This window comes from Bradyrhizobium sp. CCBAU 11357, assembly GCF_028128865.1.
Classification (GTDB): domain Bacteria; phylum Pseudomonadota; class Alphaproteobacteria; order Rhizobiales; family Xanthobacteraceae; genus Bradyrhizobium.
On record NZ_LBJW01000110.1, the window covers coordinates 333051 to 389945 of the forward strand.

Here is a 56895-nt window from a genome sequence, read left to right on the forward strand (position 1 = left end):
ACAGGCCGTAACGACGGCGCCGGATAACGATGACTGGTTGCATTGCCGGTCAGGCGGGCTAGCATGGCGGTGATGACCGACGACAAGGTGAAACGACGTCTGACCACCGTGCTGTGCGCGGATGTGTACGGCTATTCTCGTCTCATGGAAGCGGACGAGACCGGAACGCTGGAGACGCTCCGCCGCTACCGCGCCGCCATCGCGCGCCTGGTCGAGCGCCATGACGGCCGGATCGTGAACACCTGGGGCGATGCCGTGATCGCCGAGTTCGCCAGCGTCGTCGAGGCCGTGCAATGCGCGGTCGAGATTCAGCAGGAGATCTCCAGTCAGGCTTCGGATGCGTCCAAGGCGAACCCCATGCGGTTTCGCATCGGCATCAACCTCGGCGACGTGATGGTGGACGGCTCCGACATCTATGGCGACGGGGTCAATATCGCATCGCGCCTGCAGGAGCTCGCCGAGCCCGGGGGCGTCGTGATCTCGAGCTCCGTCTACGATCAGGTGCACAACAAGCTATCCGTCGGCTTCGACTGCCTCGGCCAGCGCCCGATGAAGAACATTGCCCCCCTGACCAGTTACCGGCTGACCCTGGGTGGCCAAATGGGTGGCCAAGTGGGTGGTCAAGCCGCCGGGCCAGGGAGCTTCCCGATCGAGGAGCGCGCAACGCCCTCAGAGCGAGCGCGTGCTCCGCGAATGGACGACAGGCGCGCGCCTTCTTCGCCGACGAATGTCGTCTCGGATTGGCTCGCAAGACTGCCCCGCCCGGTTGCAGCGGCTCTCACGGTGTCGGCCTTCCTGATCCTGATCAATCTGTTCACCAGCAACAGGATCTGGTTTCACTGGCCGGTCGCAGCCATTCTGTTCGGTGTCGTCTTGCGGATGGTGCTCGGACCGCGGCCTGAATCGGGCAGCAGGCCGGAGCGCTGAACGAGGCGGCACGATCGCATGCCGGCGCATCTCTCATGCGCTCCTCAGAGCCTAATCGTCATATTCGTAATAAGGACGCGGTTGCCCGTACGGAGGTGGCGGCGGCGCATTGTTAAAGCGCGGCGGCGGTGCGGCGCGATTGCGCGGGACCGGCTGCTGCGGTTGAGCCTGGTTGTTCGACTGGAACACGGCACGGCAGCCGCTGGAGAGCTGCGGGGTGTTCTGTTGCAGACACGCCACGATACGGTTCACATCGGGAATCTGATCGCTGCACAGCCGCCACACATCGGGTGTGCACGCCATCTGCTGTTCCATGGTGCCGCGGTATTCCTGCGCGGATGCAGCGCCCTGCGCCACGATGCCGCCGACCACAAGCGCCACACCCAGCGCAATCCGCTCTGCTCGCATGTCCAGATCCTTCCCAAGTCTTTCGAATTATCTTCAATCAATGAGACGCCGGCTTGTTCTGGACCAACAACAAAATGTGAAAAGCGCGGCTGGAACCTACTCCACCTTGCCGATCTTCCTCACCGCCGCGATCAGACGCGCGCTGTCGGCGGCGATGAACTGCGCGAAGGCCGGCGCGTCCTGATAGGCGACGAGGCTGCCCGAGGTCTCGAACGCCTTGAGCACATCAGGACTCGTCATCACCTGCGCCATCGCCTCACGCAGGCGGGTCGCGATCTGCGCAGGAAGAGAACTCTGCGCGAACAGCCCGGCCCAGATGTAAAACTCGACGTCCTTGTAGCCGAGCTCCTGGAAGGTCGGCACGTCCGGGAAGCTCGCGATGCGCTGCGCGCCGCAATTGCCGAGCACGCGCAGCCTGCCGTCGTCGACCTGCGGTTTCAGCGTGCCCGGTGCGGCGGCGATCGCCTGCACGGTGCCGCCGAGGATCGCGGTCAGCGCAGGGCCCGCGCCGCGGAACGGCACGTGCAGCAGCTTGATGCCGGCGCTGCTCGCGAACATCTCCATCGCGACATGCAGCGTGCCGTACGGCCCGGACGAGCCATAGGCGATCTGGCCCGGCCGCGTCTTCGCATCCTCGACGAAATCCTGCGCGGTCTTCCACGGCGCCGAGGCCGGCACCGCGAGCAGCGTCGGATCGGCGAGCACGCGCGCGATCGGCATGAACTGCGAGACCTCGTAGGCGACAGGCCGGTCGAACAGCCGGTCGGCCTCGGGGAGCACCGCGAGCGAGGACAGCGTCATCAGCAGCGTGTAGCCGTCGGGCTCGGCACGCGCGGCCGCGGCATTGCCGACCGATCCGCCGCCGCCTCCCGCCCGGTTGTCGACGATCACGGGCTTGCCGAGGATCCGCTCCAGGCCCTGTGCCACGGGACGCGCCGCGAGATCGGCCTGTCCGCCGGCCGGGAACGGCACGATCATGGTGATGTTGCGCGCCGGATAGGCTTGCGCGAACGCGCTCTCCGGTAGGGCTGCCCGCACCAACGGCAATGCCGCAGCGGCGCGCAAGAGATCGCGGCGATCCATGGTGGGCCTCCCCTGATTTTCTTTGTTCACGGGCCAGCCTAACGTGGCGACGGCCAGGAACAAGACGTTTACCAAGCGTTAGCCATGTCTGGGGTGGCCAGGAACGCCGGCCTGCAGCCATTGTTGGCCTTCCAGGGAGTGAGTGATGCACAATCTTGGAACCATCGACGTCGCCTTGGACGAGATGCTGGTGAATCTCGCAGCGATCGTGTTGCGGCTTTCGACGCCCGAATTGACGCGAACGCCGGAAGCGCGGCGCGCGCTGGCGCAATCCGTCCATCAATACGGGGTGTGCGCGGCGCGGTCGAGCGACCCACGCGTTCACGAATTGAAGGCGCAATTGGAGGGGACGCTGAAGCCGAGCCTGCGCGTCGTCGCGAGCCATGGCGTGAAGGTGTCGTAGCGAGATGGTGGGCGCGCTTCGCTTTGCCCACCCTACGATAGCTGCGCTTGCGATAGATCTCGTAGGGTGGGCAAAGGCGCGCTCTTCGCGCGCCGTGCCCACCGTCATTCGCCAAACTGGCCTTCGATGTCCCGCATATTCCCTCCCCAATCCACGGGCAGGATGCCCTGGTCGACGTAGCGATGGAAGCTGCTGAGAGACCAATCGCGCACGCGCTTGACGAGGCCGTGCTTCACTGGATTGAAATGAATGTAGTCAACGTGGCGCTCCAGATCCGCATCGTCGCGAATGGCATGCTCCCAGTAGCGGCGCTGCCAGATTCCCTTTTCGCGCTTGAGCAGCTTGCTTGCCGAGCGCTCCTGCGGTTCTATCCCGCGCGAAAAGCCGCCCTTGATCAGATTCCACCGCGACGAAAAATTGACGTCGCGGTCCGGAAGCGACCAAATTGCATGGAGATGATCGGGCAGGATACAGATCGCGATCGTTTCGAACGGGCGGCGTTGCTGGACCGTCTGATAAATTCGCCTCAGGCGATCAACGTGATCCACGAGCAACGTGTTTGAACGATCGGCGAGCACGACTGTGAAGAAGAACATGCTGCCCTGCGCGCGCCGATATCGAGACACTTGCGATCCCCTCGGGCAAAGACGTGGGCACGCTTCGCTTTGCCCACCCTACGTAGTTGCGTTTAGGATAGACTAGCGAGATTCCATAGGCAAAGGCGCGCCTTTCGCGCCCTGCCCCGACCAAACATCAAGGCACTCTCACACCCTTCTTCGGCGGCCGCTTGGACGTGCCGGGCAGCGTCGCTGCGAGGAAATCGGCGAGCGCTTCGACGCGTGCGGGGCGGGGGCCGCCGGGCGGGGTCACGAGGTGCACGGCGCCTTCGGCCTGCTTCCAGTCCTTCAGGATCACTTCGACCTCGCCTGACGAGATCGCTTCACCGACGATGAATTCCGGCAGCTCGGCGATGCCGAGACCTGCGACCAGCGCCGGCATCACGGCTTCGCCGTTGTTGACGCGAAGCTGGCCGCCCGGGCGCACGCTGGCCTGCTCGCCGGCCGAATTGGTGTAGTGCCAGACGTTGGGCGTGGAGAGATAGGCGTAGCTGAAGCATTTGTGCTCGGCGAGATGCATCGGGTGCGTCGGCCGGCCGTGTTGCTTGAGATAGGACGGCGCGGCGACCGTGTAGCGCGGCATGGTGAAGAGCCGCCGTGCGATCAGCGACGAGTCGGGCAGCCGCGCAATCCGCACCGCCATGTCGAAACCTTCGCCGATCAGGTCGACGGTCGCATCGCTCAAATGCAGGTCGACGGAGACTTCCGGATAGGCCTGAAAGAACTCGGGCAGCAGCGGCGCCACCGCCTTGATGCCGAACGTCATGGGGACGGCGAGCCGCACCAGGCCGCGCGGCGCCACCGACTGCGCCAGCGCCTCGTTCTCGGCGGCCTCGCCGTCGGCCAAGAGGCGCGTCGCACGCTCGGCCAGCTTGTGACCGGCATCGGTCAGCGCGAGCCGGCGCGAGGTGCGGTTGAACAGACGGGCGCCCAGCCGCTCCTCGAGCCGCGTGACCGCCTTGGACACCGTGGCCTTGGACATCCCAAGCTCGCTCGCGGCCCCGGCAAAGGACCGTAATTCCACGACTTTTGCGAAAATCGCGAGTGCTTCGAAGTCGGGAAGCTTTGCCATGGGCCTTGGTCCAATCGGGATATTTAGGGAAACAATGTGTTTCGACAGTTTCTATTTCTATACCACAGGCGAAGGCTTATCCAAGAACCATCAAACACTCAGGACGTGGAGAAATCCAATGACCAAGAAGCTCTCAGGCAAGGTTGCCCTCGTCACCGGCGGCTCGCGCGGCATCGGCGCGGCCTCGGCCCGCGCTCTCGCCGATGAAGGCGCCGACGTCGCCATCAGCTACGTCGCTTCGCCCGACAAGGCAGAAGCTGTTGTGACCGAGTTGAAGGCGAAGGGCGTCAAGGCCCGCGCTTTCAAGGCGGACCAGGCTTCGGCCAAGGACGTGACCCGGCTCGTCAACGACGTCGCCAAGGAATTCGGCCATCTCGACATCCTCGTCAACAATGCCGGCGTCGCCGCCGGCGGCGCGACCGACGATGCCAAGGCCGACACGGCCGCGCTGGAGCGGCAGGACCAGGTCAACGTTCACGGCGTGATCGCGGCGATCCGCGCCGCCTCGCAGCTGATGGGTGAAGGCGGCCGCATCGTCACCGTCGGCTCGATGCTGGCCGACCGCGCCACGTTCCCTGGTCTTGCCGACTACGTCGCCACCAAGGCAGCCGTGGTCGGTTACACCAAGGGCGCGGCACGCGACCTCGGTCCGCGCGGCATCACCGTGAACGTGGTGCAGCCCGGCTCGATCAACACCGACATGAATCCGGACGATGACCGCGACTTCGCCGAAGCGCAGCGCAAGCAGCACGCGCTGCAACGCTTCGGCCGCCCCGAGGAGGTCGCCGCCGGAATCGTCTTCCTCGCAAGCCCCGAAGCCTCCTTCGTCACCGGCACCGTGCTCAACGTCGACGGCGGGTTTGGCGCCTGATCAAGGCGCCAACCACTCACTCAAGGATTATGCAAATGATCGAACTCAGACCTTTCGCAAAACTCGGCGGCGCCGATCACGGCTGGCTGAAGGCGAAACATCATTTCTCCTTCGCTGGCCATTACGACCCGAACAACATGGGCCACGGCGCCTTGCGGGTGTGGAACGACGACGAGATCGCGCCGAACACCGGCTTTCCCGCCCATCCCCACGCCAACATGGAGATCATCACCTATGTGCGCGAGGGCGCGATCACGCATCAGGACAGCCTGGGCAACCAGGGCCGCACTGAAGCGGGCGACGTGCAGGTGATGAGCGCCGGCAGCGGCATCCGCCACTCCGAGTACAATCTCGAGCCGACCAGGACGCGGATCTTCCAGATCTGGATCGAGCCGACCGAGCGCGGCGGGCAGCCGACCTGGGGCTCAAAACCGTTTCCGAAGGCGGACCGCTCCGGCAAGCTCGTCACCATCGCGAGCGGCCTTGCGGGCGACACCAACGCACTGCCGATCCGCGCCGATGCCCGGGTGCTCGCCACCACGCTGAAAGCGGGCGAGAGCGCAGAGTATGAGCCGCAGACGTCGCGGCATCTCTATCTGGTGCCGGCGGCCGGCGCCGTCGAGATCAATGGCGTGCGCGTCAATGCCCGCGACGGCGCTGCGATCCGCGACGAGGCCAAGTTGAAGATCACGGCGCTGGAAGATTCCGAGCTCGTGCTCGTCGACGCCGCGTAACGATCCGAACGGCCAACCACCTCACCAATCACAACGGAGACCACCATGACCAAAGTTCTCGTCCTCTATTATTCCGCCTATGGCCACATCGAGGCGATGGCCAACGCCGTCGCCGAAGGCGCGCGCGAGGCCGGCGCGACCGTCGACATCAAGCGCGTGCCCGAGCTGGTGCCGGCCGAGGTCGCCAAAGCCTCCTATTACAAGCTCGACCAAGCCGCCCCAATCGCCAAGATCGAGGACCTCGCCAATTACGACGCGATCATCGTCGGAACCGGCACCCGTTTCGGCCGCATGGCCTCGCAGATGGCGAACTTCCTCGACCAGGCCGGCGGCCTCTGGGCCAAGGGCGCGCTGCACGGCAAGGTCGGCGGCGCTTTCACCTCCAGCGCGACCCAGCATGGCGGCCAGGAGACGACGCTGTTCTCGATCATCACCAACTTGCTGCATTTCGGCATGGTCGTGGTCGGCATGAACTACGGCTTTGCCGGCCAGATGAAGCTCGACGAGATCACGGGCGGTGCGCCCTATGGCGCCACCACGATCACCGGTGGCGACGGCAGCCGCCAGCCCAGCGCCAACGAGCTCGCCGGCGCGCGCTATCAAGGCCGCCAGATCGCGGAGACCGCCAAAAAGCTGCATGGCTGATGCGATGGCGGCATTCCTTCGAGGAATGCCGCCTCAGCTCCGCTAGATCGTCTTCCTGACGAGGTCCTTGCCGATCGGCCGCGCGGGTTCGCTCCGTAGCACCAGCGAGGTCGTCACAGCACCGAAACCGGCAATGCGATCCACGATCGTCTCGAGATCCTCCGGCGCCGGAACGAGCACCTTGAGCACGAAACAGTCATCGCCCGTGACGCGATGGACTTCGATGATGTGAGGGATTTCGCTGAACCGCTTGAGGCAGGACTTGATGTGCTCGTGCGAGGTGCGCAGGCGCACCAGCGCCATCAGACCGAGCCCGAGGGCGCGCGGGTTGATGCGGGCGCCGTAGCCCTCGATGATGCCGGCTTCCTCGAGCCGCTTGACGCGTTCGGACACGGCCGGCTGGGACAGCCCGACCGAACGGCCAAGCTCGGACAGCGGCACGCGCGCATTGGCCTGCAGCGCCTCGAGGATCTTCAAGTCCTTGGCATCGATGCTCCCGAAGCGATCCAACTCAATTCTCCGTTCCACCTTGAGATCATCGGCAGATGGTCGATTTCGCCGATGACTTGCCATGTGATGCAGGACCGCGATCGGTCACACTGTGGCGTCACCTCAGATAGCACGGGACGTTCATGCACGACATCGTCACATTGCCCGGACTCGGCGGCTCCGGAGATGCCCATTGGCAGACGCTATGGGAGCGCACCGATGCGCGCTTCACGCGATTCCGGCCGGCGAGCTGGGACCAGCCGGAGATCGACGACTGGGAGCAGGCCCTGGAGCACGCGGTCGCGCGCTGCGCCAGGCCGCCCGTCCTGGTCGCACACAGCCTCGCCTGCCTATTGGTGGCGCACTGGGCCGCGCGCTTCCCTTCCGCGATTGCGGGCGCCTTCCTGGTCGCGGTGCCCGATCCCGATGGCGGCAATTTTCCCGCAGAGGCCATCGCGTTCAAGCCGATCCCCGACCGTGCGCTGCGCTTTCCCGCGCTGATCATCGCGAGCACGAATGATCCCTATGGCGCGCTCGAGGTGACGCGGCGGCGGGCGCAGGACTGGCAGTCCGGCCTGATCGTGCCGGGCGCGCTCGGCCACATCAATGCCGCGAGCGGGCTCGGCGACTGGCCGCAAGGACGCGCGTTGCTGGATGCCTTCCGCGCGGGCCTTCCGAGATGATGGCGAAACAGACGGCGCCCGTCAGCGCGCGCCCTTGCCCATCGCCCGCGCGGCGAAGGCAGCGAGCCCGGGGTGACGGCGCAGGTCCTGCGCGGCGAGATCGCGCCAGACGTAGGGCAGACCGCGCCAGGACAGCGCGACGCTGACGTCGGCCAACGGCACCCTCTCGGCGCCGAAGCGGCGCTTGTAGGCTTGATTGCCGATGCTGAGGTCGAAGCGGCGCACGCCCTGTGCATGCAGCGCGGCCATGGTGCGCTCGGTGACGAGCAGACCGGGCGAGCATTTCGACCATGGATCGCCGCCATGGCTGATGCGCAGCAGGACATAGGTCGCGCCATGCTTGACGCCGAGCGCGGTGGCGACAACGCCTTCGTCGCACACCAATGCCGAGACCATGGCATAACCTTCCGCGACGCCCCGGCGGACGATCTCGCGATAGAATCGCGCATGGGTCTCGTCGTTGAGAACGAACGGCGAGCCGAGCTTTCGCATGCGGGCCTGCTGCTGGACATCCATCACGTCCAACAACTCGTGCGCACGCGCGACGTCGGCGGCGATCTCGAAGCGCGCGCCGGCATGACGGCTGAAGACCCGCCAGCAGCGCCGCATCTGCAGGCGCTTGATCGAGGCCTGATAGTCGTCATAGGCGTCGTCCATCGACACGAGATTGCCGTTGAGCGAGGAGGATCCGATCCGGCCGAGCGCGACCAGCGGGTTCGGCTTACCGCCGATTTGGGCCGGCATCTTCTTCAGGCGCAGCAGATCGAGACGGTCGGGCAGTGCGCGCAACGCACCGATCAGCGCCGTGTTGATCGCGTCCGTCGCTCCCGCATCCCACGCGGCATCAAGCGCCAGGATCGGTGCGTTGTTGTCGGAGACGCCGAGGTCCGCGAACTCGACGATGCGGATGCCGCGCCTGACATGGCTGATCATCGGCACGATCGCGATGTCCTTGCCGGTGGCAGCATCGGAAATCAATGCGATCAGCGGAGCGACGTCGTGAAACGCCGCGTACCAGGCGCCGAGCCAGTCGGCATGCTGAAACGCGGTGCGGTGCCCCGCGCTCAGGCGCGAGGCCGCCTGCCGCCAATCACGCAGGACATCGACCGCGATGGCCGACGCGCGGGACGCAACATCATCGGGCTGGTCGACGCTGAGGAAGGTCATCCGCGAGGCTCGATCTGCTCGACGCATTGGAACCTGGCCAGGAAATGCAGGCCGGCCACGGCCAGCGCGAACATGAACCAGATCGGATTCTGCCGTTCGAGCAGGAAGGTCTCGGTGGCGCCGTAATAGAGGCCGAACAACCACACGGTCAGGAACAGCTTGGCCAGTGCGCCACTGCGGCTGTGAGCCTGCGCCGTCTGGAAATTGCCGAGCGGGGCGAGCACGAAGACTGCGATCACCAGCAGCAGCCCCGGCAAGCCGATGGTGACCGCGAGATCGAGGTAGCTGTTGTGGCTGTGCGCCGCCGACGTCGCCCATTCGGCGCCCTGGGCGGTGGCCCGCGCACTGACGTCGTCCCAGAACGCCGCATAGCCGTGGCCAATGATCGGCTTCTCGGCGACGGCCGCGAGCGCGAAGTCCCAGATCGCGGAGCGTCCGGTGAAGGTGGGATCGAGCGGAAGCAGCCGCGTCATCGCCGCGAGCACAGGGCTGAGGACACTGCCGACGGTCAACAGGTTCATCGCAACCAGCGGCACGAAGCAGATGATCCGCTTCAGCCAGAGGCCCGGGGTGACATAGACCAGTGATGCGAGCGCGTAGATCGCAAGGCACAGCACCGACGACGTCTTGCCGCCGGTGAAGATCAGGAAGGTGCCGGCCAGCACGGCGATCACGGGCCCCATCACGAACGAGCCGACGGCGGACAGGTAGATGCCGACATAGACCAGGATCGTCATCACGGCCGAGGCGATGTTCTTGTGGCCGAAGCTGCCGCGCCAGTCGCCGGCGAGCTGCGGCTCGGTGACGTCGAGCGCGGTGTGGATCGCATATTGCGGGGCGAGGAAGACGCCGAGATAGCACAGCGTGAGCAGCACGAGTGCGGCGGCACCGAGGCATAAATTGAAGCTGCGCTGCGTCGGCGGCAGCAACGGCAACACGATGGCGAGCGACGTCACGCTGACCGTGAGCACGAATCGCTGCATCGAAACGCCGCGGCTCTCGGAGAAGGCGATATTGACCACGAGCCAGCCCAGCAGGCAAAGATGCAGCGGCGTCACCAGGCTCTTCAGCGCGGGCGCATCCGAGGCGGCTACACACAGCGTTGCCACCGCAGCCAGGAGACCCCAGGCGACATAGGTCAGCGCCATTCGTCCGCCGACGATGACGGTGACGTCGGGATTGCGCAGGTCCGGAAACGGATCGAGCGTCACCAGCACCAGCAGCAGGGCCCCGACCGCGACGAGGCCGCGCGCCAGCGGCACGGCATCGAGACCTGCAAGGCGATCGCGCAGGATATGGCCGAACGATTGAGCCTCGACGTCGGTCATGTCTGCGGCGTTGCGGTCCATGGCTCAAGACATCTGGTGACGCCGGTGAAGCTTCCGGTCGTGGCTCAACTCTTCCGGGGCTTCGTCAACGGGCCTTGCGGAGGTCTGCGACACCGCGGGCTGCCGCATGATGCTCAGCGCGATCTCGTAGTATTGCAGCGCCCGTTGCTCCAGCGTGAGATTGTCCAGGATGTAGCCGCGGGGATCGAACGCGCCTGCGTTGCACCCGGCCCAGAACTTGTCCCAGCCGGCCTCGAAGCCCGCGACGTCGGTGAACTTGACGCCGCAGCGTTCGTCCCAATACGGCACCGAGGACACCGGCGCGAACTGCACGCGGTGCGGATAATAATCGGGGTCGCGCCACGGTCCGCCCGGATCCCAGGCAAACACCGGCACGCCGCAGGACAAGGCCTGTTGATAGGCAATGCCCTGGCTCTCGCTCTGACACAGGAAGATCATCGCCCGCGAACGCCCGAGCGCGGCCTGATAATCCGCTTCCTTATAGCTGCCGTAGCGCAGCTCCGTGAACGAGCGGCCTTCCTTGACGAGCCGGGCGCGAACGGGCTCGATCATCTCCGGCGCGTAGCGCTCGCGGTCCCAGTGCACCTTGTCGTAGATCAGGACGTCGACGGTTTTTTGCGCTCGAGCCGACGGCGCCCAGAGATTCGTGTCGATGCCGACAGGCCAGGCATCGGTCGCGGGCCAATATGGCCGGTACATGTCGACGTACCAGGGACCGGGCACCACGACCTTCTTCACCGGCAGACGCTTGAACAAATCAAGATCGTCGAGCGGATGATTGTGGGCGGCAACGCCGAGCAGGATCGGGTTCTTCCACGCGAACTTGTCGAGCAGGAAGGTGCGGCCGACGATGCAGGCGAGCTCGTCGGGATGTTGCGCAATGTAGCCGTAATCGTTGATGCGGTAGCGGATGCCGAGCCGGTCGAGCCCCGCACAGAGATTCAGGAACACGCGCAGCTGGCCGCTCATGCGCGGCTCGCCGAGCAGCAACCGGCGGGCCATGCGCCGCAGATGCCGGTCGCCGGGAAACCAGCGGTCGTCCTTGTCCTCATAGAAGAGGTTCAGGATCATCGCATCGGGGTCGTGTTCGAACGTGTTTGCGGGCACTGGATTCCATCCGCGGCAGTCCGATGCGCATTCTCGCACGGGGCCGTCTGCCGCACTCTTTGAAATTTGCCACAGGCTTAATGCCAGCGACTTAACGTTATTCTACGAAATCGGCGAGACGCGGGCCTTCTCGGCAACGAGATCGAGCGCAATGCGGGTATCATCCGAGACCGCCGGACTTGGCGATCGTCAGCGTTTCTCAGCGCGGCACACGGGTCCTGGTTAACAGATCATTAAAGGCGAGCCGTAGCGTGATCACCGCCGAAGAGGTTCTCGAACTGCCAGCCGCCTCACGCGCGGCAGTGCCGGCGCGCTTGCCGCATCAGGTCGGCTCGACCACATCGGTATCCGTCGTCATTCCCGCCAAGAACGCTGCGGCCTATGTCGGCGAAACTCTCGCCAGCGCACTGGCGCAACGCGAGGTGACCGAGGTGATCGTCATCGACGACGGCTCGGCCGACGAAACCGTTGCGATCGTGCGCGGCGTGCGTGACCCGCGGCTGCGCTTGATCCGCAACGATTCCGCCGGCGTATCGGCTGCGCGCAATCTCGGCGCGCGACAGGCAAGCGGCGAATGGCTGCTCTTCCTCGATGCCGACGATCGCCTGCGCCCTGGTGCGGTGGCGGCGCTGCTCGCTGCGGCGCGCGGCGCGCCGCGCGCCGTTCTCGTCTATGGCGACTACAACACGATCGACAGCGAAGGTCGCCAGATCGGCCGGCGCGGCCTCTTGAAGGGGCGCCGGAAGCCGTCCGGCGACGTGCTGACGCGGCTCGCCGCCGGCAATTTCATCGTCAATGGCGGCATCGCGCTCGCACGCGCCGAAGCTTTCCGTGCCATCGGCGGCTTCGATACGTCCCTTAGATATTGCGAGGACTGGCATTGCTGGTGCCGCCTCGCTGCGATCGGCGAGTTCGAGTTCGCGCCGGAGCTGCTGCTTGATTATCGTCTGCACACCGCCAACACCATGAACGCTGCGGTCCGGACGCCAAAGGACTTCTTCCCAGCCATTGCGCGGGTGTTCGATGACGGACTGATCCTGGCGCGACTGCCCGGGCGCATGACGGCCGGGCTGCGCCTCGCCGCCGAGATTCATCTCGTCACCTACTCGGCGATGCAGGCGGTCCGCTTCGGCAGGTATCGCCAAGCATTCGCTTATCTCGCGATGATCGGCCGGCGGTCGCTCAAATCGCTGCCGCGCTCGGCAATCCGGGTCGCCCTCGCCCGCTTCGGCATCTAGTCCCCGCCGCGTCAAGACGCGATCTTCGAGGCCTCGTAAGGCTTCGGCTCGAGGCCGAGGGCCGCCAGGGCGGCGCCAAAAGCGACCATCACGGGATGCATCGCGACGACGGCTTTCGACGACGTCGACAAGACGGCGGCGCGAAGGAGCGACAGCGGCAACCGTCCAAGCATCTGCGCGAACACCCGCACCCGCGCCGATGCGCTTCGCGCGGCCTTGTACTGCACACGATAGTTGATCGCACCGATGCGCAGCCCGCGCTTTGCGATCCAGCCGAGGCTGGTGCGGTTGTGCGGCACGGTCTCGGTGATGACGGCCTCCGCCGTCCAGTGGAACAGCATGCCGGCGTCACGGCACCGCACGAAGAAATCGCAATCACCGCCGCCGAGAAAATTGAAGCGCAGATCGAACGCGGGACGGTCGAACCGCTCGAAGGCGGCACGCGTGATCAGGCAATTGCCGCAGCCGTAGATCAGCGGCACCGCACCGCTGTACTCGTAGGCTGGACAGAAGGCGGGATGGCGCGAAAGCCAGGGCTTGCTGTCGTCGTCGAACACCGGCAACACCGGCCCGCCGACCACGTCGGCGCCGGTCGCTTCCGCGGTGCGCACCATCAGCTCGAGCCAGTCCGGCGAAGCAATCTCGTCGTCGTCGATCATCAAGAAACGGGTCGCGGCGGGAAACAGCTCCTGCGCCGTCTCGAAGGCAGCATTGATCGCCTGGCAATTGCCCTGCCGCCTCTCGATGAGGCAAACGCCCTGGAGCCTTCCTGCGGCCAGGAACTCCGCGGCAACCGGCGCGCTCTCGCGCCGCGCCGCATCGTTCTCGACCATGACGACGGCAAAGGAACGCGGGGTGCGCTGGTTTGCCAGCGATTCCAGCGTCAGGCGCAGGTGTTGCGGACGACGGAAGCAGGGAACGCAGACGACGATGCCGACCGACAGGTCGATGACGCGAGAGCTCGCCACGATCTCCCGGTTGGGATCGCGCACGGCATCCGAGATGCGCGCCGCAGACAGGTCTGTCGGGATCAATGTCATGAGGTCTAGATGTCCGAGATGTATTGAAAAAGCCCTGCTTCGATCGCGCGTCCCACGACGGTACATCGCCGCCGGACAGATGCGTCCCAAAATGGACGACTGCCGCGCGGCACATGACCACCAAGTTCGCCGCACGTCATGCTGCAATTGGCGGTCCACGCGCCGACGGCGCTCCAACATGAACAATGCTGTAGTTAATACGCATGCGCATTAACCGGACCGTAAGCACTGCGACCGGTGAGACGATGCGGCATCGGATTTGCTCTTCGGGCAGGCGCATTTTTTCCTGTAAATTTGAATAGAACAAGCGCGGTCAGAATCCATGAACAAGCCAGCCACGATCGATTTCGCGACAGCCACGGCGATCCCCGCGGCCGTGCCATATGCCGAAGCGCTTCATGATCTCGTCCCCGGAGAAGCCCGCGACAGCCTGCTCGCCGTCCATGACGTGCTGTGCCGCGAGCTGCCGCGGGGCCGGCTCGCGATCTATGAAGCAGGCGGCGGCTCGTGCAGCGTTCTGCCGCCGGACTTGCTGAGCCGCAGCAAGGTCACCGTCGTCGACATCGACGAGGACCAGGTCCGCAACAACACCTACGCCGACGAGGCGATCCTCGGCGACGTCCAGACTTACCGCTTCGGCCGCGAGACCTTCGATCTCGTGATCTGCTACAACGTGATCGAGCATCTGCCTGATGTCGACGCCGCGCTGCTGAATTTCCGTGACGCGCTCAAGCGCGGCGGGATGATCCTGATCGGCGCGCCCAATCCGCGCTCGCTCTCCGGGGTCGTCACCAAATATTCGCCGCACTGGTTTCACGTCTGGTTCTATCGGCACATCCGCGGCATCAAAGACGCCGGCCTGCCCGGCGAGCCTCCCTTCCCGACCTTCTTTCATCCGCTGGTGACGCTGCCCCGGCTCCAAGCATTCGCGGCCGCCAACGGCCTCGAGATGATCTACCGCCGTGAGGTCGAAAGTCCGCGCTATCCCGAGATGCGCCGGCGCAAGCCGCTGGTTGCGGCGCTGGTCGACGCGGGCGCCGCGGTGCTGAACGCCGTGCTGCCGCGCGGCACCGACGTCCGCCGCGGCGACTATCACGTCATTCTTCGGAGGATCTGACGGCGATGGCACGTGAGCGGCCCATCACCGGACGAACGGCGGCTCGCGGCCATGCTGCGCGCGGTAACGAACCGTTAATTGCTGGAAGAGGCGGGTATCGCGGGCGTCATAGGGTCGCGCCGAGGGATGGCATGCGCTTAAACGCTTTGTTTGCCATTTCGGTGAATAGTCCCTCAATGAGTATGGTTAATTTTCCCTGTTGCGTTGATTGGGCACCCATATCCCGGGTGCGTGGCGTAAAGCGAAGAGTAACCCCTCAGCCCGCGGCACTTGGAATGAAAGCTGGGGATCATGCTTGATTATAACCAGCCGATCGATCGAGCCGGACCGGAGGCCTCTGAGCGGAAGCCCCAGGGCGGCTTCAACGTGCTGGAGCTCGCCAATCTGCTCTGGCGGCGGAAGGTCGCGATCGCCGCGGCCGCCCTGCTCGGCGCGGCGCTTGCCGTCACCATCGGCAAGAGCGTGACGCCCCGCTACACCGCCACCGCTCAGCTCTATGTCGACCCGCGCGAGCTCCAGCTCGTCGACCGCGAGCTCACGCCGCGCGCCCAGGACGTCTCCGGCATGTCCATGGTGGTGGAAAGCCAGGCGCGCCTGATCACCTCCAACAGCGTGCTGCTCCAGGTGATCCAGCAGGCGGGTCTCGACAAGGACCCGGAATTCGGAGGCGGTGACGCGGCGAGCCTGATGTCGTCGCTGCTCGGCCTGATCGGCCTGCAGCCCCGCGCGCCCTCCGCTGCGGAGACGAAGGAGGTGCAGCTTGCGGCGCTCGAGGCGCTGAACAGGCACATCGCCGTTCGCAAGACCGAGAAGAGCTTCATCGTCGACGTCGAGGTCTGGTCGACGAATCCAGCGAAGGCGGCGATGCTCGCCAACACGCTGACCAATGCCTATCTCGCCGAATCCCGCAACTCGCAGGCTTCGGCGGCACGGCGCGCCACCAACGATCTCTCCAGCCGCCTGAAGGAGCTGCGCGACCGGCTGCGCAACGCCGAGACCGCGCTGGCGACCTACAAGGCCCAGAACAATTTCGTCGGCACCCAGGATGCGCTGATCAGCGATCAGCAGCTCTCCGCCAGCAACCAGCGGCTTTCCGCGGCCCGGGCAGGGACGATGGATGCGCAGGCGCGGCTCGACCAGATCGAGGCGAGCCGGCGTACAGCTGCCGACGCGGGCGCGATTCCGGAGGCGCTGCAATCGCCGACCATTGCGAATTTGCGCGCGCAATATGCCGATGCGCGGAAGAAATATGCGGAGCAGGCCGGCGAGCTCGGCCCGCGCCATCCGGCACTGCGCCAGACCGAGAAGCAGGTCGAGGACCTCAAGCGCACCATCAACGAGGAGATCGACCGCTTCGCCCAGTCCGCCAAGAACGACCTGACGCGCGCCCGCGATTTCGAGGCCTCGCTCAACCGCGCGCTGGAAGCACAGAAGCGGCAAAGCGTGCAGCTCAGCCAGGCCGCCGTGCGGCTGCGCGAGCTCGAGCGCGAAGCCGATGCCAGCCGCGACGTCTATCAGTCCTTTCTCAAGCGCTCCCGCGAGACCGAGGAGCAGGAGAGCCTGAACACCTCGGCCGCCCGCGTCATCGGCGAGGCGACGGTGCCGCAGCGGCGCTCGTTCCCGCCGGCCATGAGCCTGTTTGCCATGATCGGCTTCATTTTCGGGGCGATCGCTGCATCGAGCTGGTTCGTTGTGGCAGATTTGCTGTTCGCTGGCGCAACCGCGCCTGCGACGCCGACACCCGCCCGACGTGAGCGCTCGCCGATGCCACAGGCATCCCGAGCACCGGAGCTCCCGCGGGCTGCGGAGGCTGCCCAGCCGCGGCAGACCCCGCGCGCATCTCAAGCTGCGTCGGCTCCGCCGGAACTTGTCGCGCCTCCGCTGCAGCCTTCGATGGTCGAGCAGCCCTTGATCGAGAAGCCGCTGATCGCACGCTTCCAGGAGGCCGACGTCATCCACACGCTCGGCGCCATACTTCCCACCGGCGGCGGCGTCGATCTCACACGGCTGGGTTGGCCGACGCTGCGCCCGGGCTTTCCCTTGACGAGCCTGCTCAACGCCTGGCGCGACATGCGCGCGGCGGTGGCGCGGCGCGCCGGCGGCAAGGCGATGCCGGTCGTTGCGCTGGTCGGTGCCGGCAGGACCAGCGGCCGCAGCCTGACCGCGCTGAATTACGCGCTGGCGGCCGCCCGCGACGGCGCCCGCGTGCTGATGATCGATGCCGACCATCAGGCGCGCTCGCTCTCGAACAAGGTCATCCGTCCCGGCAAGAGCGAGCCGAGCAGGCTCGGCTGGCTCTCGATCGGCAGCAAGGACTCACGCGAGATCAGGACGGTCAACGGCATCTCGGTGCTCCCGGCCACAGAGGGCGACGCCGGCAAGGCCGCCGACGCCATCCGCAAGGCGATTGCGCAGGCCCGTTCGGCGGGCGGCTATGATCTCGTGGTCCTCGACGGCCCGGCCCTGCCGCTCCCGGCCGGCGGCAGCAAGCTGCTCGACGACATCGACTCGCTGGTGGCCGTGCTGCCGACCAGCCTCGACGTCAACGACAGCCTGGAAGAGATCCTGACCGCGCTCGGCCAGGCCGAGCGCAAGCTCGTCGGCGTCGTGCTCGACGAGCTCGCCCCTGCAATGCAAACGCGCCAGCGAGGCAAACAATATGCTTGAGCGCCGCGTCAACCTCGACGGACGGGCAGCAACTGCCGAGGTGCCGAGAATCACCGTCGGCGGACTTCGCATGGCCGCGCTCGATCTGGAAGAGACCGCCGATTTCATGATCGAGGCGACCAATCCCGCCCATCGCATCGGCCGTCCGCTGTTCCTGACCTCGGCCAATGGCGAGGTGCTGGCGCGCTGCTCGACCGAGCCGCAGACCGAGCGCCTGTTCCGTGCCGCTGATCTGATCAACGCCGACGGTCAGCCGCTGGTCGCAGCTTCGAAGCTGCAATCCTGGTTCCCGCTGCCGGAGCGCGTCGCAACCACGGACCTGTTCCACGTCGTCGCGCGCAAGGCCGAAGCCGCAGGCCGCACCTTCTACATGTTCGGCGCAAGCGACCCCGAAAATGCCGCTGCGGTCGCAAACGTCCAGAAGATGTATCCACGTCTCAAGATCGTCGGGCGCAGCCACGGCTATCTTCGCGGCGAGGCGCTGCGTGCCAAGGTCGAGGAGATCAATGCCCTGGCGCCGGATTATCTGTGGGTCGCGCTGGGTGTGCCCAACGAACAGGCATTCGTGAAGGAGTTCACGCCGCATCTGACCAATGTTGGCGTCATCAAGACATCCGGCGGACTATTCAACTTCTTGTCAGGGAGCCGTTCCCGCGCGCCGCAATGGATGCAGAAGATCGGGCTCGAATGGGCCTGGCGCACCTTGCTCGAGCCGCGCCGTCTGCTCTGGCGTTATTTGACCACCAACCCCCGCGCGCTCTATCTTCTCTTCAGCCGCAACCGCCCCCTCCGCTAAGAGAAGAGCAGAATACGACATGACCGACCGACCGACCGTCCTCGTCACCGGGGGCGCTGGCTATATTGGCTCGCATGCCTGCCGCGCATTGACCGCCGCCGGCTATCAGCCCGTCGTTTATGACAATCTCTCGACAGGTCATCGCAGCTTCGTATCCGGCACGCTGGTGACGGGCGACCTGCTCGACGGCGCGGCGCTGGCGCGCGCCTTCGCCGACCACAAGATCACGGCGGTGATGCATTTCGCGGCGGCGAGCCTCGTCGGGGAGTCCATGACCGACCCGCAGAAATATTACATCAACAACGTCCAGGGCACGCTGTCGCTGTTGCAGGCGATGCGCAACGCGAGCTGCCATCGCATCGTGTTCTCCTCGACCGGCGCCGTCTACGGCAATGCCGATTCCAAGGCGCTGCCGGAAGACTTTCCTTGCGCGCCGATCAATCCTTACGGCGCATCGAAATTGATGATCGAGCGCATGCTCGCCGATTACCGCACGGCCTATGGCTTCGGTGCGTTCTGCCTGCGCTATTTCAACGCCAGCGGCGCCGATCCGGCCGGCGGCATCGGCGAGCTGCGCGACAACGAGACCCACCTCATTCCGCGCGCGATGATGGCGCTTCAGGGCCATGTCGACTTCGCGGTGTTCGGCGACGATTACGACACGCCCGACGGCACCGCGATCCGCGACTACATCCACGTCACGGACCTTGCAGCGGCGCATGTCGCGGCCTTGAAGCTTCTGGAGCAAGGCCATGCCGGCGGCAGCTTCAATCTCGGCACCGGCTCCGGCTTTTCCGTCCGCGAGATCCTCGACGCCATCAGGCAGGAGACCGGGCGCGAGGTGCCGCACACGGTCAAGCCGCGCCGCGCCGGCGATCCCACCTTTCTGGTCGCCGATCCCTCTGCTGCGAGAGAGGTGCTGAACTTCGTGCCGCGTCACTCCGACCTGCCGACGGTCGTCCGCACGGCCTGGGCCTGGCACCAGAAGGCGCATCCGTTCAGGCCGCGTTAGGCAATCGCGGCTGCAATCGCTTGCTTGCCGTGCCCTCGAGCGGCTAGAATGAATTGTCGCGGCTGCGCTGGCGCATCGCCGACAGCCGCGCGTTCCGCATCGCCGACGACGACGTCGGCCTGCATGGTTCGGCCAAGTTGCCGAACCGAATTTTCCGAGCGAAGTGACGATCAAGTCGGCGTGTCGGCCCGTCGTCGGACGCGATTCTGGGAGCATCGACCACATGCATCAGGCTCCCCGCCTGGAATTCGAGCGCGTGATGGAGGAGTTCGTCCGCTGGCATGTCGTGCCGGAAGACGAGCGTTCGCCCGCGCCTGCCTGGTGGTGGGGCCCTGCCATGGCCGTGGTCGACGACCAGGCGCCGATGAGCGCAGCATGCTGCTGCGCATTGGACGTGAGCGAAGGGACGAGCTTCGCCGACGGTGCGCGTGCCATTCTCGCGCTGTTCAACGAGCAGACGTCACTGACGGCCCCCCAGGATTTTCCGAGCAAGGCCGAGGGGGAAGAGCACGAGGTCCGCGAGCTGCACCCGCAGCCGTCAGACGACAGCGCGTTTCAGCCCTGAGGCTGCGTCTTCGTCGGCCGCTTCCGGCTGGAGCGGCGGCGCGACGGGCAGCACCATGGGCCGCAGCAGCTCGGCCATCTGCCGCGCCGGCAGCGGCTTGGAGATGAGGAAGCCCTGCATCTCGTCGCAGCCATGGGTGCGCAGGAACGCCTCCTGCTCGGCATTCTCGACGCCCTCGGCGACGACGGTCATGCCGAGGGCCTTGCCCATGCTGATGATCGCCTGCGCGATCGCCTGATCCTCCGAATCCTGCGGCAGGTCGCGCACGAAGGAGCGGTCGATCTTGATCGTGTCGATCGGGAAGTGCTTCATCAGCGACATCGACGAATAGCCGGTGCCGAAATCGTCGATGGCGAGACGGATGCCGCGGCTCTGGATGGAGTCGAGCACCTTGAGCGCGCGGCCGACATTGCGCATCATCATGCTCTCGGTGACCTCGAGCTGGAGCAGCACCGGCGACATGCCGGACGCCGCCAGCGCCTCGTCGACGTCCTGCAGCAGATGCTCGTCGGCAAACTGCCGCGGCGACAGGTTGACCGCCATCGACAGCGGCAGCAGGCCGCGGCGCTGCCAGGCCATGGCCTGCGCGCAGGCCTCTTTCAGCACCCAGCGGCCGATCGGCACGATCAGCCCGGTTTCCTCCGCGAGCGGAATGAACTGCGCGGGCGAGACGTTGCCGAGATCGGGATGCGTCCAGCGCAGCAGCGCCTCGACACCCGTGATCTGACCGGTCGCCATGTCCACCTTGGGCTGGTAGTTGAGCGAGAACTGCTCGCGTTCCAGCGCGCGGCGCAGCGCGCTCTCCAGCGACAGCCGCTCGATCGACTGCGTCTTCACCTCGTTGGAGAAGAAGCGATAGCCGTTCTTGCCGTCCTCCTTGGCGAGGTACATCGCCATGTCGGCGTTCTTGGTCAGCGTCTGCGCATCGGAGCCGTTGGCCGGATACATCGCGATGCCGATCGAGGCCGTGGTGTGGCACTCGTGGCCGGCGAGCTCCATGGGCTCGGCCAGCGCAGCGAGCAATTCAGTCGCGATGCGCTGAACGTCGTCGATCTCGCCGCACTGGTCGAGGATCACCACGAACTCGTCGCCGCCGAGGCGCGCGACCACGTCGCTCGCCCGCAAGCTGCCGCGCAAGCGGTTCGCGACTTCGAGCAGGAGCAGGTCGCCGGCCTCGTGGCCGAGCGAATCGTTGATGACCTTGAAGCGGTCGAGGTCGATGAACAGCACCGCAAAGCGGTGATCGTGGCGTTGCGCCGCATCGATCGCCTCGCGCAAGAGCCCGTTGAAGGTCTCGCGGTTCGGCAAGTCGGTCAGGCTGTCGTGCGAGGCGAGGTATTCGATGCGCTCGTCGGCCTTGTTCTTCTCGTCGGTGCGATCGAAATTCTCCATCGCGAAGGAGACGTTGTCGGCGAGACGCTGCAACAGCTCGACGAATTCGGGCGTGAAGGTCGCCGGCTCGGTCGACATGTAGATCATGACGCCGACGGCCTCATCGTGCGTGACGAGCGGAAACGCGGCGCCCGACCGCGCGCCGTCCCCGCGCACAATGGGGTGGAAGACGCGGACGCGGTCGTCGTTGAGATAATCGTTGCTGATGCAGGGCTGGCGCGTGCGGAACGCCGTGCCGCTCATGCCGCGCCCCTCCGGCCGCTCGGGATCGATCGAGAGACGGACATTGCGCGTGGTGCCGGCGGACGGACCGGCGGCGGCGACGATCTCGAGCTGGTCGGTACCGGGCCTGGCCAGGGCAATCGTGGTCGAGGTGAACTTGGCGCCGTTCGATGCCGCAAGGCAGACGAGGTCGAACAGCTCGGCCCGCGACTTCGCGCGCATGATGGCCTCGTTGGTCGCACTCAAGGCCGCGAACATGCGCGTGAGGCGCTCCTTCTGCGCTTCGGTGCGGGCCTTCTCCTCGGCGCGCTCGAAATTGTCGAGTGCGAAGGAGACGTTCTCCGCGAGGCGCCCGAGCAGCTCGACCAGATCGGGCGTGAACGTATTCTCTTCCGGTGCGAGGAAGAGCAGAATGCCGACCGGTTCCCGTCCCGCTCTCAGCAGCGGGAAGCACGCCGCAGCCCGCGTTCCATCCTCGATTGCCCTCGCGCGCCAATAGGCGGACCGCGGCTCGTTCAGATAATCGTTCATGACGCTGGGCCGGCGCGTCCGCAGCGAGAGGCCGATGATGCCCTGGCCCTCGGGATGGTCGGCGGAAATGACGGAGGTCCGTCCGGCTATGCGCTCCTGCAGGCGCCCCTTGACCGCAACGACGCGGACGAGCTCGCCTGCTTCATCGATGATGCCGATCGTCGCCGCGGCGAACAGGTCGCCCAGCACGGCCGCCTGGCAAGCCACCTCGAACAGCTCCTCGCGCGTCTTGGCGCGCATGATGGCTTCGTTGGTTGCGCTCAGCGCCTCGAACATGCCGCTGAGACGATTGCGTTGCTTGTCCGCGCGCGCCTTCTCTTCGGCGCGGTCGAAGCTTTCGAGCGCGAAGGCGACGTTGGCCTGAAGCCTGCACAGCAGCTCGACGAGCTCCGGCGTGAAGGTGCCGCGCTCCGGGGAGTTGAACAGAAAGATGCCCTCGGCCCGGTCGCCGTTGAGCAGCGGCAATGCCGCCGAGGATGCGATGCCGGTACGGCGGGCGCTGGCGTGCCAGGGCGCGATACGGTCGTCGGCGAGCACGTCGTTGCTGACGGCGGGCTGGCGCGTGCGAAACGCGGTGCCGGTCAGGCCGCGCCCTTCGGGCACCTGGTCGGAGGTGGAGAACGTGAACTCGCGAACCTCATCGGCGTTCGGGCCGTAGCAGGCGGCGACGCGCAGCAGCCCGGTGCGATGGTCGACCAGCGCGATGGTGGCCGAGGTGAACTTGGCCCCCTTGGCGGTCGCCTCGCAGACGAGATCGAACAGCTCGGCCCGCGACCGCGCTCGCAGGATCGCCTCGTTGGTGGCGCTGAGCGCCGCATACATTCGCGCCAGGCACTCTTCTTCTGCGGCGATGCGGGCTTTCTCGGCCTCGCGGCCGAAATTCTCGATCGCGAACGAGACGTTCTCGGCCATGCGCAGCATCAGCGCGACGATCTCCTCGTCCTTGGCCCAGGAGCGGCTGATGAAGAACAGCAGCACGCCGACGCTCTCGCCGTGCCTGATCAACGGCGCGACGACGCAGGCGGCGACGCCGGTGTTGACGTTGGCCTGCTCCCACGGCGTGCCCCTGGTGCGGCTGGCGAGATCGTCCTCGACGATGGCCTTCTGCGTCCGGAATACCTCGCCCGAGATGCCCTTGCCGTAGGGATTCTCCGGATCGACCGAATAGCGCGCCTGGGTGACCAGCTCGAGGTTCTGGCCGGTGGCGGCGACGGGCTTCATCCAGTGCGAATCCGGCTCGCGAAGCAGCACGATGGTCGCCAGCGACTTGCCGCTGTGGACCGAGGCGTCGCATACCAGTTGATACAGCTCCTGCTCGGTCTTGGCGTGCAGGATGGCTTCGTTGGTGGCGCTGATGGCGCCGAACATGCGGTTGAGCCGCCGTGTCGCCCGTTCACTGGCCTGCCGCGCGGTCTCACGCGCGAAATTGTCCAGCGCGTAGGAAATGTTCGCCGACATGCGCTCGAACAGCGACACCATCTGCTCGTTCAGCGAGTTGGGCTCGCTCCGCGTCACATACAACACGCCGACGCTCTTGCCGTTGCAGAGCAGCGGCAGCGCCGCGGCCGCACCGATGTGGGCCTTGGCGGCGCCCTCGCGCCAGGCCAGCGAGCGCGGATCGTTCAGATAATCGTTGCTGACGCACAGCTTCTGATCGCGAAACGCCTCGCCGCCGACGCCGGATCCTTGGGGCGTACCGGCTTCCGACGTGATCACGATCGAGCGGAGCCGCGCAATGTCATCGCCACAGCCGGCCGCGAAGCACAACCTTCGGCCGTCCGGCTCGACCAGGAACACGGCAACGGCCAGAAAGTCCCCGCTCGAAAACCCGGCATCGCAGACCTTCTGGTACAGCTCCTCCGGCGATCCCGCGTAGAGAATCGCTTCATTGATGGCGCTCAACGCCGCAAAGGTGCGCGCGAGTGTCGTCGACACGATCTCAGCTCCCGGGCATTTCTGCCTATTTCTCCCGGTGCCTTTATGAGTCGCAACCGCCTAAGTGGTCGTTATTGCGCGGCGCAAACCGTCGATCAAAGTGAACGAGCTGCGAACGAGCGCGACAAAACTGACGGGAATACCGCTGCGAGGCCGAACCGTCGACGAAAGGCATGTTCGGTTTACCAATTTGCCGGCCTGTGTTGGTTTACGGGAGATTGATATCGCGGCGCCGTGGGTGGGCAAAGCGAAGCGGGCCCACCCACCTTCGCAAATCGAGCGAGATCGTGGGCACGGCGCAAGTGCGCCTTTGCCCACCCTACAGGACTTTCCGCATCTCAAAACGGCAGCGCCACGCTGGTCTTGATCTCCTTCAGCACGACGTTGCTGCGGACGTAGCGGATGCCGGGGATGCGGAACATGAACTCGTCGAGGAAGCGGTTGTAGGCCGCCATGTCCTGGACGACGACGCGCAAATGATAATCGGCGTCCCCGGTGGTCGCAAAACACTCCAGCACCTCGCGGCGCTTGGTGACCCTCGCCACGAATTCGTCGACGAATTTCGCATCGTGCCGCTCCAGCGAGACGTGGAGGATGGCCGACATCGCAAAGCCCGCCTGCTCGCGCGCGACCAGCGCCGCATAGCCCTGGATGACACCGCTCTCCTCCAGCGCCCGCACCCGCCGCCAGCAGGCGGAAGTGGACATGCCGACCTCGTCGGCGAGTTGCTGGTTGGTGGCGCGGCCATCTCTCTGGAGATGGGCGAGAATGCGGCTGTCCTGCTCTTCGATCATGGGAGGCTCCAGTTCGAGCATATCTACCAGATTGAACGCCTACTTGCAAAATCCTACCGAATTTCTGCAACAGAAGGGATAAATAGGTAAGACCTACCAACGCCTCGGGCATAACCTTCCATCACTGGGCGGGATGCCGCGCGAGGTCCGCCATGGACGCCATTTCCTCACTCGACACCTACGAGCTCTCCGATCGCTACGAGCGCGAGGAGGGCCGCGTCTTCCTCACGGGCACGCAGGCCATCGTCCGTATCGCGCTCGACCAGGCGCGACGCGATCGTGCGGCCGGGCTCAACACCGCCGGCTTCATCTCCGGCTATCGCGGCTCGCCGCTCGGCGGCATCGACCTCGAGCTGTGGCGCATCGAGGAGCGGCTCAAACGGGACCGCATCGAATTCCTCCCCGCCGTGAACGAGGACCTTGCGGCGACTGCTGTGCTCGGCTCGCAGCAGGTCGAGACGCAACCCGACCGCGAGGTCGATGGCGTGTTCGGGCTCTGGTACGGCAAGGGCCCGGGCGTCGATCGGTCCGGCGATGCGCTCAAGCACGGCAATGCCTACGGCTCCTCGCCGCACGGCGGCGTGCTGGTGGTCGCCGGCGACGACCATGGCTGCGTCTCCTCCTCGATGCCGCACCAGTCCGACGTCGCCTTCATGAGCTGGTTCATGCCGACGCTGCATCCGGCCGACGTCGGCGAATATCTGGCGTTCGGCGAATATGGCTACGCGCTGAGCCGCTTCTCCGGCATGTGGGTCGGCTTCAAGGCGATCTCCGAGATCGTGGAATCAGGCGCATCCGTCGCGCTGCGCCCGCCGCGCCTCTTCCGCACGCCCGACTTCACGCCACCGCCGGGCGGCCTGCACTATCGCTGGCCCGATCTGCCGGGTCCGCAGATCGAGGAACGGCTGGAAGCCAAGAAGCACGCGGTCTACGCCTTCGCCAAGGCCAATCCGATCGATCGTCACATCTACAACATCCCCAGCGCCACCTACGGCATTGTCACGACCGGCAAGGCGCATCTCGATTTGATGGAGGCGCTGCGGCTGATGGGCCTCGATGAAGCGGCCTGCCGCCGCATCGGCATCGACGTCTACAAGGTCGGCATGGTCTGGCCGCTGGCGCTGCACGACGCGATGGAGTTCGTGAAAGGCAAGCGCGAGATCCTGGTGGTCGAGGAGAAGCGCGGCATCATCGAGAGCCAGTTCAAGGAGTACTTCTACGACTATCCCGGCAGCAAGCCCGAGCGCATGGTCGGCAAGCACGACGAAACCGGCGCACGGCTGATCTCCTGGATCGGCGAATTGTCGCCCCGCGCGCTCGCGAACGTGCTCGCGCGCCGGCTCGATCCGATGTTTCCGGGTCTCAATCTCGCCGCGCGCGCCGCCGCCTTGATGCCGGAGGCCGCCCGCACGATCAATGTCAGCGGCGCGACACGCACGCCCTATTTCTGCTCGGGATGTCCGCACAACACCTCGACCAAAGTGCCGGAAGGATCGAAGGCGCTCGCCGGCATCGGCTGTCATTTCATGGCGAGCTGGATGGACCGCGAAACCTCCTCGCTGATCCAGATGGGCGGCGAGGGCGTGAATTGGGCAGCCTCGTCGCGCTTCACGGGGCACACGCACGTGTTCCAGAATCTCGGCGAAGGCACCTACTACCATTCCGGCTCGATGGCGATTCGCCAGGCGATCGCGGCCAAGGCCAACATCACCTACAAGATCCTGTTCAACGACGCGGTCGCCATGACCGGCGGCCAGCCGGTCGACGGGCCCGTCAGCGTCCATGCCATCGCCCATAGCGTCCGCGCCGAAGGTGTTGAGCGCATCGCCCTGGTGTCGGATAATCCCGCGCAGTTCTCGCCGGCCGATCTGCCGGCCGGCGTCACCATCCATCCGCGCGAGGAGATGGATGTCGTGCAGCGCGAGCTGCGCAATATTCCCGGCGTCTCGGTCCTGATCTACCAGCAGACCTGCGCCACCGAGAAGCGGCGCCGGCGCAAGCGCGGGCAGATGGCCGATCCCAAGCGGTTCGCCTACATCAACGATCTCGTCTGCGAAGGCTGCGGCGACTGCTCGGTCGAATCCAACTGCCTCAGCGTCGAGCCGAAGGAGACGCCGTTCGGCCGCAAGCGGCAGATCAATCTGTCGGCCTGCAACAAGGATTTTTCCTGTCTCAACGGCTTCTGCCCGAGCTTTGTCACGGTCGAAGGCGCGACGCGCCGCAAGAAGAGCGCGAGCCGGATCGATGCGACCGAGCGCGCCGCAACGCTTCCCCTGCCCGCGCCCGCAACGCTCGACCGGCCCTACGACCTCATGGTGACCGGCGTCGGCGGCACCGGCGTGATCACCGTCGGCGCGCTGATCGGCATGGCCGCGCATCTGGAACGCCGCGGCGTTTCGGTGCTCGACTTCACCGGCTTTGCGCAGAAATTCGGGCCTGTGCTGAGCTACATTCGCCTGGCCGCGAGCCCCGAGGCGCAGCACCAGGTCCGCATCGACCAGGGCGCGGCCGATGCGCTGATCGGCTGCGATCTCGTCGTCAGCTCCTCGCCAAAGGCCTCAGGCACCTATCGCCGCGGCACCCGCGCCGCCGTCAACACCGCGGAAATGCCGACCGGCGACGTGGTCCGCTTCCGCGATGCCGATCTCGCTGCGCCGGCCCGCCTGCGCGCAATCGATCAGGTCATCGGCGAGCACAATCTCGACACGATCAATGCCAACGTACTGGCCGAGCGCCTGCTCGGCGATGCCGTCTACGCCAACATCATCATGCTGGGCTTTGCCTGGCAGCACGGTCTTGTCCCTGTTTCGCTGCAGGCTTTGTTGCGGGCGATTGAGCTCAACGGCGTTGCGGTCGAACGCAACAAGCAGGCCTTTGCCTGGGGCCGGATCGCCGCTGGCGATCCGGATTCTCTGCCCAAGGCGGAGAATGTGCCAAAGGCCGAGACGCTCGATGCGACCATTGCCCGGCGCATCGAGTTCCTCACGGCCTATCAGGACGAAGCCTACGCGGCACGTTACCGGGCGATGGTCACAAAGGTCCGCAATGCCGAGGCCAAGCTGAACAGCGAGGCGCTGACCGAGGCGGTCGCGCGCGCGCTGTTCAAGCTGATGGCCTACAAGGACGAGTACGAGGTGGCGCGGCTGCACATGCAAAGCGGCTTTCTCGATGAATTGAAGCGCGAGTTCGAGGAGGGCTTCAGCGTCCAGTACCACCTCGCCCCGCCATTCATGAAGTCGCGGCGCGATGCACGGGGACGGCCGCGCAAGCGCGCCTTCGGCCAGTGGATCCAGGTGCCTCTGGCCATGCTCGCGCGCCTGAAAGGGTTGCGCGGGACGCCGTTCGATCCGTTCGGCTACACCGCGGAACGGCGCGCCGAGCGTGAACTGATCGCCTGGTATGAAAGCCTGATCGAACGCATGCTCGGAAGGCTCCACGCGACGCACCTGCCCGATCTCGTCGCGATCGCCAGAGGCCCGATGGAGATCCGCGGCTATGGCCCGGTGAAGGACGCCGCGATCGTGAAAGTGAAGACCGAGGTCGAGCGACTGCTCACCGAACTCGATACGCCATCGCCGCCAAGGATGCGCGCCTACGGTTGACGCGGAGCCGCGGACGCTTCAGCCTCTGCTCCTGAGGGGCGCTCTGATGGCCTCTTTGCAATCGGGTGATGCATCATGGATTTCGACCAGTTGACACTGACCGAGGCCGCGGCCGGTCTCGCCGCCGGAAAGTTCACGAGCACCGCATTCACCCGGGAAGCCCTGGCCCGCGCCAAAGCCAAGGCCGAGCTCAATGCTTTTGTCACCCTGGATGAAGCCGGCGCCTTGAAGGCCGCGGCTGCGTTCGACGCGGCAGGCGACAAGACAAAGCCGCTCGGTGGCGTACCCGTCGTGATCAAGGACAATATCGAGGTCGCGGGACTGCCCTGTAGCGCCGGCACACCGGCGCTGAAGGATTACATTCCGAAGGCCGACGCGCCCGTCGTGGCAAAGCTGCGCGATGCCGGAGTGGTCATCATCGGCAAGACCAGCATGCACGAGCTTGCCTTCGGCATCTCCGGCTACAACACCGCGTTCAAGACCGGCGCCGAGTACGGCGTGCGCAACGCCTATGATCGCGCCTTGATCGCGGGCGGCTCCTCGTCAGGCACGGGCGCGGCGATCGGCGCGCGGATCGTCGCCGGCGGGCTCGGCACGGACACCGGCGGATCGGTGCGGGTACCTGCCGCCCTGAATGGATGCGCCTCGCTGCGCCCGACCGTCGGTCGCTATCCGCAAGACGGCATCGCGCCGATCTCGCACACCCGCGATACCGCGGGCCCGATGGCTGCGACCATGGCGGATGTCGCGCTGCTCGACCGCGTCATCGCCGGTGGCGATGCGCTTGCGCCGGCGGATCTGACGCAGGTCCGCGTCGGCATCGTGAGATCGATGCTGGCCAATCTCGATGCCGACACCGAGGCCGCGTTCCATGCGGCAGTCACGAAGTTGAGGGCGCAAGGCGTCACGGTCGTCGAGATCGAGATGCCGCAACTGGCGGAGCTCGACGGCCAGGTCAGCTTTCCCGTCGCGCTGTACGAGGCCCATGACGATCTGGTCGCCTATCTCAAGCACACCGGCACCGGCCTCTCCATCGAGAAAGTGGCGGAGGAGATTGCCAGCGCCGACGTGAAGGGCACCTATGATGGCCTGGTGATCCCGCGCAAGTTGCCGGCTCCCGATGGTACGCTGCTGGACGCCAAGGCGATCTATGACGCCGCGATCGGGACTGCACGGCCAGCGCTGCAGGCGCTGTATGCCAGGACCTTTGCCGACAACCGGCTCGATGCGATCGCCTTTCCGACCACGCCGCGCGTCGCCATTCCCTCCAACCCCGAGTCCAGCAGTCTCGAGAATTTCGGCCTGTTCATTCAGAACACCGACCCCGGCAGCAATGCCGGCATTCCCGGCATCCAGATCCCGATCGCGCTCGGCGCCAGCAGCAAATTGCCGATCGGACTCGAGCTGGATGGCCCCGCGGGCAGCGATCGCCGGCTGCTCGCAATCGGCATGGCGCTCGACAGCGTGTTTGGACGATTGCCGCCGCCACGTTGACGGAATCGTGCCCTACCCTTCGCCCTCTCGTCATTGCGAGGAGCGCTTGCGACGAAGCAATCCAGAATCTTTCCGTGGAGGGATTCTGGATTGCTCCGCTTCGCTCGCAATGACGAAGAGAGGGTGGGCACGGCACTAACGCGCCTTTGCCCACCCTACGGCTTTGCCGCGATCGCTTACGAATACGGGTTGATCAGCTTCTGCTGCTCGGCGCTGTGATGCACGAGCAGGTCGATGAAGGTCCTCACCTTCGCCGATAGATGATGACGATGCGGGTAGACCGCATTCATGGAGAGCTCGACCGTCCGATATTCCGGCAACAGACGCACGAGGCGGCCGGCTTCGAGATCGTCCTGAATGAGGAACCCCGCCATCAGGCAGATTACGGCGCCCTCCAGCGCGACCTTCCGCAATGCTTCCCCGCTGTTGGTGACGAAGCTGCCGGAGATGCGCACCGAGGCGGGCATGCCCTTGCGATCGAGGAAATGCCATTCGTCGCCGAACGGATAGTTCAAGTGCCGACCACAATTGTGCGCGGCGAGGTCGTCGAGCTTCTGCACCCGGCCGTGCTTCTCGATGTAATCGTGGGAGCAGCACAGCACGTGACGCCAGGTGGCAAGGCTCCGCACGATCAGGCTCGAATCCGGCGGCTGTATCATGCGCAGGGCCACGTCATAGCCTTCCTCGATGAGGTCGACCTCGGCCTCGCCCATGCGCAGATCGATCTTGAGCTCCGGATAGGTCGACAGCAGTTTCGCCGCAATCGGCGCGACGAACGGCACCATGTGCGTGGCAACGTGAATGCGCAACGTGCCGCGCGGCACCGACTGCAATTCGCCCGCGATGTCGTCGGCCTGTTCGATGTCGGCGAGAATCTGGACGCAGCGGTCGTAATAGGCCTTGCCGATCTCGGTCAGATTGACCTTGCGCGTGGTGCGGTGAAGCAGCCGCACCCCGAGCCGGTCTTCCAATGCCTGCACGTGATTGCTCACCATGGTGGTCGACATGTTGAGCTTGCGGGCTGCTGCGGAGAAGCCGCCGGCCTCGACCACCCGGCTGAACACTTCGAGGCTGGTCAATCGATCCATGGCTTTCCTTGCACTGGGATGTGCGCCTCGGCAGCAATCGCGCGACAGAGACGGCAATCGCGCTGGCGCAGTCGCGCCCCTGACCCGGTAAACATCACGAACCAGGGCAACGGCTCAGATTATCAACTCTCAATGGATAATCATTCCAAAATTTAGCCGATTATCATCCCGACCAGCAAGACCGATAGTCTCCGCGAGCCGACAGGAGACTGCAATGTCCGAAATGCCCCGCACCGAGACCTTCCAGCAAGCAACTGAAATCACGCGCGATTACGCCAAGGCGGCGCCCGCTGTCCCAGCCCCGAACAGGGTCCGGCGTGCGGCCTTGGTGCTCGCGCTCCTCGCAGGCACGGCAACCATGGCCTACTACGGACACGATTACTGGACCAACGGCCGCTACCTCGAATCGACCGACGACGCCTATGTGAAGGCGGACTCCACGATCGTCGCGCCGAAGGTCTCCGGCTACATCGCCAAGGTGCTGGTCGGCGACAACGAGAAGGTTCGGGCGGGCCAGCTGCTGGCCAAGATCGACGACCGCGATTTCAAGGCGGCGCTCGACCAGGCGAAAGCCGACGTCGCTGCCGGCGAAGCCTCGGTCCGCAACATCGACGCCCAGCTCGAGCTGCAGCAGCCGATCATCGAACAGAGCATCGCCGACGTCGCTGCTGCGGACGCCAATCTGAAGTTCGCGCAGGAGGAGCGTGCCCGCTACGACGACCTCATGAAGTCGGGCTCCGGCACGATCCAGCGCGCGCAGCAGACCGATGCGGCGCTGCGCGCCAGCAGCGCGCAATTGCAACATGCCAAGTCCGGCCTCGTCGCTGCGCAGCGCAAGGTCGACGTGCTCACCACCCAGCGCGCCCAGGCCGCCGCCCAACTCGAACGCGCTCGTGCAGTCGCGCAGCAAGCCGCGCTGAACCTGTCCTATACCGAGATCACCGCTCCCGTGGACGGCACGGTCGGCGCCCGCAGCTTGCGCGTCGGCCAATACGTGCAGGCCGGCACGCAATTGATGGCGGTGGTGCCGCTCGATGCCGTCTATGTCGTCGCCAATTTCAAGGAGACCCAGCTCACCCATGTGCGGCCGGGCCAGCCGGTCGAGCTGCACGTCGATAGCTTCCGCAACACCATTCTGCGCGGCCATGTCGACAGCCTGTCGCCGGCGAGCGGGCTCGAATTCGCGCTGTTGCCGCCCGACAACGCCACCGGCAACTTCACCAAGATCGTGCAGCGCGTTCCCGTGAAGATCGTGCTCGACGATCACAACCTCACCGGTCTGCTGCGGCCGGGCATGTCCGCGGTGCCGACCGTCGACACCAAACAGGCGGTGCTGGCCGAGCGCGACAGCGCAAGGCGTCTGGCTGACAACGCACCCCACCCAAACGGAGGCTGAAGCCGGAAGGCTCCGGCCTGACCGTCAAATCCGCCCGGATGATCCTTCCAGAACTTCCGCGATGATCGAAACCACCTACCTTACCGCATCCTGTCTCCATACCCGAGACGAGGCTTCCATGAGCACGCTCCAACCGGCCCACAACGCCACCTTCGCCAATCTCCCCGTCCCTGCTGCGCCCGCGACGCCGGCGGTGTCCACAAAGACCTGGATCGCGGTGATCGGCGCCACCCTCGGCGCCTTCATGGCGGTTTTGAACATCCAGATCGTCAACGCCTCGCTCGCGGACATCCAGGGCGCGATCGGCGCCGGCATCGATGACGGCGGCTGGATCTCGACCTCCTATCTGATCGCCGAGATCGTGGTGATCCCGCTCTCCGGCTGGCTCGCGCAGGTGTTCTCGATCCGCATCTACCTGCTCACCAACGCGATCCTGTTCCTGGTTCTGTCCGCGGCCTGCGCGCTGGCGCAGGATCTGTCGCAGATGATCGTGCTTCGCGCCATCCAGGGCTTCACCGGCGGCGTGCTGATCCCGATGGCCTTCACGCTGATCATCATGCTGCTGCCGCGCGCCAAGCAGCCGATCGGCCTTGCGCTGTTCGCGTTGTCGGCGACCTTCGCGCCGGCGATCGGCCCGACCATCGGCGGCTATCTCACCGAGAATTTCGGCTGGCAATACATCTTCTACGTCAACCTCGTGCCCGGCGCGATCATGGTCGGCATGCTCTGGTATGCGCTCGAGGCGAAGCCCATGAAGCTGGCGCTGCTCCGCGAGGGCGACTGGGCCGGCATCATCACCATGGCGATCGGCCTGTCCGCGCTGCAGACCGTGCTGGAGGAGGGCAACAAGGACGACTGGTTCGGCTCGCCGTTCATCGTCAAGCTCTCGATCATTGCCGCCGTTGCGCTGACCGCCTTCCTGATCATCGAGCTCACGGTGAAGAAGCCGCTGCTCAATCTGCGCCTGCTCGTGCGCCGCAATTTCGGCTTCGGCATGCTCGCGAACTTCCTGCTCGGCGTCGCACTCTACGGCTCCGTGTTCATCCTGCCGCAATACCTGTCGCGCATCCAGGGCTACAACGCCGAGCAGATCGGCACGGTGCTGGCCTGGACCGGGCTGCCGCAGCTCGTGCTGATCCCGCTGGTGCCGCGCCTGATGCAAAAATTCGATGCGCGGATTATCATCGGTGTCGGCTTCGTTCTGTTCGCAGCATCCAACTTCATGAACATCGACATGACCAACGACTATGCCGCCGACCAGCTGCTGTGGCCCAATGTCGTTCGCGCCATCGGCCAGGCGCTGGTAATGGCGCCGCTGTCCGCGGTCGCAACCGCAGGCATCGAAGCGGAGAATGCGGGCTCGGCCTCCGGCCTATTCAACATGATGCGCAATCTCGGCGGCGCCGTCGGCATCGCGCTGCTGCAGACCGTTCTGACCAAGCGCGAGCAATATCACTCCAACGTGCTGATGCAGTCGGTCTCTGTGTTCGAAGAAGCCACACGCACGCGGATCGAGCAGCTCACACAATATTTCGTCAATCACGGCGTTCTCGACCGTGCGGACGCCGCGCATCGCGCCTATGTAGCGATCGGCCATACCGTGCAGAAGCAGGCCTTTATCTTCGCCTTCAGCGACACGTTCTATCTGCTCGGCATGGCGCTGATCGTCGCCCTGGTTGCCGTCCTCTTCCTGAAGAAGCCCGGCCAAGTCTCGGCCGGCGGAGCCCACTGACCCAGCCAAAGAAAAGGAGAACGACCATGAAGCCCCGCATGAACTACTACCAGGCCGCGCCCGACACGATCAAAGCGCTGATGGCACTGGAAGAGCAGATCCAGTCGACGGGCCTGGAGAAATCGTTGATCGAGCTGGTCAAGATCCGAGCGTCGCAGATCAATGGCTGCGCCTTCTGCATCAACATGCACACCGAGGACGCCCGCAAGCGCGGCGAGACCGAGCAGCGCATCTACCTGCTCAACGCCTGGCGCGAATCCCCGCTCTATTCCGACCGCGAGCGCGCCGCGCTGGCCTGGACGGAAGCGGTGACGCTGATCTCGGAGACGCATGCGCCTGACGACGTCTACGAACAGGTCCGCGCGCAGTTCTCCGAGGCGGACACGGTGAACCTGACCATGCTGATCGGCGCCATCAATGCCTGGAACCGGATTGCGATCGCGTTCCGCGCCGTTCATCCGGTGAAGGTGAAGGCGTCGGTGGCGTGAGCCGGCCGTAACAGACGGTCTCGTAGGGTGGGCAAAGCGTAAGCGTGCCCACCATTCTTTCAGCGAAAACGAGAGAAGACGTGGGCACGGCGCAAGGGCGCCTTTGCCCACCCTACGGCAGCTGAGCGTGTGGCCTAAACCGCCGTCGCCTTGGCGAACTCCACGTAGATCTCGCGCAGGCGCGTCGCCGTCGGACCGGGCTTGCCGTCGCCGATCGTCTTGCCGTCGATGGCGACCACCGGCTGCACGAAAGAGGATGCGCTGGTGATGAACGCTTCCTTGGCGGCGAACGCTTCGGCGACCGTGAAGGAGCGCTCCTCGACGCGGAGCTGGCGCTCTTCGGCAAGCGCGATCACGGCCTTGCGGGTGCAGCCGGGCAGGATGGCGTTGGAGTTCTTGCGGGTGACGATGACGTCGTCCTTGGTCAGGATGAACGCAGTGGACGAGCCGCCCTCGGTCACATAGCCATCCTGCAGCATCCAGGCTTCGCCGGCGCCGGCTTCGGCCGCGGCCTGCTTAGCCAGCACTTGCGCCAGCAGCGCCACGCTCTTGATGTCGCGACGCTCCCAGCGGATGTCGGGCACCGTGATGACTTTGATTCCGGTCTTGGCCACCGGGGTGTTGATGATGTCCTTCTCCGAGGTGAACATCACCAGGCTCGACTTCACGTCAGCCTTAGGAAACGGGAAGTCGCGGCCCTTGTCGGCGCCGCGCGTCACCTGGAGATAGACGAGGCCGTTCACGAGCTTGTTGCGGGCGATCAGCTCCTTCTGCAGCTCGGTGATGCGCTCGATGTTCTCCGGCAGCCTCAAGCTGATCTCGCCGACGGACCGTTCCAGCCGCGCCAGATGCGAAGCATTGTCGACCAGCTTGCCGTCGAGCACGGCCGAGACCTCGTAAATGCCATCGGCGAACAGGAAGCCGCGATCGAGCACCGAGATCCTGGCTTTCGAGAGCGGGACGAATGAGCCGTTGACGTAGGCGATCGAGTCCAAGGCCGGTCTCCTGGGAGGGAAGGGATTTGGCGCGCTTATACGCGAAATGGGGACGCCGAGCACCCTCTATTCGTCATTCCGGGGCGGCGCGAAGCGACGAACCCGGAATCCATTTCTCTCCGGGACTGCCGTGCGATGGATTCCGGGCTCGCGACTACGTCGCGCCCCGGAATGACAGAGAACGTCAGTGCGACAGAATCTTCGACAAGAACTTCTGCGCGCGGTCGCTGCGGGGCTTGCCGAAGAAATCTTCCTTCGCCGCGTCCTCGACGATCTCGCCGCGGTCCATGAAGATGACGCGGTTGGCGACCTTGCGGGCAAAACCCATCTCATGGGTGACAACCATCATGGTCATGCCCTCATGAGCGAGATCCACCATGACGTCGAGCACCTCGCTGACCATTTCCGGATCGAGCGCGGAAGTCGGCTCATCGAACAGCATGACGATCGGATCCATGGCGAGCGCACGGGCGATCGCAACGCGCTGCTGTTGGCCGCCGGACAGGTTCGCGGGATACTTTTGCGCCTGTTCCTTGAGGCCGACGCGCTCCAGCAGCTGCATGCCTTTCGCCATCGCCTTGTCGCGCGACCGGTCGAGCACCTTCTCCTGCGCGAGGCAGAGATTGTCGATGATCTTCAGGTGGGGAAACAGCTCGAAGTGCTGGAACACCATGCCGACCCGCGAACGCAGCTTCGGGAGGTTGGTCTTAGGATCGTTGACCTTGATGCCGTCGACCAGGATGTCCCCGCTCTGGAACGGCTCCAGCGCATTGACGCATTTGATCAGCGTCGACTTGCCCGAACCCGAGGGGCCGCAGACGACGACCACCTCGCCCTTGGTGACATTGGTGGTGCAGTCGGTCAGCACCTGGAAGGTCGGGCTGTACCATTTGTTGACATGGCTGATTTCGATCATGATCGACACGCTCTATCGAATGATGGCGATGCGCGCCTGCAGGCGGCGGACGCCGTAGGACGCGATACAGGAAATGGTGAAGTAGACGACAGCTGCAAACAGGTACATCTCGACCAGGCGCCCGTCGCGCTGCGCCACCTTGCTCGCCGCGCCCAGGAAGTCCGTGATCGACAGGACGTAGACCAGCGAGGTGTCCTGGAACAGCACGATGGTCTGCGTGATCAGCACCGGCAGCATGTTGCGGAACGCCTGCGGCAGCACGACGTAGCGCATGGTCTGGGCGTAGGTCAGCCCGAGCGCGCTGGCCGCGGCCGGCTGGCCGCGCGAGATCGACTGGATACCTGCGCGCATGATCTCCGAGAAGTACGCCGCCTCGAACATGACGAAGGTGATGAGCGAGGAGGCGAAGGCGCCGACGCTGATCGGACGCGAGGCGCCGGTCACCCACTGCCCGATATAGGGCACGAGGAAATAGAACCAGAAGATGACCAGCACCAGCGGCAGGGAGCGCATGAAGTCGACATAGACCCCGGCGATCCTGCCAAGGACCTTGAAGCCGGAAAGCCGCATCAAGGCGAGGGCGGTGCCGAAGACGAGGCCGCCGAGCGCTGCAAGGCCCGTCAGCGTCAGGGTGAACGTCATGCCCTCATAGAACAGGTAAGGCAGCGCGCGGCGGATGACGTCGAAATCGAGATTGCCGAACATCGCCTACTTCCCCGTGATGTAGCCGGGGATCGCGACCCAGCGCTCGAGGAAGCGCATCGCGGTCACGACGACGGCGTTGACGAGGAGGTAAAGGATGGTCGCGGCGGTGAAGGCCTCGAACACCTGGAACGAGAATTCCTGCATCGAGCGCGCCTGCCCGGTCAGCTCGAGCAGGCCGATGGTGATCGCGACCGCCGTGTTCTTGATGGTATTGAGGAATTCAGAGGTCAGCGGCGGCAGGATAATGCGGAACGCCATTGGCAGCAGCACGTAGCGATAGCCCTGCGCGGTGGTGAGGCCCAGCGCCGTTGCCGCCATCTTCTGCCCACGCGGCAGCGAGCCGATGCCGGCCTGCAGCTGCACGGCCACGCGCGCCGACATGAAGAAGCCGACGCCGATCGCCGCCGTCCAGAACGGCGCGTTCGGCAGTTGCTTCAGCCAAGTGCCGGCGCCTTTTGGCAGCAGTTCCGGCAGCACGAAGAACCACAGGAAGAGCTGCACCAGCAGCGGCATGTTGCGGAAGAATTCAACGTAAGCGAAGCCGAACCAGTTCGCCCCCTTCGAGGGCAACGTGCGCATCACGCCGACGAGCGAGCCGGTGATGAGCGCGATGACCCAGGCCAGCGCCGCGGTCTTGAGGGTCAGCACCAGGCCCGACAGCAGCATGTCGAGATAGGTGCCGGTCCCCATCGGGTTCGGCTGGAAAAAGATTCCCCAGTTCCAGTTGTAGTTCACGTGTCCCCCGCGCGAACGCGCCCGTCATTGGACGTCTTCAGAGAAGTCTTGGCCGTCTATGCAAATGTCCGGCCACCCCTGTGTCAAGAGTGGCCGGACACGTTTCCGATCGAAAGATCGAGGTTTTGTCTTACTTGTAGTCGTCCGGGTTCGGCGAATCCGTCGGCTTGGCGAACTCGTTCTTCAGCTCGGCCGAGATCGGGGTGTTGAGGTTCAGGCCCTTCGGCGGGATCTTCTGGGTGAACCACTTGTTGTAGATCTTCTCGGCCTCGCCGGAGGTGTAGAGCGCGGCGGTCGCGGCATCGACCACCTTCTTGAAGGCGGGATCGTCCTTGCGCAGCATGATGCCGTAGGGCTCGGGCTTGGAGAATGCATCCTTGGAGATGACGTAGTCATCCGGGTTCTTCGAGCCGGCGACGAGGCTCGCCAGCAGGATGTCGTCCATGACGAAGGCGACCGCGCGGTCGGTTTCCACCATCAGGAAGGCTTCAGCGTGGTCCTTGGCCGGAATGATGTTGGCGCCGAGGCTTTTCGCGACGTTGGCCTCGGTGAGCTGCTTGATGTTGGTGGTGCCGGCGGTCGAGACCACGGTCTTGCCCTTGAGGTCGTCGATCGACTTCAGGCCGCTCGACTTCTTGAAGACATAGCGGCTGGCCGTCAGGTAGTGGGTGTTGGTGAAGGCGACCTGCTTCTGACGCTCGGCGTTGTTGGTGGTGGAGCCGCATTCGAGGTCGATGGTGCCGTTGGCCATCAGCGGGATGCGGGTCGCCGAGGTCACCGGGTTGAGCTTGACCTCGAGCTTGTCGAGCTTGAGCTCCTTCTTCACGGCGTCGACGATCTTGTAGCAGATGTCCATCGCGAACCCGACGGGCTTCTGATTGTCGTCGAGATAGGAGAACGGGATCGAGGAGTCGCGGAAGCCGAGCGTGATCGCGCCGGTGTCCTTGATGTTCTTCAGCGTGCCGGTCAGCTCCTGGGCCCCGGCCTGGCTGACGACGAAGGTCGCGGCGAGCGCGAGCCCGATGTGACGGAAATGTTTCACGTTTTACTTCCCCTTTCGGATGATGCGGCCCGGATGCAAGCACAAATCGGGCCGGATTAGAATGTAACTTTCGGCTGGATTAACGGCTCAGGTTAACGGCGCCGGCAACTCGCCGAGATCCCAGAACAGCCCGGCCATCACCGTCAAGGCCTCTTCGGTCAATGGCAGCAGGATGTGCTCATTGGGCGCATGCTGGGAGCAGCCGGGATAGGAGTGCGGCACCCAGATCGTCGGGAGGCCGAGGATCTCGGAGAACACGTCATTGGGCAGCGAACCGCCGAAATTCGGCAGCACGGCCGGCGCCTTGCCGGTGGTCTCCTGCACCGAATCCGCGGCCCATTTGATCCACGGGCTGTCGAAATCGGTGCGCGATGCAGCAAAACTCTGCGCCGCGCGCACCTCGACCATCGGGAAACCGCGTCCGACCAGGTGCGCACGGATCGCCTCGATCAGCCCCTCAACCTTCGTCCCGACCACGAAACGCAGTTGCAGCACGGCGTTGGCCTGGCCCGGAATAGCGTTGGCCGGCTTCTCGATATTGCCTGAGGACATTGCCAGCACTTCCAGCGTGTTCCAGGCGTAGAGCCGTTCGGCGGCCGAAAGCCCCTCCTCGCCCCAGTTCTCCGCGAGCGCGGGCTCGTCCGCGGTCGGCACCACCTCGACGTCGGCCAGATAGCTGCGGATCTGGTTGGTGAGGCGCGGCGGCTTCAAGGCGTCGAGCTGAAGACGGCCATGGCCGTCGACCAGGGTGGAGATCGCGTTGACCAGGATGGTCGCGGGGTTGGCGAGCACGCCGCCCCAATTGCCGGAATGGTGACCGCCGTCGCGCAAGTTCACGTCGAGATGGATGCGGATGCCGCCACGGCAGCCGAGAAACAGCGTCGGCCGATCGGCCGACAGGCGCGGCCCGTCGGAGGCCATGAACAAATCGGCCTTGAGCGCGTCGCGATGGAGATCGCAGACCTTGCCGAGATCGGGCGAGCCGATCTCCTCGCCCATCTCGATGATGAATTTGGCGTTGAAGCCGAGCTTGCCGCCACGCGCGTCGCGCACTGCGCGGAGCGCCGCCATATTGATGCTGTGCTGGCCCTTGTTGTCGGCGGTGCCGCGGCCGTAGAGCCGCGTCCCCGCAACATTGGTGCGCCAGGGATCGCGGCCGTCGCGCCATTCGCCTTCCATGCCGTCGACGACGTCGCCATGGCCGTAGACCAGCACGGTCGGCGCAGACGCACTCTCGTGGTGCTCGGCGAACAGGAACGGCGCCTTGCCGCTCGGGGATTCGACGATGCGGCTGGAAAAATCGAGCGCCGCGAAAGCCGGCTGCATCTCCTGTTCCAGATAGGCACGCAGCTCGGGGCCGCGCTGCGGATTCTGGCTCTCGGTCTTGTAGGCGACGCGGCGGTCGAGTTCAGCGAGGAACGCGCCGGACTTGAAATCCTCACGGGCGCGGGCGATGGCGTCGGCTCTGGTCATACTTGCTTTTCGAGGCTCTGAGACGAAGGACCTTACCGACATGGGTTGGCCTTCGAAAGTGGCGGGGACTTGGATTGTTCTTATAGTTCTCTTGTAGTCTTCTTGTAGCTCTCTTGGGATTTCGTTCTTGCTTCATTAGGATTGGCCTGCCGAGCGCAGCTGCGACGCCGACTTTGGCCTTGCCAAGCGCAAGCGATATGCAAGAAGTTCGCCAAGTTCGGGCGCACATCTATCATTCGAAGAGCGCTCAGTACAGGGGCGCCGAGGGACCAGCATGGCCAAAGAGATCAGGCTCAACGCCTTTGCGATGAATTGCGTCGCGCACCAGTCGCCGGGCCTGTGGACCCATCCGCGCGACCGCACCGCCAACTATAATCGCCTGCCCTATTGGATCGATCTGGCCAAGACGCTGGAGCGCGGCCGCTTCGACGGGCTGTTCCTGGCGGACGTGCTCGGCGTCTATGACGTCTATGGCAACAGCCCTGACGCAGCTTTGCGCAATGCAGCGCAGACGCCGTCAAACGAGCCGCTGCTGCTGCTGTCGGCGATGGCCGCAGTGACGCAAAATCTCGGTTTCGGCGTCACCAGCAATCTCTCCTTCGAGCCGCCCTACCCGTTCGCGCGGCGGATGTCGACGCTCGATCACCTCACCGAGGGGCGGATTGGCTGGAACGTCGTGACCGGCTATCTCGACAGCGCCGCGCGCGGCGCGGGCAAGGACAAGCAGACCGGGCATGACGACCGCTACGACATCGCCGACGAATATATGGATGTGGTCTACAAGCTCTGGGAGGGCAGCTGGGAGGATGACGCCGTGCTGCGCGACCGCAAGCGCGGCATCTTCACCGATCCGGCAAAGGTTCATCGCGTCAATCACGAGGGCGCGAATTACCGAATCAACAACACCATTCACCTCAGCGAGCCCTCGCCGCAGCGTACGCCGGTGCTGTACCAGGCCGGCACCTCGCCGCGGGGCCGGCAGTTCGCGGCCAGGCATGCCGAATGCGTGTTCATGTCGGGGCCGTCGGCCAAGGTGATTGCGCCGCGCGTCTCCGCGATCCGGCAGGAAGCGGCCGCACTCGGCCGCAAGCCGGCCGAGATCCTGATGTTCTCGATGATGACGATCATCCTCGGACGGACGGAATCCGAAGCAAAGGAAAAATACGCCGACTACCGCCGCCACATCAGCCCCGAAGGCGCGCTGGCGCTGATGTCGGGATGGACCGGCGTCGACTTCTCCGGCTACGACCTCGACCAGCAGGTGCGCCACGTCCAGAACGATGCCGGCCGCAGCGCGATGGACAACGTCACCCGCGCCGACCCCGACCGCGTCTGGACCGTGCGCGACGTCATCGAGCATGTCGGCATCGGCGGCGCTGGCCCGGTCGTGGTCGGCACGCCCGAGATGGTCGCAGACAAGATCGAGCAATGGTTCGAGGCAACGGATGTCGACGGCCTCAACCTTGCCTTCGCGATCTCGCCCGGCGATTTCGAGGACATCGCCGACATGCTGGTGCCGGAGCTGACCCGGCGCGGACGGTACAAGAGCGAGTACGCCAAGGGCACGCTGCGGGAGAAGCTGTTCGGCCAGGGCCGCGCGCGGCTAGGTGCGCCGCATCCGGCTGCGGGGTATCGGGTGGGGAAGAAGGGGTAGCTGCCCCACACTCGCTGTCATGCCCCGGCTTGACCGGGGCATCCAGTACGCCGCGACCTACCGAAGAATCACAACCGTCTCTGGAATACTGGATCGCCCGGTCGAAGCCGGGCGATGACACCGAGTGTGTGGAGATTCGATCGCGTCTCACACCTTCCCGTCCACCATCACCTCGATCAGCTTCGTCCCCGGCCGGCCAAACGCCGACGTCAGCGTCGCCCTCAGCTCGCGGGGATCGCTGACCTTGATCGCCTCGCAGCCGAGCGCTTTCGCCACGCCAGCGAAATCGACGGGCGGATCGTCGAAATCCATGCCGACGTAATTGTCGTCGCCGTGGAAGGCGAGCAGCCGCTGCTTGATGATGCGATAGCCGCCATTGTTGGCGATGACGACGTTGAGCGGCAGCTTGTGATGCGCCGCGGTCCAGAGCGACTGGATCGAGTACATCGCGCTGCCATCGCCGGAGAAGCACACGACGGGTCGATCCGGATTGGCAATGCTGGCCCCGACCGAGGCCGGCAGGCCCCAGCCGATGCCGCCGGAGGCGAGGCCGTGATAGCCGTAACGGTCGCGATGCGGCCGGAGGGCCGTGACCTGGCGGCTGGAGGTGAGACCTTCGTCGACGAGAATGGCGTTGTCAGGCATGGCCTCGAGCATTTGCAGCACGAGAAAGTCCGGATCGATCGGCGTGCGGCCGGCGCTCTTGCCGATCTGCTCGACCAAAGCGGCGCGGCGCGCGGTCCAGTTCTTCGGCGCGAGTTCGGCGAGACGCTGCTTTGCGCGGTTCGCGAGTGTCGCGCCGCCCATCTCCTTCAGCACCGGGATCACCGCGCGCAGCGTTTCCTTCAAATCCGCCTTCAGCGCGATCTCGGCACCGTAGTTCTTGGCGATCTCCCAATCGACGAGGCCGATCTGCACGATGCCGAGGCCGTCAGGCAGCGCGTCGACCTCGCTATGGACCGACATCCGCAAGGGATCGCCGCCGAGCGCGATCAGCAGATCGTACGGCGCGAGGGTATCGCGCGCGGCCTTCTGCACGCGCGCGAGCGTGCCGACGAAGCTCGAGCTTTCCGAGAGGAAGTGCGAGCCGTACGGCGTCGAGGACTGATAAGCGGCCGCGCCGAGCAGCTCGGCGAGTTCGGCGGCCTCCTTCAGCGCATCGCTCTTGACCACCTCGTCCATGGTGACGATCACAGGACGCTCGGCCTTGAGCAGGCGTGCGGCAAAGGCCTGCAGCGCCTCGTCCGATGGTTTCGTGCGCGCATCGATGCGGGTGGAGCGGCCGAGATCGATGCCGGCTTCGCTGTTGAGGATGTCGCCAGGCAGCGAGATGAACACCGGCCCGGTCGGTGGCGTCATCGCCACCTTGGCGGCGCGGCGCACGATGCGCGGCAGGTCCTCCAGCCGCGTCACCTCGACCGCCCATTTCACCAGCGGCTCCGCCATGCGCACCAGCGGACCATAGAGCACCGGCTCCATCAGGCCGTGCCCCTGCTCCTGCTGGCCCGCGGTCAAGATCATCGGCGTGCCCGTGAACTGGGCGTTGTAGAGCGAGCCCATGGCGTTGCCGAGGCCGGGCGCGACATGGACGTTGCAGGCGACGAGCTTACCCGAAGCGCGGCTGTAGCCGTCGGCGATCGCGACCACCAGGCTCTCCTGCATCGCCATCACATAGGTGAGATCGGGATGGTCCTTCAGCGCGTGCATGATCGGCAGCTCGGTGGTGCCGGGATTGCCGAACAGATGCGTGATGCCCTCGTCCTTGAGTAGCGCGAGAAAGGCGGAGCGGCCGGTGATCTTGTTCTTCATGTTTCCTCCAGGAGCGGACCGTTGCCGCAAGGACGAGGCATGATGGCTGAGATGTTGGCAGACGTGCAAGGAAGCGAGGTCATGGCTGCGTTGCGCGGGAGAGGCAAACCACGCTCTCGTGTCCCGGACGCGGCGCAACGTGCAACGTTGCGACGCAGAGCCGGGACCCAGTTTCCTGCCGAACTCGCAGATGCATGGGCCCCGGCTCAGCAGTGCGGCACTTCGCGCCGCACTGCGTCCGGGGCACGCGCGGAGTGCGCGACTTGCCCTACATCTCCTCGCGCCCGAGCTCGAATGGATCCTCCCCGCCCGGGCGCTTCTTCTTTTTCGAGCGTTGCCAGACCACGCCGGGAAAGCCCTTCAACGGCACCAAGGGCTCGCCGGTATAGGCCCATTCCTGCAGTTCCTCGATCGCGATGTGATAGAGCGGCTGGCGGCCGGTGCGCTCGCTGAACAGCGCACGCGGGATGTTGACCATGTGCGGGCCGCGCGGACGTTCGTACATGATCGGCGTGCCGCAATGCGAGCAGAAGCTGCGCGCGGTCTTCGTCGCCTTGTCCTCGTAGCGGGTCAGCGCGGTCTTGCCGGCGGTGATGCGAAAGCGCTTCTTCCAGCTTCCGACATAGGTTGCGTAGGCCGTGCCGTGAGCGCGGCGGCTGGGGGCGGAATGATCATGCCAGGCCCAGCGCGCAGGCACGTCGATCTCGAAGGTGACCTTGCCGCAGAGGCATTGGCCGGTGGCGATCCCTGCGGCGACTGCGGCTTTGGCCATGGAAGTCTCTCCGTCGTCATTGCGAGCGCAGCGAAGCAATCCAGAATCTTTCCGCGGAGACAGTCTGGATTGCTTCGCTGCGCTCGCAATGACGGAATTTGTGGTGGCGGTCACGCAGAAATCAAGATCGTCATTCCGGGGCGCGACGAAGTCGCGAGCCCGGAATCCATCGAGCCACAAGTTCAGGCGGAGGAATGGATTCCGGGCTCGATGCTGCGCATCGCCCCGGAATGACGGAAGAGACTACGCCCGTGTCAGCTCACGTGCTCCGGATAATCCGTGTACCCCTTCTCCTCGCCGCCGTAGAACGTCGCGCGGTTGTACGGCGTGATCGGATAATCATGCTCGAGGCGCCGCGGTAGATCCGGATTGGAGATGAAGATGCGGCCGAAGGCGATGATATCGGCGTGGCCCTCCGCGATCGCCGCATTGGCGGTCTCGCCGGTGAAGCCGCCGGCCGTCATCAAGGCGCCGCTGTAGAGCGGGCGGAACAGCACCATGGCGGAGGGCACGTTCTGCCAGTTGACCTCGGCGCGGCCCGCGCCACTCGAGCGCGGCTCGATGAGATGCAGATAGGCCAGACCGAGCTTGTCGAGCGCCTTCACCACGTGGGTGTAGAGCGGCATCGGATCGGGCTCGCCGGAATCATTGGCGATGCCGTGGGGCGACAGCCGCACGGCGACGCGGCTCGCGCCCCAGACATCGATCGCGGCCTGCGTGACCTCGAGCAGAAGGCGCGCGCGGTTCTCGATGGAGCCGCCATATTGATCGGTGCGCTGATTGCTGCGCGATTGCAGGAATTGCTCGAGCAGATAACCGTTGGCACCGTGGATCTCGACGCCGTCGAAGCCGGCGCCGAGCGCGTTCTTGGCTCCCTGGCGGAAGGCCTCGACGATGCCCTTGACCTCCTCGGTCTCCAGCGCGCGCGGCGTCTCGTAGTCGGCGATCTTGCCGTCGGCCGTCATCGCCTTCATGCCTTCGGCCTTGATCGGAATTGCCGAGGCCGAAACCGGCAGCTCACCGCCGTGGAAGGAGGAATGCGAGACGCGGCCGACATGCCAGAGCTGGAGGAAGATGATGCCACCCTTGGCGTGCACCGCGTCGACCACCTTGCGCCAGCCTGCGATCTGCGCCTCCGAATAGATGCCGGGGGTCGCCGGATTGCCGCGGCCGTGCGAGAGCACCGGCGAGGCTTCGGCGATGATCAGGCCGCCCCTGGTCGCGCGCTGGCCGTAATATTCGGCGTTGAGCGGCCGCGGCGCAAAAGTGTCGCGCTCGGCCCGCATGCGCGTCAACGGCGCCATCGCGACGCGATGCGTGAGCTTGTAGGGACCGACCTGCAGCGGCCGAAACAACGCTTCGAATTTCATGCTGGCCTCAACTGGAGCTTGGTAAGATGACGATCATATAGCAAGGGGCGACACCCGGAAAAGGTGCCGCCCCCACGAAGGAAATTCCTCCCCGCGAAACGTGGGCAGGACATTAGGCCGTCTTGATCCAGACGGCCTTCACGTTGAGATATTCCTCGACGTGCTGCTTGCCGGATTCGCGGCCGTAGCCGCTCATCTTGTAGCCGCCGAACGGCACGGCCGGGTCCATCGCCTGGTAGCAGTTGACCCACACCGAGCCGGCACGCAAGCGTTTCGCCACCGCATGGGCCTTGCTGACGTCGCGCGTCCAGAGGCCGGAGCCGAGGCCGAACGTGGTGTTGTTGGCGCGCTTGACCAGCTCGTCCATGTCCTTGAACGCGATCGCGGAGATGACGGGACCAAAAATCTCCTCCTGCGCGATGCGCATGTTGTCCTGGACGCCCGCGAACACCGTCGGTGAGACGAAGAAGCCCTTTGACAATGCGCCGTCGGTGACGCGGCCGCCGCCGGCAAGCGCCTTGGCGCCTTCCTTCTGGCCGATGTCCAGATATCCGGTGACGCGCTCGAGCTGCTGCTCGGAGACCAGCGGGCCGATCTGCACGTTGGGATCGAGGCCGTTGCCGACCTGCAGCTTCTTGCCAAACTCGGCGACGCGGCCGACGAACTCCTCGTAGATCGATTGCTCGACGAACAGGCGCGTGCCGGCGCTGCAGATCTGCCCCGAATTGGCGAACACCGCCATCGCCGCGCCCGGCACGGCGGCGTCGAGATCGGCATCCGCGAATACGATGTCCGGCGACTTGCCGCCGAGCTCGAGCGAGACGCGCTTGAGGTTGCCGGCGGAGGCACGGATGATCGACTGGCCCGTGACATGCGAGCCGGTGAAGGCGACCTTGTCGACGTCGTGATGCGAAGCGAGCGCGGCGCCTGCGGTCTCGCCATAGCCGGGAACGACGTTGACGACGCCGGGCGGCACGCCCGCTTCCATCGCAAGCTCAGCGATGCGCAGCGAGGTCAGCGGCGCCTCTTCGGCCGGCTTGAGCACCACGGTGCAGCCGGTCGCGATCGCCGGGCCGATCTTCCAGATCGTCGCGGTCAGCGGCCCGTTCCAGGGGATGATGGCGCCGACGACGCCGACCGGCTCCTTCAGCGTGTAGGAGAAGATTTCGCCGGGCAGCGAGTTCTCGATGGTCTCGCCGTGAATCGCGGTGGTCTGGCCGGCGTAATAGCGCAGCATGCCGACGGCGCGCAGGCGGTAGGCACGGGTGCGGCTCAGCGGCGCGCCCATGTCGAGCGTATCGAGCTGCGACAATTCGTCGAAATTCTTCTCGACGAGGTCGGCGAGCCTCAGAAGCAAGTTCTGCCGCTCGAACGGCTTGACCTTGCTCCACGGACCTTCGAAGGCGCGGCGGGCGGCCGCGACCGCACGATCGATGTCTTCCTTGTCGCCCTCGGCGACGGTTGCGAGCAGCTCGCCGGTGGCGGGATTGCGGGTCTCGAAGCGCTTGCCCGAGGCTGCATCGACCCACTTCCCGTCGATCAGCATCTGCTTGTAGGACCCGTTTGCGAACGGATGGCGCGCGATCGGAATAGCCTGCGACACAGCCATGGCTGCACTCCCTGTCGGTTATTGGTTGGTTCGATCTGGGCGGGATCGTTCTGCAAAGGATACAGCCGTGCCTGATCAGCGTAAAGGCAGCGCGGAACGAAGACCTCCCATGCCGACTTGTGCAGGGTCGCATCGCTGCCATGCTATAGCTCGACTGAAGGCTTTCCACGGAGACGATCCATGTCACATCCCGCCATCGTCAAAGACAATGTTGCCGTGATCACGGGTGGCGCAGCAGGCATCGGATTTGCCGCCGCTGCGGCCTTTGCGCGCGCTGGAATGAAAGTGTGTATCGCGGATGTCGACGAGGCACGCCTGGCAGAAGCTGCAACAAAACTGTCATCCGTTACGTCGGCCGCGAACGTGATGACCTCGGCCGTCGATGTCAGCAAGATCGAGAGCGTGACGGAACTCGAGCGCGCAGTCCATGAGCGGTTCGGCGGCACCGACGTCCTCATGAACAATGCCGGCATTCAGCCCGGCAGCACGTTGTTCGACGCGCCGGACAATTGGCAGCGCATCATCGCCGTCAACATGTGGGGCATCATCAACGGCTCGCGCATCTTCGCGCCGAACATGATCGCGCGCGGCAAATGCGGCCTCATCATCAACACCGGCTCCAAGCAGGGCATCACCACGCCGCCGGGCGACCCCGCCTACAATGTCTCGAAGGCCGGCGTGAAGGCGTTCACCGAGGCGCTCCAGCACGAGTTGCGCAACACGAAGGACTGTCGCGTCACGGCACACCTGCTGATCCCAGGCTTCGTCTTCACCGGCCTGACCGCGAAGGGCCGCACCGAGAAGCCGGCCGGCGCCTGGACGCCGGAGCAGACGGTCGATTTCATGCTGGCGCGGCTGGAGGCCGGCGATTTCTACATTCTCTGCCCGGACAATGACGTGCCGCGGGCGCTCGACGAGAAGCGCATGCTGTGGGCCGCCGGCGACATCGTCGAGAACCGCCCGCCATTGTCGCGATGGCACCCGGATTACGCCGACGCGTTCGCCAAGTTTGTGGCGCAAGAGTAGGCCCGCACCGCTCTGTCGCTCGCCCCGGTGCTCGCGGAGAGGGTGGGCCCCGCCACCTGGCTGTGCCCCCACCTTGACTCCCTCAAAATTCGTTATACAACATAACTATTCTGACAAGGACGCAAATGACACAGGGAAACGCCGAGACCGCGGACGCGGGCGCCTCCGGGCTTTTGAGGATCGAGCGGGCGGACCGGGTTCTGACCGTGGGTCTGAACCGGCCGGCCAAGCGCAATGCGCTCAATGACGGCATCATCCTGGAAATCGGCGAGTGCTTTGCGAACCTGCCCGAGGACATCGGCGCGGTCGTCATCCACGGCATCGGCGACCATTTTTCCAGCGGCCTCGACCTCTCCGAGCTGACCGAGCACGACGCCACCGGCGGGCTGCTGCATTCCCAGATGTGGCACCGGGTCTTCGACCGCATCCAGTACAGCCGCGTGCCCGTGATCGCAGCGCTCAGGGGCGCCGTGATCGGCGGCGGGCTGGAGCTGGCCTGCGCGGCCCATATCCGCGTCGCCGAGCCCTCGACCTATTTCGCGCTGCCGGAGGGGCAGCGCGGCATTTTCGTCGGCGGTGGCGGCTCGGTGCGGCTGCCGCGGCTGATCGGCGTTGCCCGGATGATGGACATGATGCTGACGGGACGCGTCTACAGCGCGACCGAGGGCGCGTCCTACGGCTTCGCACAATATCTGACCGAGGCCGGCAACGGGCTCGGGAAGGCGCTTGAGCTTGCGACCAAGGTGGCGTCCAATGCCCCGCTGACGAATTTTGCCGTGCTCCAGGCGCTGCCGATGATCGCAGAGGCCAATCCGCAGACCGGCCTGTTGATGGAGTCGCTGATGGCCACCGTCGCGCAGAGCGACAAGGAGGCCAAACGGCGGATCCGCGAATTCCTCGAGCACAAGACCGCGAAGGTGAAGCCCAAATCATGAGCGTAAAGTCATGAGCGCGCAGCCATCCTCTTCCGGCATGGAGCGCGGCGCGAGCGATTTCCCGCTGCGGCCCATCTCGTTCGGCGATCCCGTCGTCAACATCGAGCGGCGCAACGACGGCACGATTTACTTGCGGCCAAAGCAGCCGCTTGGCGACTACCCGGTCCGCATCACCGACCGCCTGCATCATTGGGCGACGACGACGCCGGACCGGGTCTTCATGGCCGAGCGCGAAGGTGGTCGCGGCTGGCGCAAGATCACCTATGCCGAGCTGCTCACCGCGAGCCGGCACATCGCTTCAAGCCTGATTGCGCGCGGCGTGTCGGCGGAGCGGCCGGTCGTCATCCTCTCGGGCAATTCGATCGACCACGCGCTCTTAGCCTTTGGCGCGTTCTACGCCGGCGTTCCGTTCTGCCCGGTGTCGCCGGCCTATTCGCTGGTGTCGAAGGACTACGGCAAGCTGTCCTATCTGATGAAGCTGCTGACGCCGGGCCTCGTCTTCGCCGACGATGCCGACAAGTTCGCCGATGCGCTCGCCGCCAACGTCTCGCTCGGCACCGAGATCGCCGCGTCCTATGGGCACGTGCCGGGCCGCGACGTCACCCTGCTCGCCGAACTCATGGCGACGCCGATCCGTGGCGATCTCGACGACGTCCACGCCAGGATCGGCCCCGACACGATCGCAAAATTCCTGCTGACCTCGGGTTCGACCGGCAATCCCAAGGCCGTCATCAACACCCAGCGCATGATCTGCGCCAACCAGGTGATGCTGCGCGAAACGCTCGCCTTCCTGAAGGACGAGCCGCCGGTCATCATCGATTGGTTGCCGTGGAATCACACCTTTGGCGGTAATCACAATATCGGCCTGACGCTCTACAACGGCGGCTCGATGTATCTGGACGCCGGCAAGCCGGTGCCTGGCGGCATCGAGGAGACCGTGCGCAATCTCCGGGAAATTTCGCCGACGGTCTATTTCAACGTGCCCAAGGGCTACGAATCGCTGCTGCCCTATTTGCGCGACGACCAGGGCTTGCGCGCCAAGTTCTTCGACCGGCTGCATGCGATGTTCTTCTCCGGCGCGGCGCTGTCGCCGTTCGTCTGGAACAGCCTCGACGAGCTCGCGGCGAAGGAGAAGGGCTATCGCGTGCCGATGCTGACCGGTCTCGGTGCGACCGAGACCGCGCCGTTCTTCATGTCGGTCAATCCGCGCACCAGCCGCTCCGGCCATGTCGGCCTGCCCGTCTCCGGCAACGACGCCAAGCTGGTGCCGAACAACGGCAAGCTGGAGGTGCGTGCCAAAGGGCCGAACGTGATGCCCGGCTACTGGCGCCAAGGCGACATCACCGCAAAATCCTTCGACGAGGAAGGATTTTACAAGATGGGCGACGCGCTCAAGCCCGCCGATCCCGATGACTTCAATGCCGGCTTCGATTTCGACGGCCGCGTCAGCGAGGACTTCAAGCTCGCGAGCGGCACCTGGGTCAGCGTCGGCCCGCTGCGCGCGCGCCTCACCGCGGCCTGCGCGCCGCTGGTGCGCGACGTCGTCATCGCCGGCATCAACCGCGACGAGGTCTCCGCGCTGGTCGTGCTCGACCTCGACGGCTGCCGGCTGATCAACCCGACGCTGCCGCCCGACGATCTCGTCGTCGCGACACGCGACCGCCTGGTGCGCGAGGCTTTCCGCGAGCGCCTGACCCGCTTCCTCGGCCAGGCCACGGGCTCCTCGACGCGGATCACGCGCGCGATCCTGATGGACACGCCGCTCTCGATCGACAAGGGCGAAGTCACCGACAAGGGCTCGATCAACCAGCGCGCGGTGCTTGAGCATCGCGGCGAGCTGATCGAGGAGCTCTACGCTGCCAATCCGTCGAACCGTGTGATATCGGTCGCCTAAGATGACAATTGGGATGAACCAGTCGGCTCTTCCTTCACCTCTCCCCGCTTGCGGGGAGAGGTCGAATTTGCGCAAGGCGCAAATTCGGGTGAGGGGGAGCCGCCGCGAGTCCCACTGCCACCGCATTCGCGGAAGCAAGCCCCTCACCCCAACCCTCTCCCCGTAAGAACGGGGAGAGGGAGCAGACCGGCCGATCCGGTCGCACCTAATAAGAACGATCAAAGGAGAACGCCATGTTGTTGAAGGATCAAGCCGCCATCGTCACCGGCGGCGCATCGGGACTTGGCGCGGCCACCGCAAGAAAGCTGGCCGCGCAGGGCGCCAAGGTGGCGGTGTGCGACCTCAACACCAAGCTTGCGGAATCCGTTGCCGCCGAGATCAAGGGCGTTGCCGTCACCTGCGACGTCTCGGATGCCGCCTCCGCTGAAGCCGCGATCGCGCAGGCGACCAAGGCCCATGGCCCGGCGCGCGTGCTGGTCAATTGCGCCGGCATCGGCGTTGCCAAGCGCGTGGTCGGCCGCGACGGTCCGATGGCGCTTGCCGATTTCGACAAGGTGATCAAGGTCAACCTGATCGGCACCTTCAACATGCTGCGCCTCGCCGCCACCGAAATGTCCAAGCTGGAGCCGCAGGCGACCGGCGAGCGCGGCGTCATCATCAACACCGCCTCCGTTGCCGCTTATGACGGCCAGATCGGCCAATCCGCCTATTCGGCCTCCAAGGGCGGCATCGTCGGCATGACGCTGCCGATCGCGCGAGAGCTCGCGCAGTTCGGCGTCCGTGTGCTGACGATTGCGCCCGGCCTGTTCCTGACGCCGCTGCTCGCAAACCTGCCGCAGGAGGCCCAGGACTCGCTCGCCGCCGCCATCCCCTTCCCGCGCCGGCTCGGCCAGGCCGACGAGTTCGCCGCGCTCGCGCTGCACATGGTCGAGAACGCCTATCTGAACGGCGAAGTGGTGCGCCTCGACGGCTCGCTGCGCATGGCGCCCAAGTAAATTCGCAGAGTAAGGCCAGCCAGATGTTCGTGAACCGGCGCGAGGTCCAGATCCAGTGGGGCGATTGCGACCCCGCCAACATCGTCTATTACCCGCGCTATTTCGCGATGTTCGACGATTCGACCTCGACCCTGTTCGAGGCCGCCGGCTTCTCCAAGCAGGACCTGGTCCGCAAATACGGCCTGGTGGGCATTCCCATGGTCGACACGCGGGCCAAGTTCTACATCCCCTCGACCTATGGCGACTGGATCACCATCGAGACCAGAATCGAGAGCATCAAGCGCTCGAGCTTCGAGGTGAAGCACAACGTCTACAAGGGCGAGGCGCTCGCGATCGAGGGTTTCGAGACCCGCGTCCTGGTCGGCCGCGATCCCGATAATCCCGACAAGCTGAAATCCGCACCATTCCCGGCGGAAATGGTCACCAAGTTCACGGGGAGTTAAGTCCGGAGCTAAATCGCCGCATCACCAAAAGAGGGGGCTGAATTACCCCGCGATTTCTGCTTTCAAATAAACACGTCAAGGGAGGAATAGATGAAACGCTTTTATTTGACCGCTGCCATCACTGCGGCTGCGCTGGCCCTGCCGGCATTGCCTGCGCTGGCCCAGACCAGCGAAGTCACCATCGGCATCACCACCACCACGACCGGCCCGGGTGCGGCCCTCGGCATTCCCGAGCGCAACGCGCTGGAATTCGTGCCGAAGGAGATCGGCGGCGTGCCGCTGAAGGTGATCGTGCTCGACGACGGCGGCGATCCCACCACCGCCACCACCAACGCCCGCCGCTTCGTCACCGAATCCAAGGCCGACATCATCATGGGCTCGGCGCTGACGCCGCCGACCATTGCTGTCTCCAACGTCGCCAATGAAGCCGGTATCCCTCACTTTGGTCTGGCGCCGTTCCCGATCACGCCCGAGCGCATGAAGTGGTCGGTGGCGATGCCGCAGCCGATTCCGATCGTCGGCAAGGTGCTGTACGACCACATGAAGTCGAAGGGCATCAAGACGCTCGGCTATATCGGCTATTCCGATTCCTACGGCGACCTCTGGTTCAACGATTTGAAGGCGCAGGCCGTGCCGATGGGCATGACCATCGTCGACGAGGAGCGCTTCGCCCGTCCCGACACTTCGGTGACCGGCCAGGTGCTCAAGCTCGTCGCCGCCAATCCCGATGCCATCCTGGTCGGCGCCTCCGGCACCGCGGCCGCGCTGCCGCAGACCGAGCTGCGCGAACGCGGCTACAAGGGCCTGATCTACCAGACCCACGGCGCCGCCAGCATGGACTTCATCCGCATCGCCGGCAAAGCGGCCGAGGGCGTGCTGATGGCTTCCGGTCCCGTCATGGATCCCGAGGACCAGCCGGATGAAGCCGCCACCAAGAAGCCGGGTCTCGCGCTCAACTCGGCCTATGAGGCCAAATATGGCCCGAACAGCCGCAGCCAGTTCGCAGGTCACTCCTACGATGCCTTCGAGATCCTCAAGCGCATCATCCCGACCGCGCTGAAGACCGCAAAACCCGGCACGCCGGAATTCCGCGAAGCGATCCGCCAGGCCTTGCTGACGGAGAAGGAACTCGCGGCGAGCCAGGGCGTCTACAACTTCACCGAAAAGGACCGCTACGGCCTCGACGAGCGCTCGCGCATCCTGCTCACCGTGAAGGACGGCAAGTACACGCTGGTGAAGTAGGCGTAGCGAGATTTGAGGCGACGAGAGCCGGCCCGATGGGCCGGCTCTTTTCATATGTGGATCGAGCTGCGGCTACGAGCGTTGCTGCGCCCCCTCTCCCGCTTGCGGGAGAGGGTTGGGGAGAGGGTGTCTCCACAACGGGATTGCGGCTCTACGGAACAGTCCCCCAGAGGAGAAAGCCCTCACCCGGCGCTTCGCGCCGACCTCTCCCGCAAGCGGGAGAGGTTGCACCGCGCCCGCGGACCCACTTTGGCTAAGCCGCCTGCCGCAGCGGGGTCCAGGCGAACTCCGGATAATAATCGTCCATCATGCGGTCGACATAGGCGGTGAGGTTCGGAAATCCCTCTGTGCGCTCGCGCAAGGCGGATTCGAAGAACGGCGTCAGGATTCCGGCCAGCGCGCCGAAGGCGGTCGCGTCGACGCCGCAGGGCCTGTTGCCCATCAGGTACGCCTTGTCGCCGAGCTGCACCGACAGCGCGAACAGCGAACGCACGGCAAGATCGACGTCGTCATCCGGCGCGTGACGGCCGAGGCCGGAGAGCAGATAGTTCTCGGCGACGCGGAACTGCGCATCCTCGCGCAGCTTCTCGCGATTGTGCTCCGGCGCACCGTCGAAGAAATGCGCAGGACCCTTGGCGAAATTGACCGGATCGACCCAGCGCGCGCCGACCAGTGCCCAATAGACGTGATGCTCGATCATGCGCTCGAACGCCCAGGCCTGCGCGCGCTCGCCTAAGGAGAGGCCGGCGTCGAAATCGAAGCCGTAGCGGCGCTCGATATGGGCCCGGATGAAGGTGGAATCGGCCACAGCCTCGCCGCCGTCGTCGATGAAGGGCAGCTGCCCCTTGGGCGAAGCCGGCGGCATCGCCCGCTCTTTCCGGTAAGGCAGTCCTGCCATCTTGAGCTGCACCTCGGTCTTGGTGACGAAGGGGCTGATTTCCGGCAGGCCGAAGCCGGCGCCAAAGCCGTAAAGCGTGATCATGCAAGCTCTCCTGAACCTGTCGAACGAGTGGAAGGAACCTAGCGGCCGGCTGCTGCCACCATGGTGGCAGCAGCCGTGATATCTTCTGCGAAGCGGGCCCCTCGCCAGGCGCGGCCCATCACATGGCGGACCAGCGCATCCGCAGCATGGACCAGCGATCGCGTCGCGGCGGTCGCGAGCGCAAGGCGGAGGTCGACAATTGTTGTGACGTCAAGCGAGACGAGGCGGCTGAAGGCCCAAGCCTGCCGTGCCTTGACCTTGAAAGGCTGGACCTGGAAAGGCTGGCTCCGCCACAACGGGCCGGCCTGGCCGAAATGGGTTGGAATGATCATGGACAAATCCTCTTCAGTCGATGTGTTGTCCCGGTATAGAACTCCCCTGCTGCCAACATCCTGTCAGCAGCCGCGCGCCGCCTTCTGAAGACACCACCTTAGAAAAAAGCAGCGACAAGAGACCTGTCATGAGACGCGCCGACCGGCTGTTTCAAATCATCCAGGTGCTGAGACGCACGCGTAAGCCGTTGACGGCGGACGCGATCGCGGCCGAGCTCGAGACTTCGAAGCGCACCATTTATCGCGACATCGCAACCCTGATCGGCCAGCGCGTGCCGATCCGCGGCGAAGCCGGCATGGGTTACATCCTGGAAAAGGGTTTCGACCTGCCGCCCTTGATGCTGACGCCCGACGAGATCGAGGCGGCCGTGCTGGGCGCGCAATGGGTCGCCGGGCACGCCGATTCCGCGCTGGCGCGCGCGGCCGAAGACTTGATGGCCAAGATCGCCGACACCGTGCCTGAGCGCCTGCGCCCGTTCGTGCTGGAGCCGGCGAGCCGGGCGCGGCCGAGCTGGAACCGGGAACCCGACCGCCTGGACATGGCGCGCACCCGCACCCAGATCCACGAAGGCAAGAAGATCATGCTGCGCTATCGCGACGAACAGGGCCGCCCCAGCGAGCGCATGATCTGGCCGATCTCGGTCGGCTATCTCGAAGCGGTGCGGCTGCTGGCGGCCTGGTGCGAGCTGCGCGGCGACTTCCGCAGCTTCCGCACCGACCGCGTGGTCGAGGCGACCTATCTCGACGAGAAATATCCGGAGCGGCGCGACGTGCTGCGCGCGAGATGGCGGCAGAGCCTGGTCTGGGGTCCGCCGAAGGACACGTGAGGACGATGGACGAGACCGAGCTGTCGAGCTGTTGCCAGGGCTGCGGTGCCTGCTGCGGCTATTCGCAGAACTGGCCGCGCTTCTCGATCGAGAGCGACGAGGAGCTTGCGCTGATCCCGGCGGCGCTCGTCAACGACCGGCAATCGGGCATGCGCTGCGAGGGCGATCGCTGCGCGGCGTTGCAAGGCGAGATCGGAAAGACGACGGCCTGCGGCATCTATGACGTGCGGCCGGAGGTGTGCCGCACCTGCATGCCGGGCGACGCCGAATGCGCGATGGCGCGGCGGAAGTTCGGCCTGCCCGTTATCGAGATCGCTTAGGCCGGAACCGCTTCGCCGATCTCGTCGTCGAGCTCGTCATCGAGCGGTGCGAGCACGGAGAGCGGCTTGGTCGACAGCGTGATCGGCTTGCGCCCTCCCGACAGCGATGTTGAAGCTTTCGCCGTGCGTTCGCGCGACAGCGCGAAGAGCGTCGA

52 protein-coding genes (2 of these 52 running past the window's edge) are annotated in these 56895 nt (G+C 65.2%); 27 read left to right on the forward strand and 25 right to left on the reverse strand.

The annotated features are described in order from the left end of the window. Positions 1–11, forward strand: partial view of a YbaK/EbsC family protein gene (locus tag XI05_RS31785; protein WP_271509265.1) — the 3' portion only. 457 nt of this gene lie to the left of the window's left edge; the window shows 11 of its 468 coding nt (coding positions 458–468); its start codon lies beyond the left edge, outside the window; the stop codon is at positions 9–11. A gap of 61 nt (positions 12–72) precedes the next feature. Beyond that, positions 73–927, forward strand: coding sequence for an adenylate/guanylate cyclase domain-containing protein (locus XI05_RS31790; protein ID WP_271509385.1), 855 nt, complete (start codon positions 73–75; stop codon positions 925–927). A 51-nt stretch (positions 928–978) separates the two neighbouring features. On the opposite strand, the gene XI05_RS31795 is transcribed toward XI05_RS31790, so the two are convergent. Together XI05_RS31795 and XI05_RS31800 are read right to left on the reverse strand one after the other, a co-directional pair. Further along, positions 979–1335: a hypothetical protein gene (locus tag XI05_RS31795; RefSeq protein WP_271509268.1), complete on the reverse strand. Its 357-nt coding sequence runs from the start codon at positions 1333–1335 to the stop codon at positions 979–981. Positions 1336–1431: 96 nt separating this feature from the next. Beyond that, complete coding sequence (locus XI05_RS31800; RefSeq protein WP_271509270.1) at positions 1432–2418, reverse strand: tripartite tricarboxylate transporter substrate binding protein; 987 nt, start codon at positions 2416–2418, stop codon at positions 1432–1434. Positions 2419–2563: 145 nt separating this feature from the next. Here XI05_RS31800 and XI05_RS31805 point away from each other — a divergent pair, with 145 nt between their 5' ends. Beyond that, positions 2564–2821 carry a hypothetical protein gene (locus XI05_RS31805; protein ID WP_172787117.1) on the forward strand — a complete coding sequence of 86 codons (258 nt, stop codon included), beginning with the start codon at positions 2564–2566 and terminating at the stop codon, positions 2819–2821. A gap of 104 nt (positions 2822–2925) precedes the next feature. On the opposite strand, the gene XI05_RS31810 is transcribed toward XI05_RS31805, so the two are convergent. Both XI05_RS31810 and XI05_RS31815 read right to left on the reverse strand, forming a co-directional pair. Further along, on the reverse strand, positions 2926–3447 hold the full coding sequence (locus XI05_RS31810) for an REP-associated tyrosine transposase (protein ID WP_442869338.1): 522 nt from the start codon (positions 3445–3447) through the stop codon (positions 2926–2928). 127 nt (positions 3448–3574) lie between these two features. Then, positions 3575–4510: a LysR family transcriptional regulator gene (locus XI05_RS31815; RefSeq protein ID WP_271509274.1), complete on the reverse strand. Its 936-nt coding sequence runs from the start codon at positions 4508–4510 to the stop codon at positions 3575–3577. A 118-nt stretch (positions 4511–4628) separates the two neighbouring features. On the opposite strand from XI05_RS31815, the gene XI05_RS31820 reads away from it, so the two are divergent. The 3 genes from XI05_RS31820 to wrbA are packed head-to-tail and all read left to right on the forward strand — an operon-like array spanning position 4629 to position 6760. After that, positions 4629–5381, forward strand: coding sequence for an SDR family NAD(P)-dependent oxidoreductase (locus tag XI05_RS31820; protein ID WP_271509277.1), 753 nt, complete (start codon positions 4629–4631; stop codon positions 5379–5381). 35 nt (positions 5382–5416) lie between these two features. Next, a complete protein-coding gene (locus XI05_RS31825) occupies positions 5417–6115 on the forward strand; it encodes a pirin family protein (RefSeq protein ID WP_271509280.1) in 699 nt (232 codons plus the stop codon). Positions 6116–6160: 45 nt separating this feature from the next. Then, the gene (wrbA, locus tag XI05_RS31830) at positions 6161–6760 is read left to right on the forward strand and encodes an NAD(P)H:quinone oxidoreductase (protein WP_271509283.1); all 600 of its coding nucleotides are present in this window, start codon (positions 6161–6163) and stop codon (positions 6758–6760) included. A gap of 42 nt (positions 6761–6802) precedes the next feature. Here wrbA and XI05_RS31835 read toward each other — a convergent pair whose 3' ends face one another. Beyond that, positions 6803–7270, reverse strand: coding sequence for an Lrp/AsnC family transcriptional regulator (locus XI05_RS31835; RefSeq protein ID WP_271509285.1), 468 nt, complete (start codon positions 7268–7270; stop codon positions 6803–6805). A 122-nt stretch (positions 7271–7392) separates the two neighbouring features. Between XI05_RS31835 and XI05_RS31840 the strand changes: the two genes are divergently transcribed. Then, positions 7393–7932 (forward strand): RBBP9/YdeN family alpha/beta hydrolase, encoded by a 540-nt coding sequence (locus tag XI05_RS31840; RefSeq protein WP_271509288.1) that lies wholly within the window; start codon positions 7393–7395, stop codon positions 7930–7932. Positions 7933–7953: 21 nt separating this feature from the next. Here the strand turns inward: XI05_RS31840 and XI05_RS31845 are convergent, their stop codons facing one another. From XI05_RS31845 to XI05_RS31855, 3 genes are read right to left on the reverse strand one after another with little or no spacing between them, the layout of a single operon-like run. Then, positions 7954–9099 carry a GNAT family N-acetyltransferase gene (locus XI05_RS31845; RefSeq protein WP_271509291.1) on the reverse strand — a complete coding sequence of 382 codons (1146 nt, stop codon included), beginning with the start codon at positions 9097–9099 and terminating at the stop codon, positions 7954–7956. Further along, on the reverse strand, positions 9096–10448 hold the full coding sequence (locus XI05_RS31850) for an O-antigen ligase family protein (RefSeq protein WP_271509294.1): 1353 nt from the start codon (positions 10446–10448) through the stop codon (positions 9096–9098). Before XI05_RS31850 ends, XI05_RS31845 begins: the two co-directional genes overlap by 4 nt. A 3-nt stretch (positions 10449–10451) precedes the next feature. Next, positions 10452–11555: a glycosyltransferase gene (locus XI05_RS31855; RefSeq protein WP_271509297.1), complete on the reverse strand. Its 1104-nt coding sequence runs from the start codon at positions 11553–11555 to the stop codon at positions 10452–10454. 251 nt (positions 11556–11806) lie between these two features. Here XI05_RS31855 and XI05_RS31860 point away from each other — a divergent pair, with 251 nt between their 5' ends. Beyond that, complete coding sequence (locus tag XI05_RS31860) at positions 11807–12793, forward strand: glycosyltransferase (RefSeq protein ID WP_271509300.1); 987 nt, start codon at positions 11807–11809, stop codon at positions 12791–12793. Between the two features lie 11 nt (positions 12794–12804). Here the strand turns inward: XI05_RS31860 and XI05_RS31865 are convergent, their stop codons facing one another. Further along, positions 12805–13833, reverse strand: coding sequence for a glycosyltransferase family 2 protein (locus tag XI05_RS31865; RefSeq protein ID WP_271509303.1), 1029 nt, complete (start codon positions 13831–13833; stop codon positions 12805–12807). A 322-nt stretch (positions 13834–14155) separates the two neighbouring features. On the opposite strand from XI05_RS31865, the gene XI05_RS31870 reads away from it, so the two are divergent. The 5 genes from XI05_RS31870 (at position 14156) to XI05_RS31890 (ending at position 19990) form a co-directional block, all read left to right on the forward strand. Next, entirely contained in the window at positions 14156–14950 is a 795-nt protein-coding gene (locus XI05_RS31870; protein WP_271509306.1) for a class I SAM-dependent methyltransferase, read from the forward strand. Positions 14951–15241: 291 nt separating this feature from the next. Further along, positions 15242–17617, forward strand: coding sequence for an exopolysaccharide transport family protein (locus XI05_RS31875; protein ID WP_271509309.1), 2376 nt, complete (start codon positions 15242–15244; stop codon positions 17615–17617). Further along, positions 17610–18413, forward strand: coding sequence for a WecB/TagA/CpsF family glycosyltransferase (locus XI05_RS31880; RefSeq protein ID WP_271509312.1), 804 nt, complete (start codon positions 17610–17612; stop codon positions 18411–18413). Before XI05_RS31875 ends, XI05_RS31880 begins: the two co-directional genes overlap by 8 nt. 19 nt (positions 18414–18432) lie before the next feature. Beyond that, entirely contained in the window at positions 18433–19425 is a 993-nt protein-coding gene (gene galE / locus XI05_RS31885; protein ID WP_271509316.1) for a UDP-glucose 4-epimerase GalE, read from the forward strand. A 223-nt stretch (positions 19426–19648) separates the two neighbouring features. Beyond that, the gene (locus tag XI05_RS31890) at positions 19649–19990 is read left to right on the forward strand and encodes a hypothetical protein (RefSeq protein ID WP_271509319.1); all 342 of its coding nucleotides are present in this window, start codon (positions 19649–19651) and stop codon (positions 19988–19990) included. Here the strand turns inward: XI05_RS31890 and XI05_RS31895 are convergent. Further along, positions 19964–24070, reverse strand: a complete 4107-nt coding sequence (locus XI05_RS31895; protein WP_271509322.1) for a bifunctional diguanylate cyclase/phosphodiesterase — start codon at positions 24068–24070, stop codon at positions 19964–19966. The two genes, XI05_RS31890 and XI05_RS31895, sit on opposite strands and share 27 nt — an antisense overlap. Before the next feature lie 338 nt (positions 24071–24408). Next, positions 24409–24864, reverse strand: coding sequence for an Lrp/AsnC family transcriptional regulator (locus XI05_RS31900; RefSeq protein ID WP_172787099.1), 456 nt, complete (start codon positions 24862–24864; stop codon positions 24409–24411). A 152-nt stretch (positions 24865–25016) separates the two neighbouring features. On the opposite strand from XI05_RS31900, the gene XI05_RS31905 reads away from it, so the two are divergent. Then, the gene (locus tag XI05_RS31905) at positions 25017–28466 is read left to right on the forward strand and encodes an indolepyruvate ferredoxin oxidoreductase family protein (protein ID WP_271509325.1); all 3450 of its coding nucleotides are present in this window, start codon (positions 25017–25019) and stop codon (positions 28464–28466) included. Positions 28467–28541: 75 nt separating this feature from the next. Further along, entirely contained in the window at positions 28542–29960 is a 1419-nt protein-coding gene (iaaH, locus tag XI05_RS31910) for an indoleacetamide hydrolase (RefSeq protein ID WP_271509328.1), read from the forward strand. Positions 29961–30136: 176 nt separating this feature from the next. On the opposite strand, the gene XI05_RS31915 is transcribed toward iaaH, so the two are convergent. Then, a complete protein-coding gene (locus tag XI05_RS31915) occupies positions 30137–31048 on the reverse strand; it encodes a LysR family transcriptional regulator (RefSeq protein ID WP_271509331.1) in 912 nt (303 codons plus the stop codon). Between the two features lie 214 nt (positions 31049–31262). Here XI05_RS31915 and XI05_RS31920 point away from each other — a divergent pair, with 214 nt between their 5' ends. The 3 genes from XI05_RS31920 to XI05_RS31930 all read left to right on the forward strand — a co-directional run bounded on the left by XI05_RS31920 (position 31263) and on the right by XI05_RS31930 (position 34664). Further along, on the forward strand, positions 31263–32444 hold the full coding sequence (locus XI05_RS31920; RefSeq protein WP_271509334.1) for an HlyD family secretion protein: 1182 nt from the start codon (positions 31263–31265) through the stop codon (positions 32442–32444). Positions 32445–32562: 118 nt separating this feature from the next. After that, entirely contained in the window at positions 32563–34176 is a 1614-nt protein-coding gene (locus tag XI05_RS31925; RefSeq protein ID WP_271509337.1) for an MDR family MFS transporter, read from the forward strand. 26 nt (positions 34177–34202) lie between these two features. After that, the gene (locus XI05_RS31930; protein WP_271509339.1) at positions 34203–34664 is read left to right on the forward strand and encodes a carboxymuconolactone decarboxylase family protein; all 462 of its coding nucleotides are present in this window, start codon (positions 34203–34205) and stop codon (positions 34662–34664) included. 134 nt (positions 34665–34798) lie between these two features. Here the strand turns inward: XI05_RS31930 and XI05_RS31935 are convergent, their stop codons facing one another. From XI05_RS31935 to XI05_RS31960, 6 genes are all read right to left on the reverse strand, one after another. Then, positions 34799–35659 (reverse strand): D-amino-acid transaminase, encoded by an 861-nt coding sequence (locus XI05_RS31935; RefSeq protein WP_271509342.1) that lies wholly within the window; start codon positions 35657–35659, stop codon positions 34799–34801. Positions 35660–35843: 184 nt separating this feature from the next. Next, positions 35844–36575: an amino acid ABC transporter ATP-binding protein gene (locus tag XI05_RS31940; protein WP_128266202.1), complete on the reverse strand. Its 732-nt coding sequence runs from the start codon at positions 36573–36575 to the stop codon at positions 35844–35846. Between the two features lie 12 nt (positions 36576–36587). Next, positions 36588–37280, reverse strand: coding sequence for an amino acid ABC transporter permease (locus XI05_RS31945; RefSeq protein WP_271509345.1), 693 nt, complete (start codon positions 37278–37280; stop codon positions 36588–36590). Positions 37281–37283: 3 nt separating this feature from the next. Then, on the reverse strand, positions 37284–38015 hold the full coding sequence (locus tag XI05_RS31950; RefSeq protein WP_104463171.1) for an amino acid ABC transporter permease: 732 nt from the start codon (positions 38013–38015) through the stop codon (positions 37284–37286). A 130-nt stretch (positions 38016–38145) separates the two neighbouring features. Beyond that, a complete protein-coding gene (locus XI05_RS31955; RefSeq protein ID WP_271509347.1) occupies positions 38146–39057 on the reverse strand; it encodes an amino acid ABC transporter substrate-binding protein in 912 nt (303 codons plus the stop codon). Positions 39058–39144: 87 nt separating this feature from the next. Beyond that, positions 39145–40530 (reverse strand): M20 family metallopeptidase, encoded by a 1386-nt coding sequence (locus XI05_RS31960; protein ID WP_260381057.1) that lies wholly within the window; start codon positions 40528–40530, stop codon positions 39145–39147. A gap of 274 nt (positions 40531–40804) precedes the next feature. Here XI05_RS31960 and XI05_RS31965 point away from each other — a divergent pair, with 274 nt between their 5' ends. Beyond that, positions 40805–42184 carry an LLM class flavin-dependent oxidoreductase gene (locus XI05_RS31965; RefSeq protein ID WP_271509350.1) on the forward strand — a complete coding sequence of 460 codons (1380 nt, stop codon included), beginning with the start codon at positions 40805–40807 and terminating at the stop codon, positions 42182–42184. A 147-nt stretch (positions 42185–42331) separates the two neighbouring features. On the opposite strand, the gene XI05_RS31970 is transcribed toward XI05_RS31965, so the two are convergent. The 4 genes from XI05_RS31970 to XI05_RS31985 all read right to left on the reverse strand — a co-directional run bounded on the left by XI05_RS31970 (position 42332) and on the right by XI05_RS31985 (position 47744). Continuing rightward, entirely contained in the window at positions 42332–43993 is a 1662-nt protein-coding gene (locus tag XI05_RS31970; RefSeq protein ID WP_271509353.1) for a thiamine pyrophosphate-binding protein, read from the reverse strand. A 268-nt stretch (positions 43994–44261) separates the two neighbouring features. Beyond that, positions 44262–44765, reverse strand: a complete 504-nt coding sequence (locus XI05_RS31975) for a GFA family protein (RefSeq protein WP_271509355.1) — start codon at positions 44763–44765, stop codon at positions 44262–44264. Positions 44766–45019: 254 nt separating this feature from the next. After that, a complete protein-coding gene (locus XI05_RS31980) occupies positions 45020–46135 on the reverse strand; it encodes an alkene reductase (protein ID WP_271509357.1) in 1116 nt (371 codons plus the stop codon). Between the two features lie 112 nt (positions 46136–46247). After that, positions 46248–47744 carry an aldehyde dehydrogenase family protein gene (locus tag XI05_RS31985; RefSeq protein WP_271509360.1) on the reverse strand — a complete coding sequence of 499 codons (1497 nt, stop codon included), beginning with the start codon at positions 47742–47744 and terminating at the stop codon, positions 46248–46250. A 180-nt stretch (positions 47745–47924) separates the two neighbouring features. Here XI05_RS31985 and XI05_RS31990 point away from each other — a divergent pair, with 180 nt between their 5' ends. From XI05_RS31990 to XI05_RS32015, 6 genes are all read left to right on the forward strand, one after another. Continuing rightward, the gene (locus XI05_RS31990; RefSeq protein WP_271509364.1) at positions 47925–48770 is read left to right on the forward strand and encodes an SDR family NAD(P)-dependent oxidoreductase; all 846 of its coding nucleotides are present in this window, start codon (positions 47925–47927) and stop codon (positions 48768–48770) included. Between the two features lie 125 nt (positions 48771–48895). Then, positions 48896–49705, forward strand: a complete 810-nt coding sequence (locus XI05_RS31995) for a crotonase/enoyl-CoA hydratase family protein (protein WP_172787081.1) — start codon at positions 48896–48898, stop codon at positions 49703–49705. Positions 49706–49715: 10 nt separating this feature from the next. Beyond that, positions 49716–51599: a feruloyl-CoA synthase gene (locus tag XI05_RS32000; protein ID WP_271509367.1), complete on the forward strand. Its 1884-nt coding sequence runs from the start codon at positions 49716–49718 to the stop codon at positions 51597–51599. A 233-nt stretch (positions 51600–51832) separates the two neighbouring features. Further along, entirely contained in the window at positions 51833–52594 is a 762-nt protein-coding gene (locus tag XI05_RS32005; RefSeq protein ID WP_172787079.1) for an SDR family NAD(P)-dependent oxidoreductase, read from the forward strand. 23 nt (positions 52595–52617) lie between these two features. Next, positions 52618–53037: an acyl-CoA thioesterase gene (locus XI05_RS32010; RefSeq protein WP_172787078.1), complete on the forward strand. Its 420-nt coding sequence runs from the start codon at positions 52618–52620 to the stop codon at positions 53035–53037. A 90-nt stretch (positions 53038–53127) separates the two neighbouring features. Further along, positions 53128–54279 (forward strand): ABC transporter substrate-binding protein, encoded by a 1152-nt coding sequence (locus tag XI05_RS32015; protein ID WP_212260089.1) that lies wholly within the window; start codon positions 53128–53130, stop codon positions 54277–54279. Positions 54280–54532: 253 nt separating this feature from the next. Here XI05_RS32015 and XI05_RS32020 read toward each other — a convergent pair whose 3' ends face one another. Next, a complete protein-coding gene (locus XI05_RS32020; protein WP_271509368.1) occupies positions 54533–55261 on the reverse strand; it encodes a glutathione S-transferase family protein in 729 nt (242 codons plus the stop codon). Between the two features lie 38 nt (positions 55262–55299). Next, on the reverse strand, positions 55300–55593 hold the full coding sequence (locus XI05_RS32025; protein WP_271509369.1) for a hypothetical protein: 294 nt from the start codon (positions 55591–55593) through the stop codon (positions 55300–55302). Between the two features lie 128 nt (positions 55594–55721). Here XI05_RS32025 and XI05_RS32030 point away from each other — a divergent pair, with 128 nt between their 5' ends. Both XI05_RS32030 and XI05_RS32035 read left to right on the forward strand, forming a co-directional pair. Beyond that, entirely contained in the window at positions 55722–56420 is a 699-nt protein-coding gene (locus XI05_RS32030; RefSeq protein WP_025033709.1) for a helix-turn-helix transcriptional regulator, read from the forward strand. 5 nt (positions 56421–56425) lie between these two features. Then, complete coding sequence (locus tag XI05_RS32035; RefSeq protein ID WP_271509370.1) at positions 56426–56740, forward strand: YkgJ family cysteine cluster protein; 315 nt, start codon at positions 56426–56428, stop codon at positions 56738–56740. On the opposite strand, the gene XI05_RS32040 is transcribed toward XI05_RS32035, so the two are convergent. After that, on the reverse strand, positions 56737–56895 hold the end of the coding sequence (locus XI05_RS32040; protein WP_271509371.1) for a hypothetical protein. It continues 240 nt past the right edge of the window; 159 of the gene's 399 nt are visible here — the last part of the coding sequence; the start codon falls outside the window, past its right edge; the stop codon is at positions 56737–56739. The two genes, XI05_RS32035 and XI05_RS32040, sit on opposite strands and share 4 nt — an antisense overlap.

Coding starts and splice junctions, on each gene's coding strand:
- XI05_RS31930 (WP_271509339.1), top strand. CDS start 34,203: ATGAAGCCCCGCATGAACTACTACCAGGCCGCGCCCGACACGATCAAA.
- XI05_RS31805 (WP_172787117.1), top strand. CDS start 2,564: ATGCACAATCTTGGAACCATCGACGTCGCCTTGGACGAGATGCTGGTG.
- XI05_RS31970 (WP_271509353.1), bottom strand. CDS start 43,993: ATGAAGAACAAGATCACCGGCCGCTCCGCCTTTCTCGCGCTACTCAAG.
- XI05_RS31980 (WP_271509357.1), bottom strand. CDS start 46,135: ATGAAATTCGAAGCGTTGTTTCGGCCGCTGCAGGTCGGTCCCTACAAG.
- XI05_RS31985 (WP_271509360.1), bottom strand. CDS start 47,744: ATGGCTGTGTCGCAGGCTATTCCGATCGCGCGCCATCCGTTCGCAAAC.
- XI05_RS31840 (WP_271509288.1), top strand. CDS start 7,393: ATGCACGACATCGTCACATTGCCCGGACTCGGCGGCTCCGGAGATGCC.
- XI05_RS31925 (WP_271509337.1), top strand. CDS start 32,563: ATGAGCACGCTCCAACCGGCCCACAACGCCACCTTCGCCAATCTCCCC.
- XI05_RS31825 (WP_271509280.1), top strand. CDS start 5,417: ATGATCGAACTCAGACCTTTCGCAAAACTCGGCGGCGCCGATCACGGC.
- XI05_RS31965 (WP_271509350.1), top strand. CDS start 40,805: ATGGCCAAAGAGATCAGGCTCAACGCCTTTGCGATGAATTGCGTCGCG.
- wrbA (WP_271509283.1), top strand. CDS start 6,161: ATGACCAAAGTTCTCGTCCTCTATTATTCCGCCTATGGCCACATCGAG.
- iaaH (WP_271509328.1), top strand. CDS start 28,542: ATGGATTTCGACCAGTTGACACTGACCGAGGCCGCGGCCGGTCTCGCC.
- galE (WP_271509316.1), top strand. CDS start 18,433: ATGACCGACCGACCGACCGTCCTCGTCACCGGGGGCGCTGGCTATATT.
- XI05_RS31790 (WP_271509385.1), top strand. CDS start 73: ATGACCGACGACAAGGTGAAACGACGTCTGACCACCGTGCTGTGCGCG.
- XI05_RS31845 (WP_271509291.1), bottom strand. CDS start 9,099: ATGACCTTCCTCAGCGTCGACCAGCCCGATGATGTTGCGTCCCGCGCG.
- XI05_RS31875 (WP_271509309.1), top strand. CDS start 15,242: ATGCTTGATTATAACCAGCCGATCGATCGAGCCGGACCGGAGGCCTCT.
- XI05_RS31975 (WP_271509355.1), bottom strand. CDS start 44,765: ATGGCCAAAGCCGCAGTCGCCGCAGGGATCGCCACCGGCCAATGCCTC.
- XI05_RS32035 (WP_271509370.1), top strand. CDS start 56,426: ATGGACGAGACCGAGCTGTCGAGCTGTTGCCAGGGCTGCGGTGCCTGC.
- XI05_RS32015 (WP_212260089.1), top strand. CDS start 53,128: ATGAAACGCTTTTATTTGACCGCTGCCATCACTGCGGCTGCGCTGGCC.
- XI05_RS31900 (WP_172787099.1), bottom strand. CDS start 24,864: ATGATCGAAGAGCAGGACAGCCGCATTCTCGCCCATCTCCAGAGAGAT.
- XI05_RS31880 (WP_271509312.1), top strand. CDS start 17,610: ATGCTTGAGCGCCGCGTCAACCTCGACGGACGGGCAGCAACTGCCGAG.
- XI05_RS31905 (WP_271509325.1), top strand. CDS start 25,017: ATGGACGCCATTTCCTCACTCGACACCTACGAGCTCTCCGATCGCTAC.
- XI05_RS31850 (WP_271509294.1), bottom strand. CDS start 10,448: ATGGACCGCAACGCCGCAGACATGACCGACGTCGAGGCTCAATCGTTC.
- XI05_RS31800 (WP_271509270.1), bottom strand. CDS start 2,418: ATGGATCGCCGCGATCTCTTGCGCGCCGCTGCGGCATTGCCGTTGGTG.
- XI05_RS31865 (WP_271509303.1), bottom strand. CDS start 13,833: ATGACATTGATCCCGACAGACCTGTCTGCGGCGCGCATCTCGGATGCC.
- XI05_RS32000 (WP_271509367.1), top strand. CDS start 49,716: ATGAGCGCGCAGCCATCCTCTTCCGGCATGGAGCGCGGCGCGAGCGAT.
- XI05_RS31960 (WP_260381057.1), bottom strand. CDS start 40,530: ATGACCAGAGCCGACGCCATCGCCCGCGCCCGTGAGGATTTCAAGTCC.
- XI05_RS32005 (WP_172787079.1), top strand. CDS start 51,833: ATGTTGTTGAAGGATCAAGCCGCCATCGTCACCGGCGGCGCATCGGGA.
- XI05_RS31990 (WP_271509364.1), top strand. CDS start 47,925: ATGTCACATCCCGCCATCGTCAAAGACAATGTTGCCGTGATCACGGGT.
- XI05_RS31890 (WP_271509319.1), top strand. CDS start 19,649: ATGCATCAGGCTCCCCGCCTGGAATTCGAGCGCGTGATGGAGGAGTTC.
- XI05_RS31940 (WP_128266202.1), bottom strand. CDS start 36,575: ATGATCGAAATCAGCCATGTCAACAAATGGTACAGCCCGACCTTCCAG.
- XI05_RS31795 (WP_271509268.1), bottom strand. CDS start 1,335: ATGCGAGCAGAGCGGATTGCGCTGGGTGTGGCGCTTGTGGTCGGCGGC.
- XI05_RS32010 (WP_172787078.1), top strand. CDS start 52,618: ATGTTCGTGAACCGGCGCGAGGTCCAGATCCAGTGGGGCGATTGCGAC.
- XI05_RS32025 (WP_271509369.1), bottom strand. CDS start 55,593: ATGATCATTCCAACCCATTTCGGCCAGGCCGGCCCGTTGTGGCGGAGC.
- XI05_RS31920 (WP_271509334.1), top strand. CDS start 31,263: ATGTCCGAAATGCCCCGCACCGAGACCTTCCAGCAAGCAACTGAAATC.
- XI05_RS31995 (WP_172787081.1), top strand. CDS start 48,896: ATGACACAGGGAAACGCCGAGACCGCGGACGCGGGCGCCTCCGGGCTT.
- XI05_RS31820 (WP_271509277.1), top strand. CDS start 4,629: ATGACCAAGAAGCTCTCAGGCAAGGTTGCCCTCGTCACCGGCGGCTCG.
- XI05_RS32020 (WP_271509368.1), bottom strand. CDS start 55,261: ATGATCACGCTTTACGGCTTTGGCGCCGGCTTCGGCCTGCCGGAAATC.
- XI05_RS31815 (WP_271509274.1), bottom strand. CDS start 4,510: ATGGCAAAGCTTCCCGACTTCGAAGCACTCGCGATTTTCGCAAAAGTC.
- XI05_RS31945 (WP_271509345.1), bottom strand. CDS start 37,280: ATGTTCGGCAATCTCGATTTCGACGTCATCCGCCGCGCGCTGCCTTAC.
- XI05_RS32030 (WP_025033709.1), top strand. CDS start 55,722: ATGAGACGCGCCGACCGGCTGTTTCAAATCATCCAGGTGCTGAGACGC.
- XI05_RS31915 (WP_271509331.1), bottom strand. CDS start 31,048: ATGGATCGATTGACCAGCCTCGAAGTGTTCAGCCGGGTGGTCGAGGCC.
- XI05_RS31870 (WP_271509306.1), top strand. CDS start 14,156: ATGAACAAGCCAGCCACGATCGATTTCGCGACAGCCACGGCGATCCCC.